This is a genomic window from Aeromonas sp. S8(2024) (genome assembly GCF_041403085.1).
In the GTDB taxonomy this organism is placed as follows: Bacteria; Pseudomonadota; Gammaproteobacteria; order Enterobacterales; family Aeromonadaceae; genus Aeromonas; species Aeromonas dhakensis.
Genome location: NZ_JBGLRF010000002.1, coordinates 1 through 57,671 on the forward strand (window position 1 = coordinate 1; position 57,671 = coordinate 57,671).

At 62.5% G+C, this 57,671-nt stretch carries 41 protein-coding genes, 12 tRNA genes and 1 riboswitch (1 of these 54 running past the window's edge); of the genes, 27 read left to right on the forward strand and 26 right to left on the reverse strand.

The window, feature by feature from the left end; genetic code table 11:
• Both ACB031_RS04590 and ACB031_RS04595 read left to right on the forward strand, forming a co-directional pair.
• A partial coding sequence (locus ACB031_RS04590; protein WP_371139124.1) for a VCBS domain-containing protein occupies nucleotides 1–5,136 on the forward strand: 5,136 nt, incomplete at its 5' end.
• Nucleotides 5,137–5,431: 295 nt separating this feature from the next.
• Entirely contained in the window at nucleotides 5,432–6,376 is a 945-nt protein-coding gene (locus tag ACB031_RS04595; RefSeq protein ID WP_005297781.1) for a chemotaxis protein CheV, read from the forward strand.
• An 85-nt stretch (nucleotides 6,377–6,461) separates the two neighbouring features.
• On the opposite strand, the gene ACB031_RS04600 is transcribed toward ACB031_RS04595, so the two are convergent.
• The gene (locus ACB031_RS04600) at nucleotides 6,462–7,061 is read right to left on the reverse strand and encodes an arylesterase (RefSeq protein WP_371139125.1); all 600 of its coding nucleotides are present in this window, start codon (nucleotides 7,059–7,061) and stop codon (nucleotides 6,462–6,464) included.
• Between ACB031_RS04600 and ACB031_RS04605 the strand changes: the two genes are divergently transcribed.
• Together ACB031_RS04605 and ACB031_RS04610 are read left to right on the forward strand one after the other, a co-directional pair.
• Entirely contained in the window at nucleotides 7,060–7,782 is a 723-nt protein-coding gene (locus ACB031_RS04605; protein WP_019839439.1) for an ABC transporter ATP-binding protein, read from the forward strand. The two genes, ACB031_RS04600 and ACB031_RS04605, sit on opposite strands and share 2 nt — an antisense overlap.
• On the forward strand, nucleotides 7,782–10,229 hold the full coding sequence (locus tag ACB031_RS04610; RefSeq protein WP_371139126.1) for an ABC transporter permease: 2,448 nt from the start codon (nucleotides 7,782–7,784) through the stop codon (nucleotides 10,227–10,229). The genes ACB031_RS04605 and ACB031_RS04610 overlap by 1 nt, the downstream gene beginning before the upstream one ends.
• Before the next feature lie 93 nt (nucleotides 10,230–10,322).
• Here the strand turns inward: ACB031_RS04610 and ACB031_RS04615 are convergent, their stop codons facing one another.
• Entirely contained in the window at nucleotides 10,323–11,228 is a 906-nt protein-coding gene (locus tag ACB031_RS04615) for a TIGR01777 family oxidoreductase (RefSeq protein ID WP_017781435.1), read from the reverse strand.
• Between the two features lie 246 nt (nucleotides 11,229–11,474).
• Between ACB031_RS04615 and ACB031_RS04620 the strand changes: the two genes are divergently transcribed.
• The gene (locus ACB031_RS04620; protein WP_336290652.1) at nucleotides 11,475–13,007 is read left to right on the forward strand and encodes a cyclic diguanylate phosphodiesterase; all 1,533 of its coding nucleotides are present in this window, start codon (nucleotides 11,475–11,477) and stop codon (nucleotides 13,005–13,007) included.
• 66 nt (nucleotides 13,008–13,073) lie between these two features.
• On the opposite strand, the gene ACB031_RS04625 is transcribed toward ACB031_RS04620, so the two are convergent.
• Nucleotides 13,074–14,255, reverse strand: a complete 1,182-nt coding sequence (locus tag ACB031_RS04625) for a PLP-dependent aminotransferase family protein (RefSeq protein ID WP_005297787.1) — start codon at nucleotides 14,253–14,255, stop codon at nucleotides 13,074–13,076.
• Between the two features lie 194 nt (nucleotides 14,256–14,449).
• A complete protein-coding gene (locus ACB031_RS04630; protein ID WP_371139127.1) occupies nucleotides 14,450–15,517 on the reverse strand; it encodes a M28 family metallopeptidase in 1,068 nt (355 codons plus the stop codon).
• Nucleotides 15,518–15,865: 348 nt separating this feature from the next.
• On the opposite strand from ACB031_RS04630, the gene trmB reads away from it, so the two are divergent.
• The 6 genes from trmB to ACB031_RS04660 all read left to right on the forward strand — a co-directional run bounded on the left by trmB (nucleotide 15,866) and on the right by ACB031_RS04660 (nucleotide 20,916).
• Nucleotides 15,866–16,579 (forward strand): tRNA (guanosine(46)-N7)-methyltransferase TrmB, encoded by a 714-nt coding sequence (gene trmB / locus ACB031_RS04635; protein WP_010632994.1) that lies wholly within the window; start codon nucleotides 15,866–15,868, stop codon nucleotides 16,577–16,579.
• 14 nt (nucleotides 16,580–16,593) lie between these two features.
• A complete protein-coding gene (locus tag ACB031_RS04640) occupies nucleotides 16,594–16,926 on the forward strand; it encodes a YggL family protein (RefSeq protein WP_005297793.1) in 333 nt (110 codons plus the stop codon).
• 123 nt (nucleotides 16,927–17,049) lie between these two features.
• Nucleotides 17,050–17,970: a glutaminase B gene (gene glsB, locus ACB031_RS04645; protein WP_026142053.1), complete on the forward strand. Its 921-nt coding sequence runs from the start codon at nucleotides 17,050–17,052 to the stop codon at nucleotides 17,968–17,970.
• A 28-nt stretch (nucleotides 17,971–17,998) separates the two neighbouring features.
• Nucleotides 17,999–19,291 carry a rhodanese-like domain-containing protein gene (locus tag ACB031_RS04650; protein WP_371139128.1) on the forward strand — a complete coding sequence of 431 codons (1,293 nt, stop codon included), beginning with the start codon at nucleotides 17,999–18,001 and terminating at the stop codon, nucleotides 19,289–19,291.
• Nucleotides 19,292–19,410: 119 nt separating this feature from the next.
• The gene (locus tag ACB031_RS04655) at nucleotides 19,411–20,592 is read left to right on the forward strand and encodes a S8 family peptidase (protein ID WP_065017535.1); all 1,182 of its coding nucleotides are present in this window, start codon (nucleotides 19,411–19,413) and stop codon (nucleotides 20,590–20,592) included.
• 114 nt (nucleotides 20,593–20,706) lie between these two features.
• Complete coding sequence (locus ACB031_RS04660; RefSeq protein WP_010632998.1) at nucleotides 20,707–20,916, forward strand: YgdI/YgdR family lipoprotein; 210 nt, start codon at nucleotides 20,707–20,709, stop codon at nucleotides 20,914–20,916.
• Between the two features lie 55 nt (nucleotides 20,917–20,971).
• Here the strand turns inward: ACB031_RS04660 and ACB031_RS04665 are convergent, their stop codons facing one another.
• From ACB031_RS04665 to ACB031_RS04685, 5 genes are all read right to left on the reverse strand, one after another.
• Entirely contained in the window at nucleotides 20,972–24,532 is a 3,561-nt protein-coding gene (locus tag ACB031_RS04665) for an ATP-binding cassette domain-containing protein (RefSeq protein WP_371139129.1), read from the reverse strand.
• Between the two features lie 98 nt (nucleotides 24,533–24,630).
• Complete coding sequence (locus ACB031_RS04670; protein ID WP_371139130.1) at nucleotides 24,631–25,908, reverse strand: alpha/beta hydrolase; 1,278 nt, start codon at nucleotides 25,906–25,908, stop codon at nucleotides 24,631–24,633.
• A gap of 404 nt (nucleotides 25,909–26,312) precedes the next feature.
• Nucleotides 26,313–26,388 (reverse strand) — tRNA-Asn (locus ACB031_RS04675).
• 4 nt (nucleotides 26,389–26,392) lie between these two features.
• Nucleotides 26,393–26,468: transfer RNA gene (locus tag ACB031_RS04680), tRNA-Phe, on the reverse strand.
• Nucleotides 26,469–26,651: 183 nt separating this feature from the next.
• Complete coding sequence (locus ACB031_RS04685; RefSeq protein WP_371139131.1) at nucleotides 26,652–28,928, reverse strand: immune inhibitor A domain-containing protein; 2,277 nt, start codon at nucleotides 28,926–28,928, stop codon at nucleotides 26,652–26,654.
• Between the two features lie 419 nt (nucleotides 28,929–29,347).
• On the opposite strand from ACB031_RS04685, the gene rraB reads away from it, so the two are divergent.
• Entirely contained in the window at nucleotides 29,348–29,695 is a 348-nt protein-coding gene (rraB, locus tag ACB031_RS04690; protein WP_080628938.1) for a ribonuclease E inhibitor RraB, read from the forward strand.
• Between the two features lie 68 nt (nucleotides 29,696–29,763).
• On the opposite strand, the gene ACB031_RS04695 is transcribed toward rraB, so the two are convergent.
• Nucleotides 29,764–31,737: a putative bifunctional diguanylate cyclase/phosphodiesterase gene (locus tag ACB031_RS04695; protein WP_371139132.1), complete on the reverse strand. Its 1,974-nt coding sequence runs from the start codon at nucleotides 31,735–31,737 to the stop codon at nucleotides 29,764–29,766.
• A 171-nt stretch (nucleotides 31,738–31,908) separates the two neighbouring features.
• Here ACB031_RS04695 and ACB031_RS04700 point away from each other — a divergent pair, with 171 nt between their 5' ends.
• On the forward strand, nucleotides 31,909–32,403 hold the full coding sequence (locus ACB031_RS04700) for a hypothetical protein (RefSeq protein ID WP_010633004.1): 495 nt from the start codon (nucleotides 31,909–31,911) through the stop codon (nucleotides 32,401–32,403).
• Between the two features lie 144 nt (nucleotides 32,404–32,547).
• Here ACB031_RS04700 and ACB031_RS04705 read toward each other — a convergent pair whose 3' ends face one another.
• From ACB031_RS04705 to rsgA, 5 genes are read right to left on the reverse strand one after another with little or no spacing between them, the layout of a single operon-like run.
• A complete protein-coding gene (locus ACB031_RS04705) occupies nucleotides 32,548–32,946 on the reverse strand; it encodes a hypothetical protein (protein ID WP_010633005.1) in 399 nt (132 codons plus the stop codon).
• Nucleotides 32,947–32,948: 2 nt separating this feature from the next.
• Nucleotides 32,949–33,200, reverse strand: coding sequence for a DUF2960 domain-containing protein (locus tag ACB031_RS04710; RefSeq protein WP_005297812.1), 252 nt, complete (start codon nucleotides 33,198–33,200; stop codon nucleotides 32,949–32,951).
• 4 nt (nucleotides 33,201–33,204) lie between these two features.
• Complete coding sequence (locus tag ACB031_RS04715) at nucleotides 33,205–33,453, reverse strand: VF530 family DNA-binding protein (RefSeq protein WP_019839449.1); 249 nt, start codon at nucleotides 33,451–33,453, stop codon at nucleotides 33,205–33,207.
• The gene (gene asd / locus ACB031_RS04720; protein WP_139399214.1) at nucleotides 33,450–34,322 is read right to left on the reverse strand and encodes an archaetidylserine decarboxylase; all 873 of its coding nucleotides are present in this window, start codon (nucleotides 34,320–34,322) and stop codon (nucleotides 33,450–33,452) included. Before asd ends, ACB031_RS04715 begins: the two co-directional genes overlap by 4 nt.
• 28 nt (nucleotides 34,323–34,350) lie before the next feature.
• Nucleotides 34,351–35,385: a small ribosomal subunit biogenesis GTPase RsgA gene (rsgA, locus tag ACB031_RS04725; protein ID WP_041202860.1), complete on the reverse strand. Its 1,035-nt coding sequence runs from the start codon at nucleotides 35,383–35,385 to the stop codon at nucleotides 34,351–34,353.
• Nucleotides 35,386–35,476: 91 nt separating this feature from the next.
• Here rsgA and orn point away from each other — a divergent pair, with 91 nt between their 5' ends.
• From orn to ACB031_RS04755, 6 genes are all read left to right on the forward strand, one after another.
• Complete coding sequence (orn, locus tag ACB031_RS04730) at nucleotides 35,477–36,022, forward strand: oligoribonuclease (protein WP_201891700.1); 546 nt, start codon at nucleotides 35,477–35,479, stop codon at nucleotides 36,020–36,022.
• Nucleotides 36,023–36,200: 178 nt separating this feature from the next.
• Nucleotides 36,201–36,276, forward strand: a tRNA-Gly gene (locus tag ACB031_RS04735).
• Nucleotides 36,277–36,312: 36 nt separating this feature from the next.
• Nucleotides 36,313–36,388, forward strand: a tRNA-Gly gene (locus ACB031_RS04740).
• Between the two features lie 32 nt (nucleotides 36,389–36,420).
• Nucleotides 36,421–36,496 (forward strand) — tRNA-Gly (locus tag ACB031_RS04745).
• A 24-nt stretch (nucleotides 36,497–36,520) separates the two neighbouring features.
• Nucleotides 36,521–36,596: transfer RNA gene (locus ACB031_RS04750), tRNA-Gly, on the forward strand.
• Between the two features lie 24 nt (nucleotides 36,597–36,620).
• Nucleotides 36,621–36,696, forward strand: a tRNA-Gly gene (locus tag ACB031_RS04755).
• Nucleotides 36,697–37,075: 379 nt separating this feature from the next.
• Here the strand turns inward: ACB031_RS04755 and ACB031_RS04760 are convergent.
• From ACB031_RS04760 to ACB031_RS04770, 3 genes are all read right to left on the reverse strand, one after another.
• Nucleotides 37,076–37,285, reverse strand: coding sequence for a cold-shock protein (locus ACB031_RS04760; protein WP_005297820.1), 210 nt, complete (start codon nucleotides 37,283–37,285; stop codon nucleotides 37,076–37,078).
• A gap of 272 nt (nucleotides 37,286–37,557) precedes the next feature.
• The gene (locus ACB031_RS04765; RefSeq protein ID WP_005297821.1) at nucleotides 37,558–38,226 is read right to left on the reverse strand and encodes a LysM-like peptidoglycan-binding domain-containing protein; all 669 of its coding nucleotides are present in this window, start codon (nucleotides 38,224–38,226) and stop codon (nucleotides 37,558–37,560) included.
• Nucleotides 38,227–38,324: 98 nt separating this feature from the next.
• The gene (locus ACB031_RS04770) at nucleotides 38,325–40,427 is read right to left on the reverse strand and encodes a methyl-accepting chemotaxis protein (RefSeq protein WP_371139133.1); all 2,103 of its coding nucleotides are present in this window, start codon (nucleotides 40,425–40,427) and stop codon (nucleotides 38,325–38,327) included.
• A gap of 261 nt (nucleotides 40,428–40,688) precedes the next feature.
• Here ACB031_RS04770 and gltX point away from each other — a divergent pair, with 261 nt between their 5' ends.
• From gltX to ACB031_RS04800, 6 genes are all read left to right on the forward strand, one after another.
• The gene (gene gltX / locus ACB031_RS04775; RefSeq protein WP_010633012.1) at nucleotides 40,689–42,104 is read left to right on the forward strand and encodes a glutamate--tRNA ligase; all 1,416 of its coding nucleotides are present in this window, start codon (nucleotides 40,689–40,691) and stop codon (nucleotides 42,102–42,104) included.
• 236 nt (nucleotides 42,105–42,340) lie between these two features.
• Nucleotides 42,341–42,416, forward strand: a tRNA-Ala gene (locus ACB031_RS04780).
• A gap of 28 nt (nucleotides 42,417–42,444) precedes the next feature.
• Nucleotides 42,445–42,520 (forward strand) — tRNA-Ala (locus ACB031_RS04785).
• Nucleotides 42,521–42,583: 63 nt separating this feature from the next.
• Nucleotides 42,584–42,659: transfer RNA gene (locus tag ACB031_RS04790), tRNA-Ala, on the forward strand.
• A 48-nt stretch (nucleotides 42,660–42,707) separates the two neighbouring features.
• Nucleotides 42,708–42,783: transfer RNA gene (locus ACB031_RS04795), tRNA-Ala, on the forward strand.
• Nucleotides 42,784–42,817: 34 nt separating this feature from the next.
• Nucleotides 42,818–42,893 (forward strand) — tRNA-Ala (locus ACB031_RS04800).
• A 134-nt stretch (nucleotides 42,894–43,027) separates the two neighbouring features.
• Here ACB031_RS04800 and ACB031_RS04805 read toward each other — a convergent pair.
• Nucleotides 43,028–45,172, reverse strand: a complete 2,145-nt coding sequence (locus ACB031_RS04805) for an ExeM/NucH family extracellular endonuclease (RefSeq protein ID WP_371139134.1) — start codon at nucleotides 45,170–45,172, stop codon at nucleotides 43,028–43,030.
• 296 nt (nucleotides 45,173–45,468) lie between these two features.
• Nucleotides 45,469–45,554: riboswitch (cyclic di-GMP riboswitch) on the forward strand.
• Nucleotides 45,555–45,702: 148 nt separating this feature from the next.
• On the opposite strand from ACB031_RS04805, the gene ACB031_RS04810 reads away from it, so the two are divergent.
• Nucleotides 45,703–48,705 (forward strand): glycosyl hydrolase family 18 protein, encoded by a 3,003-nt coding sequence (locus tag ACB031_RS04810; RefSeq protein ID WP_371139400.1) that lies wholly within the window; start codon nucleotides 45,703–45,705, stop codon nucleotides 48,703–48,705.
• Nucleotides 48,706–49,118: 413 nt separating this feature from the next.
• Here the strand turns inward: ACB031_RS04810 and ACB031_RS04815 are convergent, their stop codons facing one another.
• The 7 genes from ACB031_RS04815 to ACB031_RS04845 all read right to left on the reverse strand — a co-directional run bounded on the left by ACB031_RS04815 (nucleotide 49,119) and on the right by ACB031_RS04845 (nucleotide 56,831).
• Nucleotides 49,119–50,354: a lipopolysaccharide assembly protein LapB gene (locus ACB031_RS04815; RefSeq protein ID WP_010633016.1), complete on the reverse strand. Its 1,236-nt coding sequence runs from the start codon at nucleotides 50,352–50,354 to the stop codon at nucleotides 49,119–49,121.
• 11 nt (nucleotides 50,355–50,365) lie between these two features.
• Nucleotides 50,366–51,001: an energy transducer TonB gene (locus ACB031_RS04820; protein ID WP_005297832.1), complete on the reverse strand. Its 636-nt coding sequence runs from the start codon at nucleotides 50,999–51,001 to the stop codon at nucleotides 50,366–50,368.
• Between the two features lie 16 nt (nucleotides 51,002–51,017).
• The gene (locus tag ACB031_RS04825; protein WP_005297833.1) at nucleotides 51,018–51,425 is read right to left on the reverse strand and encodes a biopolymer transporter ExbD; all 408 of its coding nucleotides are present in this window, start codon (nucleotides 51,423–51,425) and stop codon (nucleotides 51,018–51,020) included.
• Between the two features lie 67 nt (nucleotides 51,426–51,492).
• Nucleotides 51,493–52,020 carry a MotA/TolQ/ExbB proton channel family protein gene (locus ACB031_RS04830; RefSeq protein ID WP_005297834.1) on the reverse strand — a complete coding sequence of 176 codons (528 nt, stop codon included), beginning with the start codon at nucleotides 52,018–52,020 and terminating at the stop codon, nucleotides 51,493–51,495.
• A 10-nt stretch (nucleotides 52,021–52,030) separates the two neighbouring features.
• Nucleotides 52,031–53,404, reverse strand: coding sequence for a MotA/TolQ/ExbB proton channel family protein (locus ACB031_RS04835; RefSeq protein ID WP_005297840.1), 1,374 nt, complete (start codon nucleotides 53,402–53,404; stop codon nucleotides 52,031–52,033).
• Nucleotides 53,401–54,165 (reverse strand): DUF3450 domain-containing protein, encoded by a 765-nt coding sequence (locus tag ACB031_RS04840; RefSeq protein ID WP_005297842.1) that lies wholly within the window; start codon nucleotides 54,163–54,165, stop codon nucleotides 53,401–53,403. The genes ACB031_RS04835 and ACB031_RS04840 overlap by 4 nt, the downstream gene beginning before the upstream one ends.
• Before the next feature lie 110 nt (nucleotides 54,166–54,275).
• Nucleotides 54,276–56,831 carry a TonB-dependent receptor gene (locus tag ACB031_RS04845; RefSeq protein ID WP_371139135.1) on the reverse strand — a complete coding sequence of 852 codons (2,556 nt, stop codon included), beginning with the start codon at nucleotides 56,829–56,831 and terminating at the stop codon, nucleotides 54,276–54,278.
• 737 nt (nucleotides 56,832–57,568) lie between these two features.
• Here ACB031_RS04845 and ACB031_RS04850 point away from each other — a divergent pair.
• A protein-coding gene (locus tag ACB031_RS04850) for an ABC transporter permease subunit (RefSeq protein ID WP_010633023.1) crosses the window boundary here: on the forward strand, nucleotides 57,569–57,671 show its start. The gene runs 923 nt beyond the window's last position; the window shows 103 of its 1,026 coding nt (coding positions 1–103); the start codon lies at nucleotides 57,569–57,571; its stop codon lies beyond the right edge, outside the window.

Consider the following 57,671-nt stretch of genomic DNA (forward strand, 5'->3'; position numbering starts at 1 on the left):
ATCACCATCACCGGCGTCAACGATGCCGCGGTGATCACCGGTACCGATACCGGTGGCGTGACCGAAGATGAGACCAACCCGATCCTGACCGAGACCGGCACCCTGACCGTGTCCGACGTGGACGGGGCGGATGAGGCCAAGTTCCTGGCCTGCAACGGCGTGGCCAGCACTGGCGCACTGGGCAGCCTCTCCATCACCGAAGGCGGCACCTGGACCTACAACGTTGACAACAGCAAGGTGCAGTATCTGGGCCAAGGTGAGACCCGTATTGAAACCTTCACCGTCAAGAGTGTCGATGGCACCAGCCACACCGTCTCGGTCACCATCACCGGCACCAACGACGCTCCGACCCTGAGTATCGACAAGGGGGCCGTGGTCTCCGAAGAGGGGCTGGCCGGCGGCATTGCCGACACGGTAGGCAGCAGTGATACCACCGACAGCGTGGCCGCCAGCGGCAAGATCACGGTTGGCGACGTCGACAGCCAGGATACCCTCACCATCAGCCTGAACGGGCCGGCTGGCCTGACGGCTGGCGGTGCCGCGGTGCAGTGGAGCTGGAATGCCGCTACCAAGGTGTTGACCGGTTATACCGGTACTCCGGGCGGCGCCGATTACAAGGCGGTCATGGATGTGAAACTGACCGCGCCTGCCGGCAACGGCAAGGGCGACTGGAGCTACGACGTGACGCTCAAGGCCCCGCTGGATCATCCGGTCAAGGGCAGTGAAGACGTACTCAACTTCCAGATCGGTGTGACCGTATCGGATGGCAAGACCACCACCACCGGCAGCCTGCCCATTTCGGTCGAGGACGACTCACCGGTGGCTGGCGACATGGCGGCCGTCTCCGTCATCAAGACCAACATCCCGGATACTCTGACCGGCCTGTTTGATCTGACCAAATACAGTGGCAGCAACCAGACGACCCTGAACGTGAGCGGCTTCAGCATCACGGCGCTGGGCTTTACCTCGTCGACCAACTCGGCCCTGACGACGGCCAATGTCAATGGTTCCAGCGCCGGCCTGGGGGTTTCCAGCGTTGGTTCACCGAACCACAACCTCGCCAACGAGGTGGACTTCCGCCACTTCGCAGACGGCACTTCGGCATCCGAGCAGCTGATCATCAAGCTGGATGCGGGCAAGGTGGCCTATGGCGCCAACATCAAGTTCAGCCAGATGTTCGGTGGCGAGCTGGAGAGCGGGGTGGTCGAGTTCTACCGTGGCGGCGTGCTGATCGGTACCCAGACCTTCAGCTCCAACGCGGCGGGTGGCGACTATGCCGGCAACTTCCAGGTGCAGCAGGGTGGCTTCGATACCATGGTCATCAAGGCCACCAATAATGGTAACGGCCTCTACGCCGACAACAGCGACTTCACCGTGAAGAGCATCGAGTTCCTCGGGGCGACCACGGCACCGGCCATCGCCTACGGTTCCGGCACGGTTATCCCGCAGTGGGGCGCCGACGGCAAGGGCTACATGCAGCTGGTCGGTTCTACCGAGACCGGGCTGACCACGGCGACCGGCAAACTGATCACCACCTCGATGGAATCGGCCAATACCCTGATCGGCACGGCCAGCGATGGCACCCTGGTGTTCCGCCTGGAATTTACCCCGGCCACCGGCAAGTGGGAGTTCTTCCAGTATCAGAACATGTCCAAGCCGCTGGGCGATGGCGACATCGACTTCCAGGTCAAGGTGGTGGATGGCGACGGCGACTACAGCCTAGGCTCTTTCGCAACCAAACCGCTGTTTACGCCCATCGTGCAGTCGGTCTCCAGCGAGAGCGCGACCGAGGGCGGCAGCCTGCTGCACACGGTAACGCTGTCGGATGCGACCCAGGAAGCGACCCAGTATGACTTCAACATCAAGGGCAGCGGCGCCAATCCGGCCTCCAGCCTTGATTGGGGCACCGCCCAGTTCAGCAACGGGGTGACCTACAACAGCACTACCGGCAAGATCACGGTGCCGGCCGGGGTGTCGGGCTTTACCGTGACCATCCCGACAGTGGACGATCGTCTGGTCGAGGCGAATGAAACCCTGACCGTGACCGTTGGCGGCCAGAACGGCACCGGTACCATCATCGACAACGATCGTGCGCCGGTGACCATGGGTGGCTACAGTGCCGGCAAGGAAGATACGCCGTTGGTGCTGAAGTGGGTCCAGTTTGGTGCCAGCGATGATCAGGCAGCCTCCGACCTGAGCGTGCAGATCAATACCCTGCCGCTGAACGGCAAACTGGAGTACCTGAACGCAGCCGGCCAGTGGATTGCGGTGAAGGTGGGGGATCTGGTCTCCTACGCCGATATCGACAGCGGTCACCTGCGCTTCGTGCCGGGCCTCAACGAGTCGAGCACCAATGCCAGCAACGGCAATGGCGTCGTGACCGGCAACCTGCAGGGCGACTACGCCAGCTTTGGTTACCAGATCAGCGACGGCGCCAACCTGAGCAACAGCGGCAAGCTGGTGATCGATATCGCGGCGGTGGCGGACAAGCCGGTGGTCGACATCAGCCTGACCGGCAACGGTGTACCGCTCTATAGCCAGTACCCGTCGTCCGGCATCTCCACCGGGGCGTTCCAGAGCGGCAACTTCAACAAGGGCAGCTTTGGCATCACCAGCAGCTTTACCGACAGCACCACCACTCAAGACAGCGTGGTGGGTACCAGCGGCAACGACTACATCGTCAGCGTCAAGGGCGGCGGCGATTACTTCGTCGGCGGTGCGGGCAATGATGTGCTGGTTGGTGGCAACTCCACCTCAGGTGACACCCTCGACGGCGGCACCGGCAACGACATTCTGGTAGCCGGGCTGGGTGGCGACACCCTGTATGGCGGCGCCGGGACTGACCTGGCCGTGCTGATGGGCTCGCGCGCCAACTATGTCATCGAGCGCAGAAGTGACGGCGGTTTCAACTTCCTGGTCAAGGAGAACGGCGTCACCATCAGCAAGTCGCTCTACGACATCGAGCTGGTGCAGTTTGATGACGGCATCTACCAGTTCAACCAGACCGACGGCACCCTGACGGCGGTACCGCCCAGCTTGGTGGATTATCCGCTCGAGATCAGCGCCTCCCTGACCGACCGGGATGGCAGCGAGCAGTTCGACAGCCTGGTGCTGACCGGCATGCCGACGGGGTCGACGCTGTATCAGGGCTCTACCGTGCTTGGCACAGTGGGGGCCGATGGCAAGCTGACGCTGACCGGTCTGTGGAACCAGAGCGCGCTGGACGTCAAACTGACCGGTCTGACTCTGCGGGTTCCGGGCAGCAGTGCCGGCCAGTTCGACCTCAAGGTCGAAGCCATCGCCAAGGAAGTGGCGACCGATCAGACCAGCAGCGCATCGGATCAGGATTCGATCCGCATGAGCTACTTCCTCTCTACCGAAGGGGAGCCGGGCGATCAGAACCGTACCTACGGCAGCGAACACAATATCGTGGTCGGGGATCTGGATGGCAGCGTGGTGCTGCCGGGCCAGAACTACAACATCGCCTTCATGGTCGACAGCTCGGGCAGTATCGGCACCAGTGCCATGAACACCATCAAGAGCCAGCTGGCGCAGGTGTTTGCAACCCTCAAGACCAGTGCCGGTACTGAGGGGGCGGGCAAGGTCAACATCTTCCTGGTGGACTTCGACAGTCAGGCCAACAAGTCCATCAGCGTGGACTTGAAGGATCCCAATGTCCTGACCAAGTTGCAGGCCGTGCTCGACAGCATGGACGGCAGTTACTGGAATGGTGGGGCGACCAACTACGAGGATGCGCTCAAGACCACCTCCAACTGGTTCAACAGCGACACCGCCAAGAACAACGCCAATGCGAAGAACCTGGCGTACTTCATTACCGATGGGGCACCAAACACCTATTACGACTATGAAGATACCAACCCGCTCGTGAATACGAAGACCAACGAGCGTCTCGATTCGTTTGTCAACGTCAACAACTATGTGCCGGGTGAAGCCTTCTACGCCAACATCGGCGGCACCAACCGGGTGCTGATCGACGCGAACGGCAATGTTCAGAAGTGGTCGCAGGGCAATAACAACAAGTGGAGCTCGACCACCATCGGGACCTTGAAGGCACAGGGGGATGGTACCTTCGAGATCTCCACCTCCTATGACAGCAACTACTGGGCATTGCAAAACGCGCTGGCTGTGCTGCCACTTCTGCTGGCCAATAACGTGACGCTGGAAGCGATCGGCATCGGCAGCAACGTCTCCATCGATACCCTGAAGCTGTTCGACAGTGATCAGATCGTGCAGTCCAACGTGTCAGCCAACGACCTGGCCAACGCCATCTTGGGCACCTCGGTGAACAACCTGCCGGGCAGCGACCGGATCGACGGCGGTGCCGGTGACGACATCCTGTTCGGTGATGCGATCCACTTTGCCGGCATCAACGGTGAAGGCTACGCGGCCATCAAGCAGTATGTGGCCGGCAAGCTGAGCGCAGGCTCGGTAACCGATGCCCAGGTCCATGACTACATCACGGATCATGCCAGCGAGTTTGATCAGTCCTCCAGCAATGACAAGGCGGACGTGCTGATCGGCGGCGATGGCAACGACATCCTGTTCGGTCAGGGTGGCGATGACTTCCTGTTTGGCGGTGCCGGCAACGACATCCTGTTCGGTGGTGCCGGCAACGACACCCTGTACGGCGAGAGCGGCAACGATACCCTGTACGGTGGCAGCGGCAACGATACCCTGTTTGGCGGCATCGGCGACGATACCTTGAGCGGTGGTCTGGGCAACGACATCCTGGTCGGCGGGCTTGGCAATGACATCCTCAAGGGGGATGGCGGCGCCGATACCTTCACCTGGCTGCAGGGTGATACTGCTGCGGGCAGCGTGGCCAAGGACTACGTGGTTGACTTCTCCAAGGCGGAGGGTGACAAGCTGGATCTGAGCGACCTGCTGGATCACGACGGTTCTCGCAACCAGAACGATCTGAAGAGCCTGCTCTCTGTCTTCCAGGACAGTGAAGGGGTGCATCTGCAGGTCAAGGAGAGCAGCGCCGCCCCCGTGACCCAGGAGATAGTGCTGATGAACCACACGTTCGACAGCCTCACCGGCAGCGCGTCGGCCACCTCGTCCCAGGTGATCGACTACATGCTCAACAACAACATGCTGGATATCGACAAGTAATCCGGTCGACCCCAGGCAAAAAGCGGCAGAGCAATCTGCCGCTTTTTTTATGGATGGCGCTATCGGGCTGGCTCGATGCTTACCCCCAAAGGGAGGTGAATGTGCGCCAGGGGCGGGAATTTAGGTGAATGACTACTGACAGGCTTGAAGAGAGCATGGGCGCGAGCGGGGTCTCGCTTTTTTTAATCAAGTTCAGCCATCATCTGGCCGACATAGGATAAGAATACGGGTCGTGTTGGGATTCTGACCCTTCTATACTATGGCGAGACTCGGGCAACGGACGTAAGGGCTTTATATGGCGAGCATATTGGATTCGGTGGATCAGCGTACCCAGTTGGTAGGGGAGAACCGCCTGGAGCTGTTGATGTTCCGTTTGGGATCCCAGCAGCTGTTTGCGATCAACGTGTTCAAAGTACGGGAAGTAGTCAAGCTGCCTCACCTCAACAAGATGCCCGGTGCACACCACAACATCAGCGGGGTGGCCAACATCCGCGGCACCTCCATTCCGGTGATCAACCTGCGCAGCGCCATCGGCATGCGCCCCATGCCCATCGATGCCGAATCCAACCTCATCATCACCGAGTACAACCGCACCATTCAGGGCTTTCTGGTCGGCCAGGTGGCCAACATCGTCAACATGACCTGGAAGGACATACTGCCGCCACCGCGTTCGGCCGGGCGGGCGAACTACCTGACCGCCATCACCCGCATTCCGGAGGATGGCGTTGACCAGATCGTCGAGATCATCGACGTGGAGAAGGTGCTGGCCGAGATCATCACCTACGACATCCGCATCTCGGAAGAGGTGCTGGATCGGGATATCCTGCCGGAAATGCATGGCCGCAAGGTGCTCATCGTCGACGACTCCAGCACGGCCCGCAACCTGGTGCGCGAGACCCTGGGCCAGCTGGGGCTGGAGGTGATCGAATGCCAGGATGGGCTGCAGGCGCTCAATCTGCTCAAGGGGTGGTGCGATGCGGGCAAGAAGGTGACCGACGAGATCCTGCTGATGATCACCGATGCCGAGATGCCGGAGATGGACGGCTACCGGCTGACCCACGAAATTCGCAGCGATGCTCGCATGTCCGATCTCTTCATCACCCTCAACACCTCTTTGAGCGGCAACTTCAACGAGGCCATGGTCAAGAAGGTGGGCTGCGATCGCTTCATCTCCAAGTTCCAGCCAGACTTGCTGGTTGGCGTGGCTCAGGAGCGGCTGCGCCAGATCCTGGAGCGCTGATTCAGGAGCAATAAAAAATCCCGCCAAGGCGGGATTTTTTATTGGGCCGTTCGAGCTGGATGGCGGACGAGGCGCTATGCCGTACTCATTGAGTCAGCAGCGGCTCGATGAAGCTGCCCACCCGGTCGCGGATCTGCGGCTGAGCGGCGGCGGTGGGGTGGATGCCATCGTTCATCATGAGTTCAGGGCGCAGCGCAATATCATCCATGAAGAAGGGCATCAGCGGCAGCTGATTAGCGCTGGCCAGTTCCGGGAAGATCTGCTCGAACTGGCGCAGGTAGCGGGCTCCGTAGTTGCGGGGCAGCTGGATCTGGGTCAACACGGTTTTTACCTGTTGCGCCTTGGTCAGCTCCACCATCTTGGCCAGGTTGTCCCGGGTGATGGCCGGTGCGAACCCGCGTAGCCCATCGTTGCCACCCAGCTCGATCAGCACCCAGTCCGGTTGATGTTCCTTGAGCAGAGCGGGTAATCTGGCCAGCGCCCCTTGCGTAGTTTCACCACTGATGCTGGCATTGATAAGCTGATGTTTACCCCCCTGCTGCTGCCATTTCTGATTGAGCAGGGCAGGCCAGCTCTGCTCCGCCGGCATCTGATAACCCGCACTCAGGCTGTCGCCCAGCACCAGCAGGGTCTGGGCCTGCACCGATGACACCAGGCAGCACAAGGCAAACAGGAAACGCGTCATGAATTCAACTCCCATTATCAATGTCAAGGGCCTGGGCAAGACAGTGCGCCTGGGCCAGGAAAGCCTCACCATCCTTGAAGGGATCGACCTGCAAGTCAATAGCGGCGAAACGGTGGCGCTGGTCGGTGCCTCCGGCTCCGGCAAGTCCACTCTGCTGGGGCTGCTGGCCGGGCTCGATCTGCCGAGCCAGGGGGATATCGAGATCCTCGGCCAGTCGCTGCTGAAGCTGGACGAGGAGGGGCGTGCCCGACTGCGGGCCGAGCAGGTGGGGTTCATCTTCCAGTCTTTCCTGCTGTTGCCCACCCTGAGTGCGCTGGAGAACGTCATGCTGCCCGCCGAGCTGCGCGGCGAGACCCGCTGCGAGCCGCGGGCCCGCGAGTTGCTGGCGGCGGTCGGCCTCAGTGAACGGCTGCACCATCTGCCACCGCGTCTCTCCGGCGGCGAGCAGCAGCGGGTCGCCATTGCCCGCGCCTTCATGACGAAGCCCAGCCTGCTGCTGGCCGATGAGCCCACCGGCAACCTCGACAGCAAGACCGGGGAGCGGGTGATCGAACTGCTGTTCGAGCTCAACCGCGAGCACGGCACCACGCTCGTGGTGGTGACCCATGATCACGACCTGGCCCGGCGTTGCCAGCGGCAGCTGGTGATGGCGGCGGGGCGACTGGAGGCGGCTGCGTCAGCATTCGAAGATGCCTCTGCAGCAAGAGTCAGGGAGCTGTGATGAGTCAGTGGCGACTGGGATTGCGCCTGTTGCGGCGCGAAGGATTCAACGGCGAACTGCGCTGGTTCGTGCTGGCGCTGGCGCTGAGCGTGGCCTGTGTGCTGAGCGTGGCCCTGGTGGCGGATCGGCTGGATGCCGGGCTCAAAGCCTCGGGGCGGGACTTTATCGGTGCCGACCGGGCGCTGCGTTCGGCCACGCCGGCGCCGGCCGGCTGGCTCGAACAGGCGGCAAAAACGGGTCTGGCGGTGCAGACCACGGTCAGCTTCAACAGCATGCTGTTTCATGGGGATGCCTTGCAACTGGCCTCCATCCGCGCCGTGCCTGAGGATTTCCCCTTTTACGGCAAGCTGGAGCTGAGCCCGCAGAGGGCACCGGCGCCTGGCGAGATCTGGCTCTCCGCCCGGGTGATGCAACTGCTGGCGGCCAAGCCGGGGGATGAGCTGGAAGTGGGCAATACGGTGCTCAAGGTGGCGGGAGTGCTGGGTCAGGAGCCGGATCAGGGCTTCAGTCCCTTCCTGTTGGCGCCGAGGGCGTTGATCCACAGCGCCGATGTGGAGGCGACCGGCGCCCTGCTGCCGGGCAGCCGCCAGCAGTGGCGCTACCTGTTCAAGGGCACCCGCGAGCAGGTGGCCGAGTATGAACGCTGGCTCAAACCCAGACTCAAGGCGGGGCAGAAGCTGATCAAGCCGGATGACCAGGGCTCCCAGGTGGGCCGCTCGCTGGCCAATGCCGAGCGCTTCTTCCGGCTCGCTTCCCTGGCTGGGGTGCTGCTGGGCGCGCTGGCCATGGGTATCGCGGTGCGTCACTTCGCCGAGCGCCAGACCAACATGGTGGCGCTGCTCAAGACGCTCGGCGCGTCGCGGCGCACGCTTTGGCAACTGATGGGCACCCTGCTGCTGTCGCTGACCTTGGTCGGCGCCCTGCTCGGTCTGGTGGCGGGCAGCGCCATGCAGTGGTTGACCCTGCATCTGCTGGGCAACCTGCTGCCGGCCGATCTGCCGCCGCCGTCGTGGCGCCCCTTCGCGCTGGGGCTGGCGGTAGCCTTCTTCATCACCCTGCTGCTGGCCTTCGTGCCCTTCCTGCGCCTGCTCAAGGTGCCGCCGCTGCGGGTGCTGCGCCGCGAGCTGGAGGCGGGGATCCCGCCCTGGCTGGCGTTGCCGGTGGCGCTGCTCGGCCTGTTTGGGCTGGTGTGGGGCTTCACCGCTGACGCGACCCTGGCGTTGGGGCTGATCGGCGGCATGGGTCTGTTGATGGGGCTGCTGGCAGTGATCGCCTCCCTGCTGCTGCGACTGGGGCGGCGGGTACAGGGCCCCCATGCGCTGCGGCTGGCCATCAGCCACCTCTCCCGCGAGCGGGGCAGTGGTCTGTTCCAGCTGGCGGGCTTTGCGCTGGCACTCATGCTGTTCGGTCTGCTGTGGGCGGCGCGGGTCGACCTGCTCGGCGAGTTTTCGGCCCGGCTGCCGGCGGATGCCCCCAACCGCTTCCTAGTCAACGTGGCAGACGGGGAGCGGGAGGGGATCCTGGCCGATCTGCGCCAGGCGGGGGCCGTGACTTCGGACTTCTACCCCATGGTCCGTGGCCGGCTGGTCAGCATCGCCAGCGAGGCGGTGCGCGACACGGATGAAGATGGCCGCGAGGGGGTCAATCGCGAGCTCAACTTCACTACCACCGCCACCCTGCCGCCGGACAACACCCTGACCGCAGGACGCTGGCTGGACGGCCCCGGCCAGGTATCGGTAGACAAGGATCTGGCCAAGCGACTCGACATAGCCCTCGGCGACACCCTGGGCTTTACCATCGAGGGGCGCAGCTTCAAGGCGAAGGTGACCAGCCTGCGGGCCATCAAGTGGGACAACATGCGCCCCAACTTCTACATGATCTTCTCGCCGGACGTGCTAGCTCCCTTCTCCCAGACCTGGCTCGGCAGCTATCGTCTGCCGGAGCAGGGCCGGGTGGCCGAGGTGGAGCTGATCCGCCGGCACCCTACGGTGAGCCTGATCGATGTGGACGATTTGATCGTGCGGCTGACGGCGGTGTCGGATCAGGTGAGCCGGGCGCTGGGGCTGATGCTGGGGCTGGTGACGGTGGCGGCGCTGCTGGTGCTGCTGACCCAGACCCAGGCCAGCATGGCCCATCGGCGCCGGGAACTGCTACTGATGCGCACCCTGGGGGCCGGCAGCGAGCTGCTCAGGAAGATGCTGCGCTGGGAGCTGGTTGCCAGCGGCCTGCTGGCGGGATTGTGCGCCGCCATGGTGGTCGAGCTCTGCTCCTTCGGCCTGCAGTGGTGGTGGTTCGAGGGGCAGTGGCAGTTCCACTGGGCCATCTGGGCCGGTCTGCCGTTGCTGGGGGCCGTGCTGGTGACACTGGCCGGGCAGGGCATGCAGCGTCAGCTGCTGGCGGGCACCCTGAGCGATCGGCTGCGGGGACTGGGGCAGGGCCTGCTCTGAGCACCAGATCCTGCGCGGATGCCGCGAGGCACAACAACAATCAGCCCGGCCAATGGCCGGGCTGATTGTTATCCGGTTGGCTGAAGAGCCCGGTCAGCGGGCTGTACTGAGCAAATTGGCAAGGGCCTGGGGCAGTTCCGGGTAGGTGAAGTGGAAGCCGGCCTGCTGCAGACGGGTCGGCAACACCCTCTGGCCGGTGAGCAGCAGATCGGCCGCCTCGCCCATCAGCAGCTGCAACAGGGGGGCCGGCACGAAGAAGAGGTGCGGCCGGTGCAGGGTGCCGGCCAGAGTCTGGCTGAACTCGCGGTTGCTGACCGGCTGCGGCGCCGTGCCGTTGAAGAGGCCGTCGCACTCCTCGTGATCCAGCAGGAACAGGATGGCGCGCACCAGATCCTGAATGTGGATCCAGCTCATGATCTGGTTTCCCGTGCCCATGGGGCCGCCGAGGCCGAGGCGATAGGGAGGCAGCATCCTGGGCAGGGCGCCGCCGTCGGTGCCGAGCACCAGCCCGATGCGCACGATGCAGACCCGGGTATGCTTGCTGCGGGCCTCGCGGGCCAGGGTTTCCCACTGCTGGCAGAGCTGATGGGTGAATTCGTCGTGAGGGGTCTGGCACTGTTCGTCCAGCGGCGCATCGCCCTGGCGGCCATACCAGCCGATGGCGGAGGCGTTGATCAGCACCCTGGGCGGGGTGTCGGAGAGCTTGATGAGATCGACCAGCTGCTCGGTCAGCAGCCAGCGGCTGTCGCAGAGTTGCTGCTTGCGCCGCTCGCTCCAGCGGCCGGCGGCGATGGGCTCTCCCGCCAGGTTGATGACCGCATCCACGTCGTTGAGGTTGTCGAGCCGGTCCAGGGTGTCGATCAGCTTGACGTCGTGGCCGAGCAGATCGTAGGCGCGGCTGCCCTGGCGGGTCAGCACCAGCACCTCGTGCGCCACCTTGAGGTGGGCCACCAGGCGGCGACCGATAAAGCCCGTCCCGCCCGTGATCAATATTTTCATATCCAGACTCCCTGACGCTGTTGGCTCTACTCTAGTGGGCCTGCGCAAGATGAACAAGCAACTGTTTTTGCAAAGATTATAATCGTCACTGCAGACGTGGGAGGCGCTCACCCAGGGTGTAAGCCGTCATGTCGCCTGCCCTGACGGGGCGCCTTGCCCTGTTGTCCAATGCATCAGAAGATGCTTGTCAGGAAAGGGGATAGGAGTAGACTCGTCCGCCTTTTCACCGTTGCCGCGAGGGGGAGTATGCCGTTTCGTCGTTTGAGGTTGCGCCAGTTTTATACCCGGCTGGGGGCGGCACTGCTGGCCGGCCTGCTGCCCCTGCTGCTCGGCGTGCTGATCGTCTCCTGGCAGACCTTTGCCGGCATGAAACAGGATGCCGAAGAGCGCCTGCTCCATGCTCGCAACATGCTGGAGCGCACTCTGGATCACGCTCACCAGGCGGCCGCCATGGTAGAGGGCAGCGTCGGGCGCCCCTGCGAGGAGGTGGTGCAGGGGCTGCGGGATCAGGTGGCCACCATACCGGACGTGCGCACCGTCAACCTGGCCAGGGGGGAAGTGGTCTACTGCACCTCGCTCTATGGCTCCTATCATGGCCCCTTCAAGCTGGCCGACTACGCCAACGGCCAGCTGGATCTGATGCGGGGCAACCCGGTGACCCCGGATCGGCCTCTGGTGGTCTATCGCCAGCCGGTGGGGGAGTACAGCGTGCTGGTCGGGGTCGACGGTTACTATCTGCACAACATCCTCGACATGCTCAGCCGCAACTCGCCGCTGACCCTGGTGATCGGGGCGCAGAGCATGCTGGCCAACGGCCAGATCCATGACGAAGTGCCGCCCGTGGTGCTGGGGTCGCTGGAGCAGGTCTCCGGCAAGTACCCGTTTCGGGTCGTCACCGAGCTCTCCTATGACGAGTACGGCAGCCACATCTGGACCTACTCCCGCGCCAGCCTCATCATCTATCCCCTGCTGGGGCTGGTGGTGGGCTGTCTGGTCTACTGGCTGACCGGCCGCTCGACCTCTCCCTCTCAGGAGCTGCGGCGAGCGCTGGATCAGCGCGAGTTCATCCCCTACCTGCAGCCGGTGGTGACCGGTGACGACGCCCACTGGAGTGGCTGCGAGGTGCTGATGCGCTGGCAGCATCCGCGCCAGGGCCTCATCTCGCCGGATCGCTTCATCCCGCTGGCCGAAGACAGCGGCCTCATCGTGCCCATGACCCGCCTGCTGATGGAGCAGGTGCGCGAACAGTTCGCAGGCCGAGTGCACAGCCTGCCCAGAGGGTTCCACTTCGGCTTCAACATCAGCGCCAGTCACTGCAAGGATCTGAGCCTGGTGGAGGATTGTCGCCAGTTCATCAATGCGTTTCGGGAGAACCCCGTCAAGCTGGTGCTGGAGCTGACCGAGCGGGAGCTGATCGTGGCGGACGAGACGACCGACCGGCTGTTTGCCGAGCTGCATCAGCTGGGGGTCTTCATCGCCATCGACGACTTCGGTACCGGCCACTCCAGCCTCACCTACCTGCAGCAGTTCCAGGTGGACTTTCTCAAGATTGATCAGAGCTTCGTCGGCATGATCGGCTCGGATGCCCTCTCCAGCCATATCGTCGAGAACGTCATCGATCTGGCGACCCGGCTCGGTCTGCAACTGGTGGCCGAAGGGGTGGAGAACGAGGTGCAGGCCGCCTATCTGCGGGCGCGTCAGGTGACCTTCCTGCAGGGTTATTTCTTTGGCCGGCCGATGCCGATGAAGGAGTTTGCCGCCCTGCTGACGAAGGCCTGAGCCAGCCCGCCACCCATAAAAAAACCAGCGACCTTGGTCGCTGGTTTTTTTTCATCCCGAGGCCTGTCAGAGCATGCGGGCGAGGGCGCGGCACAGACGCTTGACCCCCTCCTCTATGGTGGCTTCATCCACGCAGGAGAAGCTCAGGCGCAGGGTGTTCTGGATCTCGGGGCGCACATAGAAAGGGGCGCCGGGTACGAAGGCCACCTTCTCCTTGATCGCCTCGTCAAACAGCGCCATGGCGCTGACGCTGGCGGGCAGGGTCAGCCAGAGGAACATGCCCCCTTCCGGCCGGGTATAGCTGACGCCGGGCGGGCAGTGACGGGCCAGGGCGGCCTCCATGGCGGCGCGCTGGCGGCCATAGACCTCCTTGATCTTCTCGAGGTGGGCGTCCAGCGAGTTGTCGATCAGGAAGCGGTGCAGCACTTGCTGGCTGAAGGCGTTGCTGTGCAGGTCTGTCGCCTGCTTGGCGATGGTAACCTTCTTGCGCAGCCAGTCCGGCACCAGCATCCAGCCGAGGCGGAAGGCCGGAACGACGGTTTTGGAGAAGGAGCCGAGCAGCACGGTATTGTTCGGCGCCAGCTTGGCGATGGGGGGCAGGTGCTCGCCCTCGAAGCGCAGCTCGCCGTAGGGGTCGTCTTCCACCATCAGCAGCTCGTGGCGTACCAGCCGCTCGGCCAGCGCCTCGCGATTGGCGCGGCTGTAGGAGACGCCGCTCGGGTTCTGGAAGTTGGGCACGCCGTACAGCAGCTTGGCGTTGGAGCCGCTCGCCAGCAGCGCATCCAGCGCCGCCAGATCCAGCCCTTCTTCACCGAGGGTGATGGGCTTGAAGGCAGGTTGATAGACGGAGAAGGCCTGGATGGCGCCAAGATAGCCCGGCTCCTCGATGATGAGGTCTTGCCCCTCGTCGATCAGCACCTTGCCCAGCAGATCCAGCGCCTGCTGGGAGCCGCTGGTGATGAGGATGTTGTCCGGATTGACCTGCATGCCGTGGCGGGCCAGATAGCGGTCGGCGATGTACTGGCGCAGCGGGGCGAAGCCCTCGGTGGCCGCATACTGCAGGGCCGCGGCGCCCTGCTCGCGCAGCACGTCCTGGCAGGCCTGCTCGATGGCCTTGACCGGGAACAGGTGCGGATTGGGCAGGCCGCCGGCGAAGGAGATGATCTCCGGATTGGCGGCAACTTTGAGGATCTCGCGGATGAAGGAAGGTTCTACCTTCTCGAAGCGCTGGGCAAAAAAGGGCTGCATAGGATTCTCTCTGGCGTGGTGAGCGGTCGCTCCATTCGACCGCCAAGTTATCCGTTTGTATCAGATTTAAAAAATGAGGCAATGGCTGTAACAAAAATCGATAAAAAAGGGCAGGTTTGGCACCTGCCCGAATTTTATCGGCCGGGGAAGGCCGCGAGGCGTAAAAGCCCCGGTTCAGCGGCGAGATGGCAGGGTTACAGACCCGGCTCCCTGAGGAAGCGGAGCATCAGATCGGTGTTGGCACCGAGTTGCTGCTGCACCCGGCCCGGGAACAGCTCGGCCATCTTGTCGAGGCGGTCGTACTGGGTATGCCAGATCTTGCCCCACTGTGTTTCGCTGCCCCGATCACAGGCGCTCTTGGTGGCCTCGTCGTAGCAGTCCCACAGCGCCGGATTGGTGGTCTGGGAGTAGCCGTCATAGCCATCTTCCCCGTTGATGGTGAAGTTGGTGGCCTCCACGTAGGCGACGGGCACCCCCAGGCAGGCGAACGGCGCATGATCGGACCAGCCGCCGGTCTCCCCCTCAGGGTAGCCATCATAGCTGGGATGAATGGCAAACGGGGTGGCGGTCTGTTTGGAGATGGCTAGCAGGCGATCCCGTACCTTGGGATCGAAGCTGTAGCGGCTCGGGTCGGCACACTTGTACTTGGCCACGTTGGAGTGGGCCGAGTGAACGTAGACAAGGTCGCCCCCAGCGATGGTGTCGTAGTTCACCATGGCCAGCAGCTTGGCAACGGCGGCGCTGTCGAGGCTAGCGGCATAGGCCTTGGAGCCGTTGAGGCCGTTCTCCTCGGCGCCAAAGAAGGCGAAGCGTACCGTGTAGGGCAGGGTCTGCCCCTTGAGCGCTTCGGCGACCGCCAAGAGGGCTGCGACCCCGGCACCATTGTCGGTGGCCCCCTCGGAGCCCTGCTTGTCGCCTGTGCTGTCATAGTGGGCACCGATCAGGATCACCTTATCGCTCTTGCCCTTGAGCTCGGCGACGAGGTTCTGGGAGGCCTTGCTGGTTCCGCTCTGGGTGTAGGTGAAAGGCTGGCGCTGCACCTCGTAGCCCCAGCCGGCCAGATGGTCCTGGATCCAGGCGGCGGCGCGGGTCTCGGCCTCGCTGCCGGTGGGTCTGGCGCCGATCCCCTCGGCGGTGGAACTCAGCTGCACCAGGTATTCATAGGCCTGCTCGGCGGCGGAGGGGGCCTGTGAATCGTTGCTGGAGGTGTTGCACCCGGCCAGCAGGGCTGTGATGGCAAACGCCAATGCTGTGTGTTTCATACTGCAATCCTTTGTTGTGTATGGTTTTATTTGCGCAGGTCAGGATGCGCCCGAGCCCCGGCAGATTCTGTGAACGGGGTGGCATTTGTCAATCGCGGTGGCGGAATTGGTCTGTGTCGGGGGATTTGTTGCGTGAAACACTTGCGCCTTGGGCCTATCTTGGGATAATTCGCTACCCTGTTTCGCCAAGCGATGAAATGACGAGCAATTTCGCGTTCATCGGCGAGGTGGAGCGATGAAACAACGAGCAATTCATCTCGGTCGTCTGTGACCAGCACGACGAGATAGCTAGCAATCCATTTATGTCGTCTGTGACCCAGACCGATGCAATAAACGAGCAATTTGATTATGCCTGTGACCCAAGATGTATTTAACGAAGACGGCAAGTTCATGCGCAAGATCCGCAGCTTTGTCCGTCGCGAAGGCCGCCTGACCAAAGGGCAGGAGAAGGCTCTGGAGGAGCTGTGGCCGGTCATGGGCATCGATTTCGCACCGGAGCCGCTCGATCTGGTTGCCCTGTTTGGCCGCGAGGCCCCTGTGGTGCTGGAGATCGGCTTTGGCATGGGCGCCTCCCTGGTGGAGATGGCCAAGAATGCCCCCGAGAAGAACTTCATCGGTATCGAAGTGCACTCACCGGGTGTCGGTGCTTGCCTGGGCACAGCCCAGGAAGCGGGGGTCACCAATCTGCGTGTCATCTGCCACGACGCGGTCGAGGTGCTGGAGCACATGATCCCGAACGGCTCGCTCGCCTGCCTGCAGCTGTTCTTCCCGGATCCCTGGCACAAGAGCCGTCACCACAAGCGCCGCATCGTCCAGCCGGCCTTTGCCCAGGACATTCGCCAGAAGCTGGCCATCGGTGGCGTGTTCCACATGGCCACCGACTGGGAGAACTACGCCGAGCACATGCTGGAAGTGATGAGCGCCGCCGAGGGCTACGAGAACACCTCCGCCACCGGTAACTGGGTGGCGCGTCCGGACTGGCGTCCGCTGACCAAATTCGAACAACGTGGCCACCGTCTCGGTCACGGGGTGTGGGATCTGATTTTCAAACGTGTCAACTAACTGAAGGAGCTATCATGGCCAATCGTAGCCGCCGCCTGCGCAAGAAACTGCGCGTCGATGAATTCCAGGAAATGGGCTTCGACATCAGTTTCAATTTCCCGGTCGGCACTGCCGAAGAGACCATCGATGCCGTAGTCGATGCGATGATCGATGAAGTGATCGAACCCCGCAAACTGGCCTTCGCCGGTTCCGGCCACCTGGCCTGGGAAGGGATGATCTGCACCCAGCAGCTGGGCAAGTGCAGCGAAGAAGACCGCGCCGCCGTCAAAACCTGGCTGGAAGGCAAAGGAATGGAAGCCGTGGTGGTTTCCGAGCTGTTCGACCTCTGGTACGGCGAACCCGCCTGATATCAGGCCGGCTGTGGCAGGCGCCCCGGTTCGACAGCCTGCGACAGCAGATAGACAAGTCCCGCCGCTGGCGGGATTTTTGTCGGTGGTGATGGGATCTCCACGTTAGTTATGGAATCGCTTATGGTGTTGTCATCCGAATTACTGGCCAGCATCCTGGATGAGGTGCGCCCGCTGCTCGGACAGGGCAAGGTGGCCGACTATATTCCCGCACTGGCCCAGGTGCCGGCCGATCGGCTCGGGATCGCCGTCTGTACCGTCGAAGGGGAGCTGTTCACCGCAGGTGACGCCTTCGAGCCCTTCTCCATCCAGAGTATCTCCAAGGCCTTGAGCCTGACCCTGGCGCTCACCCTCTATCAGGAGGAGGAGATCTGGGCCCGGGTCGGCAAGGAACCCTCTGGCCAGCCCTTCAACTCCCTGGTGCAGCTTGAGTTCGAGCAGGGCATTCCCCGCAACCCCTTCATCAACGCCGGTGCCCTGGTGGTGAGCGATCTGCTGGAAACCCGCCTTACCGCCCCGCGTCAGCGCACCCTGGAGCTGGTCCGCCGCCTCTCGGGCAACCCGGCCATCATGGCGGATCAGGTAGTGGCCCGCTCCGAATATCAGCACTCTGCCCGCAATGCGGCCATCGCCTATCTGATGAAGGCCTATGGCAACTTCGAGAACGAAGTGGACAAGGTGCTGCAGAGCTACTTCAATGCCTGTGCCATCCGCATGAGTTGTGTCGATCTGGCGCGGGCCTTCATCTATCTGGCCAACCGTGGCGTGCCGCTTGGAGAAAGCTCCCCGCTGCTGCCGGCCCGCACCACCAAGCAGGTCAACGCCCTGCTCGCCACCTGCGGCCTCTATGACGAGGCGGGGGATTTTGCCTATCGGGTCGGCATGCCAGGCAAGTCGGGGGTCGGTGGCGGCATCATCGCCCTCATCCCGGGGGAGTTGTGCGTCTGTGTTTGGTCGCCCGAGCTCAACAAGGCGGGTAACTCGCTGGCGGGCACGGCCGCGCTGGAACTGCTGGCCGAGCGTCTGGGCCGCTCCATTTTTTAACCTTGTCACTCTGAATCGAGAGATCACCATGAAACGAATAATGAGCTTGTTACGGGCCACCCTGGCGACCTTGTTGCTCTGGCATGCCCTGCCGACCCTGGCAGCCGAGCTGCCACCGCTCTCGCTGGCTGACGCCAAGGCCAAGGCGGCGGTCATTCTGGATACCCGCGCCAGCTACTTCTACCAGGGCTGGCCCATGGAGGGCGAGCAGCAGGGAGGCCACGTGGCCGGTGCCGAGAACCTCTCCGCCGACTGGAAGTACAGTGATGAAGAGTGGCCGGCGGCGCTGGAGACCAAGGGGCTGCAGGCCGAGCGGCCGGTGGCGCTCTACGGTGCGCCGCGCGAGGTGGCCGAAGTGGCCCGCCTGCTACGCCAGCAGGGCATCAAGCAGCTGTTCGAGCTGCAGGGCTGGAAAAGTGCGCCGCGCGAGCATCTGGCCCGCTGGCAGCAGCTGGTCCATCCGCGCTGGTTGGCCGACCTGCAGGAGGGCAAGCCGGTGGTGGCTGCGCCCAAGGGCGACTGGAAGCTGTTCGAGGTGGCGTGGGGTTCACCCAAGGCCTATCTGCTGAGCCACATACCGGGGGCCGGCTACATCGACACCAACCGGCTGGAAGAGGAGCCGCTGTGGAACAAGGTCTCTGACGAGGCGCTCAAGAAGTTGCTGCTGGAGAACGGCATCCGTCACGACACCACCGTCATCCTCTACGGTCGCAACACCATGGCGGCGGCCCGTGCGGCCCACCTGATGATGTATGCGGGCGTCGAGGACGTGCGACTGCTGGACGGCGGCCTGGATGCCTGGTTCGTGCAGCACCTGCGCACCGAGACCGGGCTGGCCAACACCTTCAAGCCGGCCAAGGAGTTTGGCGTCGCCATCCCGGCTCATCCCGAGTACTACACCACCCTGAGTCAGGCCAAAAAGCTGCTCAAGCAGCCCGACGGCGCCCTGGTCAGCGTGCGCACCTGGGACGAGTTCGTCGGCAACACTTCCGGCTACAGCTACATCAAGCCGAAGGGCGATATTCCGGGCGCCAAGTGGGGGCGTGGTGGTGTGGATGCCAACAGCATGAGCGACTTCCACAACCCGGACGGCACCATGAAGCCGGCCCGCGAGATCCTCGCCATGTGGGATGAGTGGAACATAGAGCCGACCCAGCAGGCCGCCTTCTACTGCGGTACCGGCTGGCGCGCCTCCGAGGCCTTCTTCTACGCCTGGCTGATGGACTGGAAACGGATCAGCGTCTACGACGGCGGCTGGTACGAGTGGAGTGCCGATCCCAAGAACCCCACGGTGACCGGCGAGCGCAAGCCAGCCAAGTAACTGATAATCCAGAGCAGGCCGGACCCATGTCCGGCCTTTTTGTTGCCGCATTCGTAGCACGGGCGAGGGGACACTACACTTTTTGCGAAGGGATATCAGATCGACGTGAGGAGTGACTGATGAAACGGATATGGATAGGCCTGCTGGTCGCGGGCGTGCTGGGACAGGGGGCGATGGCCGCCGAGCGGGCGCGTTATCTGGTGCAGCTCAAGCCGGGGGCGGAGGCGGCCGTACTGGCCCAGAGCCGGGGAATGGGCGGCGAGCTGGCCCTGGCGCTGAAGGAGCAAAATGCCCTGGCGCTCTGGTTGCCGTCGGCGGCCGCCACGGCGCTGGCGCACAATCCCAACGTGCTCTGGGTTGAGCCGGATGCCAAGCGCTATGTCAGCGCCGAGACCCTGCCCTACGGCATTCCCATGGTGCAGGCGCCGCAACTGAGCGATGCCGCCGCCGGCGAAGTGCTGGTGTGCATCATAGATTCGGGCTACAGCGGCGGTCACCCGGACTTGCCTCATGGCCCCCAGGTGCAGGGTTATGACGATGCCGGTACCGGCAACTGGGACAGCGACGAGAATAGCCATGGCACCCATGTGGCGGGCACCATAGCCGCAGTGGGGGGCAATGATCTGGGCGTGCTCGGGGTGTTGCCGAACCAGAGCGTGCCGCTGCAGATCGTCAAGGTGTTCGGGGCCAACGGCTGGGCCTACTCCTCCAACCTGGTGGGGGCGCTCAATGCCTGTCAGCAGGGGATGAGCAGCCGCGGTTTCACCCGCATGGTCATCAACATGAGCCTGGGGGGCAGCGTGCCCAGCAAGACCGAAGAGAGAGCCTTCAACCAGGCCTACAGCCAGAACGTGTTGAGCGTGGCTGCGGCGGGCAATGCGGGCAACACCAGCAAGTCCTATCCGGCCTCCTACAGCAGCGTGGTGAGCGTGGCCGCCATCGATGCCAACAAGCAGCTGGCCTATTTCTCCCAGCGCAACGATCAGGTGGAGCTGGCCGCCCCCGGTGTCTCTGTGCTCTCCACAGTGCCGACCGGGTACGCCTACTACAGCGGCACCTCGATGGCGACGCCGCACGTGGTCGGGGTGGCCGCCCTGGTCTGGTCGCAGCGACTGGAGTGCAGCAACGATCAGCTGCGCCAGACCCTGCGCAGCAGCGCCCAGGATCTGGGTGCCCTGGGGCGCGACAACAGCTTCGGCTACGGTCTGGTGCAGGCGAAGGCGGCCGCTGACAAGCTGGCACTTGGCTGCGGGTCCGGTACCGGAGGCGGTGGCAGTAGCAAACCGGGTGGGCGCAAGTAGCTGATTCTTGATGTTGATCCCGTTGCGGCAAGGGTGGCAAACGGGCTCATCTGGTTGAGCTAGGCTTCAGTCACCACCCTCGTGGTGAGGGTGAAGCGGGAGGCGAAACAGGCGATGAAGCAACTGATGATGATCCTGGTGTGTGCCCTGGCGTTGGCGGGGTGCAGCTCGCAATACATCATGAGCACCAAGGATGGCAAGATGATCACCACCGACAGCAAACCCAAGCTGGATGAGAGTACCGGCATGTACCGTTACTACGACACCGAGGGGCGGGAGGTGATGATCAAGAAGGATGACGTCACCCAGATCATGGAGCGTTGAGGCTCTCCTCAAGCAACAAGGGCTGCCCGCGGGCAGCCCTTGTCATTTTTGGTGCTCAGGCCGTCTGGGGCACCTGGCGGTTCACCTGACCCACGAACAGCTGATGGAAACGGGAGTGGGAGTTGGCCAGCAGGCTGACCGGCGAGCCCTGCTCCACTACTGTGCCGGCCTCCATCACCACCACCTTGTCCACCGACAGCAGCGGCTCCAGATGGTGAGCGATCACCAGGTAGCTGGCCTCCGGCCGGTAGCGATAGAGCAGCTCCGCCATCTTGCGCATGCCGCCGTGGTCGAGGTCCGAGGTGGCCTCGTCCAGCACGATGAGCGGGCGGCGCGACAGCAGGATGCGGGCGATCACCAGCAGCTGGGTCTCGCCGGCGGAGAGCTGCAGTTTGTCGAGCTCCTCGTCCAGCCGGCCGGCGCAGCGCTCGGCCAGCCCCACCCGGGCCAGTGCCTGCTCCAGTGCCGCGTCGTCATGCTCGGTCAGGGGCGCCAGGTTGGCCCGCAGGGTACCGAAGAAGGTGAGCGGGATCTGGGAGACGGTGTCGTAGAGATCGCACACCGCTTCCGGCGCCAGCCGGGAGAGCGGCTGCTCGCCGTAGTAGATCTCCCCCTGGGTGGCGGGATACATGGCCTGCAGCACTCCCAGCAGCGAGCTCTTGCCGGCGCCGGTACGGCCGCACACGCCCACCTTCTCGCCGGGGGCCAGCTCGAAGTTGACCTTGTGCAGCGCCCACTGGCTGGCCTGGGGATAGCGCAGCCCCAGGTTGTCGAAGCGTACCTTGGGGTGAGCGGTGGCGAGGGCCTCCCCCTCCTGGCGCTCGCTCTCTATTTCGCTGTATTCGCGCACCCGCTCCACCGCGTTCATCACCTGCTCCACCTCGGCGAAGGTGCGGATGAGGGAGTTGAGCATGGCGGAAGCGGTAAAGGCATAGGTGATGGCCACGGCCCCCAGCAGCGAGCTGTTACCAAAGGCCACCATCAGCGCCACGGCGCCCACGAGAGCTGCGGAGAGCAGGGTCTGGTGCATGCCGAGCCAGCGGTTGATGGAGGTGGTGGTGTACCAGCTGCGCAGGTTGTTGTCATAGTGCAGCAGCACCTGATCCAGCGCGAAGCGCTCGGCCCCGGCCAGGCGCAGGGCGGGGGCGCCGCGGATGGTCTCGCTGATGCTGATGTAGAGCGGCGAACGCAGCACCGACGCCTGTCGCCGCAGCTTGAGCTGCACCGCCCGGTAGCGGCGCTGCAGCACGTAGAGGGCCCAGCCCACCAGGGGGGCGATGAGCAACAACAGCGGCATGTTGACGCCGATCACCACCACCTGCAGCGCCACCGACACTAGCATGCCGAACAGCCCCATCAGCATCGACAGCAGGATCTCCTGGGCTTCCCCCAGATCCCGGTCGAAGCGGTTGAGGATGCGCCCCTGCGGCACCTTGTCGAAGAAGGCCATGGGGGCGCGGCTGATGCGCCCCAGCATGCCGTCAAACAGGGTCCAGGCCAGCTTGAGGCCGAGTTTGTAGTTGATGACCCGCACCACCATGATGCAGGTGAGGGAGCCCGCCCCCAGCAGCACATAGATGCCGAGCAACTCGCTCACCTCGGTCACCCCGGCCTTGCCGCCGAGCCAGAGATCCGAGGCGATGCGCAGCCCCTCCTGACCCAGGGTGAGCAGCAGGGTGAGCAGGATGGCGCCGGGCGCGGCCAGGCGCTGCCACATGAAACCGAACAGCCCCCAGTCCACCTTGCCTTCCACCACCTTCTCTTCATTGAACTGCTCCGCCTCTTGGGGCGGCACCGGCGGGGTGGGCTGGGGATGCTGGATAAGATCCGCCAGCTGGTGGGCATCGAGCTCCACCAGTTCGCCCTGCTCGATGCGGATCACCCGATCGCAGTGGGCCAGCACGTCCGGGTCGTGGCTGACCAGGAGCCGGGTCGGCCCCGGCTTGAAGGCGAGCCCCGGCTCCAGCACCTGGGCCGAGACGATGGGGTCGAGCGCCGAGAGGGGGTTGTCCAGCAGCAGGATGTCGGCCCGGGCGTAGAGGGCGCGGGCCAGGGCGACCCGCTGCTGCTGACCGCCGGAGAGACGGGTGCCGAGCTCGCCCACCAGGGTCTGATCGCCGTGGCTGAGCAGCTCGAGGTCGGCGCCCAGCGCACAGGCCCCCAGCACCCAGCGATAGCGCTCGGCGTGCCAGGGCTGGCCAAACAGGATGTTGTTGCGGATGGTGTCGTTCATCAGCCAGGGCTTGTGGCCCAGATGGGCGACCCGGCCGTGGCGGCGGATGCTGCCCTCGAAGCTGTCGTCAAAGCCGGCGACCAGGTGCAGCAGGCAGCTCTTGCCCGCCCCGGTGGCGCCGGTGATCCCCACCAGTTCCCCCGGCTGGATAAACAGGCTGGCCCCCTGCAGCACGGTTTTTTGCTGGTGCAGGGCGGTGACGTTGTCGAGCTGCAGGGCCCCCGCCGGCAAGCTTGAGTCGGTGAGATCCCGATGCTGCTCGGGGCTGTTGAGGAACTCGCACAGCCGGTTGAAGCCGGTGTTGAAGTTGATCAGGGTGCGGATGAGGTAGGGCAGCCGCATCATGGGGATGCGCAGCACGGTGAACAGGGCGATGGTGGTGAACACCTGGGGCAGGGTGAGCTCTCTGCCCGACACCAGATAGGTGGTGAAGGTGGCCAGGGTCACCAGCAGCGGGGTGCTCAGCATCAGGCTCTCGTTGATGGCATCGAGCCGGAGCACCCGTCCCAGCACTCCCAGCTCCTGCTGGCGTTTGTGGCCGGCGGCCCGGGTGAAGAAGGCGCCTAGCCCGTTCTGGCGTACCAGCCGCAGCTTCTTGATGTACTCCGCCAGGATGCCGTTGCGCTCATCCTGCTGGCGCTTGAGCTGCTGCTCCTGCTGGTTCATGCGCCGCACCACCCGGGTGGAGATGAGCAGCAGCAGGGTGAGCACTGCAAAGCCCACCAGGCCGGCGCTGCCCACCTGCCACACCAGCAGGGCAATGGTGCCGAGCAGTTGCAGCAGCATGGTGAGCGGCATGGCGGGGTCAGCCAGGATCCAGGTGATATCCCACACGTCCCGGTTGATCAGGTTCTGCACCCGGCCACCGGCCCGGTCGTCGAAGCTCTTGCCGCCCAGCTTCATCACCTTGGCGAGCAGGGACTCGGCCAGCAGGCGGCGGATGGGCACGTGCATCTTGAGCGCCAGCTGCAGCGAGTGCTCCGCCAGCATGCCGGAGGCGAGCACGGAGGCGAACAGGGCCAGGGCCAGCAACAGCTTGTGGCCGGTGTCAGCGCCGGTGCCAAGCTGGGTCATGCTGTGGTTGAGCAGCCAGGGGCTGGCCAGGGTGGCCAGCATGCCGAGCAGCTGCAGCAGAGTGAGCAGGCCGATGCGGCCGCGATACTGGCGCCAGATAAAGGCGGTGATGGGCCAGGGGCGCACCGGCTGGGCGGCGGTGAGCGCGAGGAAGGCGTCGGCGCGGCCATCGCGCCTGTCTTCCGGCAGCAGGGGATAGAGATCGTCGAGGTTGACCTGGGGCTCGGTCAGCCCCTTGCGCTGCAACGGGCCGGTCCAGTGATAGAAGAGGCGGCTCAGCCAGCCGGCCGATATTTCCGGATGATCCAATGGGTGTCCTTATTATTTTGTGCTGCTTCCAGGGGGTGGGGCGGCTCATGGGCCGCCCTCGATATTGTCGTCTTGCTGCGGGCGCGAGCCCGGCGGGATCAGCGATCCCGATTCATGCGGATGAGCCGGTCCAGGATCTGCTCGCCATCGACCCGCAGGCCGTTGTGCTCGTACTCGTTGGTGATCCAGGCGCGGCTGTTGCCAAGCCCCTTGAGGGTGTCGCGGCTGTAGTCGAACTCCACGTACATGTCCTCGGCATAGACGGCGCAGGCCACCGGCACCCGGTTGCGGGCCAGCTGCGCCGGGTCGTAGAGGGGGCCCCAATCGGCCTTCTTGGCCAGCAGATGGGCGGCTTCCTTCAGCGGGATGAGCTCGCGGAACTGCTCGAACATCCAGGGGAAGATCATCTCGCCGGTGAAGGCGAAATCCTTGCCCGGCGCCCAGGCCAGGGCCGGGAACTCGCCCCTGACCCGCTCGGCCGCCCAGTTGCTGGCGCTCCCTTCGCAATAGATGGACTCGTGCAGGATGGCGAACACCGGGTTGGTGTTGAACGGCTGCATCGCCTGCAGCTGATAGAGGAAGGCGGGGTTGAGCCGCTCGCCGATGAAGGCGTCCTCCAGCAGGTAGTAGAGCTCCTCGAAGGCGCCGCTGGCACCCAGATCCAGCCCCTGCTGCTGCAACTGCTCCACCGTCAGGCGCTGGCCGTTGGGCAGGCGCACCTCGTGGCTGTGCAGGTGGTTGGCCAGCCGGTTGGCGATGGCCTGGGCATGGGGGAAGCGGGCGAAGAAGGCGCGGTTCTTGTCTGCCACCCGCTGGTAGGTGGCGCGGTAGACCTCGTCTGCGCTGCGACCGATGGGGGCCACCCCGCCGGTGAGGTAGACCTCGTGCAGGCTGCCTGGGAACAGGGAGAGGTAGGTGAGGCTGCAAAAGCCGCCGAAGCTCTGGCCGAGCAGGCTCCAGGGGCGACCCGGGCTCAGCACTTCGCGAACGTACTCGGCGTCGCGCACTATGCTGTCGGCGCGAAAATGGCCGAGATACTCCGCCTGTTGCCGGCCAGTGAGCTGGGCCAGCGCCTCGGCGCTGATGGGGCTGGAGTGACCGGTGCCGCGCTGATCGAGCAGCAGCACCCGAAACTCCTGCAGGGCCCGCTTTATCCAGCCGCTGGCGGCGGTCGGGCGCGGGGCACCAAAGCCGGGCCCACCCTGCAGGAACAGCAGCCAGGGCAGATCGTCATGCAGCCTGTCCTGGCGGCAGAGGGTGCGGCCGAACAGGGTGAGGGTCTCCTCCTCATCCGGTCGCTGGTGGTCGAGGGGCACGGTGAAGAAGCGGGGCTCGCAATGGATGCCGTCCAGCACGTAACGCAACGGGCTGCTCATCTGGGGTCTCCCTGAGGGTAGGAAAATCGTCGGCCTCATCATAGCCCTGGCGCAGGAGCGGGTCACGCCGGTTTTCCAAATTGTTAACATTGTTGCCAAGTGAAAACGGGGGGCCGCAGGGTGATGAATTTATTGTCGGCAAGGGAGTTGACGGTGGCGTGCCGGCTGCACAAAGATGGCTCGCCTGCCGACGGGGCAGGGGTCGTAACAGGATGAGGTGGGCGCGATGAAGCCTGGGTGGAGACGATTGCGCAAAAAAGAGAAACGGGTGAACCCGGAGGGTGTGCTGCAGACCGGCTTGTTGCTGTTCAGTGCCACCTGCGGCGCGACCCTGCTGCTGGCAACCTGCAACGGCAGCTGACCGGAATGAAAAAAGCCCGCTCGATGAGCGGGCTTTTCAAATTTGGCTCCTCCTACTGGACTTGAACCAGTGACATACGGATTAACAGTCCGCCGTTCTACCGACTGAACTAAGGAGGAATTGTGGTGCCCAGAGACGGAATCGAACCGCCGACACGGGGATTTTCAATCCCCTGCTCTACCGACTGAGCTATCTGGGCAACGGCGCGCATTAAACCCTTTCTGAACGGATGTGTCAACCGCAGGGCGCAGATAGTCGTATCGTTCGCTCGACAAGTGAGCAATCAGGGTGTTTGTTGGGCGGTTTGGCCTGTTCTCATCCTGGGCGGCGGGTCGGCAGATGAAAAAAGGGGCCCTGGGGCCCCTTGTCATGGCTGTCGTGCTCAGTGGCGGCTGACGATGATCCGCCCGGTACTCATGTCACGGGCCTGACCGGTGACGCTGATCTTGAGCCCGTACTCGGGCAGCAGGCGACCGGCATCCGGGATCTCCTTGCTCTGGTAGCTGCGGGAATCCTTGAACACCCGGTTCGGGGTGATCCAGAAGTCGCGCAGCAGGGAGCCGCTCGGGTGCTTGAGGTTGAGCGGCTGCTGGAAGCCCAGGCTGAAGGTGGCGTCGTGGATCTGGTAGCGGGTACCGGCCACGGCGCCGTCGCTCCACTTGAGGGTGCGCTGATCCGCATCCACCACCCCGAGGAAGCCCTCACCCGGGTGGACTCCCACCCAGTTGTTGACCTGGCTGTTGTCCACGTACCAGAGCAGCATGCCCGGCTCGTAGCGCATCAGCTGGTCGGCCACATTGATGTGGGCCAGCCCCTTGTCCACTCCCGCATGGTTGCGCCACTCGGCCAGGTAGTAGTGATCCTTGGCCTCGTTGCCGTCGCTCTTCACGAAGCCGGCGAGGGTGAAGGGGGAGTTGCCCTCGGCACCGTCGCTCAGCAGGGTGTCGCCATCGGCGAGGATCTGCAGCTCGTCCACGAACAGCCCGTTCTCGGCCACGCCGCCGTCGCTCAGGTATTGCAGGGTCAGGGTGACCTGCTGACCGGCCCAGGGGGTGAGGTCGAACTCGGCATCGGTCCAGCCATTGGAGTTGCCGGTGATACCGACCCCGAAGCCGACCCCGTTGGGATCGTCACTGGTGGTCAGGTTGCCCGCGATGGGCTGACCGTTGACCAGCACCCGGGCGTAGTCGTACCCCTCTTCAATTTGATACCAGGCCTTGAAGTTGAGGCTGGCGCTCTGTTTGCCGCTCAGATCCAGCTTGAGGCTCATGCGGTTGTCGAGGTTGTTGCCCTTGCCGCCGTGATACTCGTACTGGCCGGCGTAGGGCGGGTTGAGGGGGATCTGCTTGGCCGGCAGGTTGATGCGCACCACGTCGTCGTTGCGCCCCTTGTCGTTGGCCTGATCCAGCATGTAGACGTTGCCGCGCGGGCTGAGATCGGCGAGCTGCACATTGCTGCCGTGCAGCCAGTTGCCGCCGAGGGAGGCCTGCAGGAACTCCTTGGCCCAGGCAGAGAACCCGGTTGGTTCGGTGCCGCCGATGACCCCGGCCCAGGAGCCGGAGGACATGATGGACCAGGTCGCCACCGGTTCGCCCTTGCCGGTGTACTTGGTGTCGTACTCGTCCGGCAGCCCCAGATCGTGGCCATATTCGTGGGCACAGACCCCGGCCGCCGCATCGATGGGCTGGATGGTGTAGTCGTAGGCGGCAAACTTGCCACCGAAGTTCTGGCTCGGGCTGCTGGTGCCCGGGATGGGGTAGGGGGCACCCAGGTTCCAGCGGTGCGCCCAGATGGCGTCTTCGCCGAGATCGCCGCCACCGGCCTCCTCGCCGACGCTGGAGTGGAAGATCATCAGGTGATCGATGAGGCCGTCCGGCTCGTCCCGGTTGCCGTTGCCGTTGAGATCGTAGCGATCCTCCTGGTCAAACTCGGACAGATCGATGGAGGGGTCGCCCGCCACCTGGATCAGCGCCTCCTTCACCAGCTCCCGGATGGTGTTCGGAGTGGCATTGGCGCCGTAGTAGGCGGCGTTCTTGCTGGCGGTATACCAGCCCGCCACCTGGCCGCGCACGCTGTAGCTCTTGCCGGACTGCTGCTCGTAGAACTGGCGCATGGAGATGAACTGCTCGCCGTTCGGGCCGGCATAGCCCTTGGACGAGAACAGCAGGTCGTTGTAGTGCTCCGGGGTGTAATCCGGGTAGTACATCTTGGTGAGCTCGGGGCGGATGCTGTTCTTCGGGTAGTCGGGGAAGTCCACAAGGATGGCGAGGATCTTGTCCTTGCGCATCTTGCCCTGGTAGTGCTCCCGCTCGATGGACTTGAGCAGCAGAGTGGGCACCCGATCGCCGGGACGGGCGGTGCCGTTGAGGCGGATCTTCTTGAGGATGGTCTCGCGCACCTTGCCCTCTTTCACCGCCAGGGTACCGCTGTTGCCCTGATAGGCCAGCGACTTCTCGCGATAGTAGCTGGCGAGGGCCGCCTGCTCCTGCTCGGGGGAGGCCAGGGTCGGGATGCGGCCGCTCTTCTTGAGCATCTCCAGCACCTTCACCTCATCGGCCAGGGGGGCATCGAACGGACCGTGGACCGGGGCGGCCATGGCGTGGTTTCCAATCATAAGGGTTGAGCCGACAAGCAGGCTCATTATTGTTTTTTTAGGCATTATCTATGTGCTCCTTCACATGATAAAAAGGGAGCCTCACTGGCTCCTCTTTCCGTACGGGCGATGGATTGCCCGCGTCCCTTGATACACTCCGTGAATGACCTTGTCACCGTCGCGCTGCTGGTGGATCCTGCTGATTTCAAACGGCTTGCTGGCGCTGTCGCGTGGTTTTGACACATTCGAGCAAAGCTCCATATGGAGCAATCCTGTTTTGGCGGCAGATTACCCTTTATTAACCTTTTGTGATGGCACCCCATTTGGGGTGGCTGCCGACGACGGCTTATCTTGGTCTGCCGCATTGAGCCGGATGGGCTGTGCGAGTATGCTTTGCCGCAACCGGGCCTGCGGGGCGGCAGATGGCCGAGATGGCACCGTCCGCGCTGGCATTTGATAACAACACAGTCGCATCTGGGGTTAATATGAGTCTTGATATGCAAGAGTGGCGCGAAGAGACCACCGCCATCGTCAACGAGTTGCTGGCCGATGGCAGCAACCCGGATCTGGAGTACGAGATTGAGCACCACTTTGCCTGCCAGGATTTCGATCTGCTGGAGAAGGCGGCGGTCGACCTGTTCAAGGCCGGTTTCGAAGTGACCGATGCCGAAGAGATGGAGCTGGATGACGGCGCCACCATCTTCTGCTTCGACGCCACCGTCGAGTGCAAGCTGGACATCGAGACCATAGTGGCGGATATCGCCACCATGCTGCCCATCCTCGAGAAATACGGTGTGGATTACGACGGCTGGGGCACCTACTTCCAGGAGTAAGGCGCCAGCTCACGCACGCTTTGCAAAAACAACAAGGCCACCCTCGGGTGGCCTTGTTGTTGTGAGCATCACTCCTGTGGCAACTGGTAGCAGCGGGCAAACTCGGCGGGGGGCAGCGGGCGGCTGAACAGGTAGCCCTGCAACCGGTCGCAGCAGGCCTGCACCAGCCACGCCTGCTGCTCTTGCGTCTCCACCCCTTCGGCGGTGATCTTGATGCCGAGCTCGTGGCCTAGCCCGATGACGGAGCGCACGATGGCGGTGGTGGCCTGGTTGGTGACCAGCTCCTGCGTGAAGCTTTTGTCGAGCTTGAGGGTCGCCACCTGCAGTCGTGGCAGGTAGGCCAGACTGCAGTAGCCGGTGCCGAAGTCGTCGATGGCGAGCTGAAAGCCCGCCTCGATCAGGCAGGCCAGGTTGCTCTCTATCTCGTCGGCGTTCTCCATCAGTACCCCTTCGGTGATCTCCAGCTCCAGCTGCCAGGGGGCGAGGCCGTGACGCTCGATGCAGGCGAAGATCTGCGGGCAGAGCTCGGGATCGCGAAATTGCAGCGGCGACAGGTTGATGGAGAGCACCAGATCCGGCGCATCGGCCTGCCAGCGGGCCAGCTGGGCACAGCCCTGCTCCAGCATGTGGCAGCCGAGCAGGCCGATGAGTCCCAGCTCTTCCGCCAGCGGGATGAACTCGTCAGGCGAGATCATGCCTAGCTCGGGATGGGGCCAGCGGCAGAGCAGCTCGGCCCCGTGCAGCTGGCTGGTGCGGGTGCTGATGATGGGCTGGTAGACGGCGGTCAGCTGGCCGGACTTGATGGCGAGCGGCAACTGGGCCGCGATGAGCTGGCGACGCTTGAGCTTGGCATCGAGTTCGGGGTCGAACAGGGTGCAGTGCTGCTGTTGGCGTTTGCCCTGGGCCAGGGCAGCCTCGGCGTGGCTCAGCAGCCGTTCGGCATCGTTGGCCTTGCCGTGGGCGATGCCGAGGAACACCGGGATCTGGATCCTGTGCTCTTCCACCTGGTAGGGGACCATCAGCGCCCCCTGCAAACGGCTGCTCCAGTTGGCCAGCGGCTCGTTCAGTTCGGGCAGCAGCATGGCAAAGTCGTCGGCGGCGACCCGGCACACCAGCGACTGGGGCGGAGCCAGCTGCTGCAGGCGACGGGCCACCTGGCTGAGCAGGCGGTCGGCGACCCGGATGCCGAAGCGGTCGTTGATCTCGCGAAAGTGTTGCAGGTCGACCAGCACCAGGCTCGCCTTGCGGGCGCCGAGGTGACGGCTGGTCTGCAGAAAGTGGGAGAGCTTGAGCAGGCCGGTCAGGCTGTCGTAGTGCTGCTCCTGCTGCAACTGGGCCTGGGTGGTGCGCAGCCCGGTGATGTCGCGGCTCAGGGTGAGGATGCCGAGGGAGTTGCCCTCGTCGTCCGGCACCTCGACCCGGGTCACCTCCAGATGGCGGCCCTGGCCGTTGGCATCCACCAGGCAGTATTCACCCCGTCCCATCGGCAGTTCGGTGGAGAGGCGGTGAGCCACCCGCTGGCCGAGGGCCTCGCTGGCTGCCATCCCCATGAAGTCGAGAAAGGCCTGGTTGCAGTCGATCAGCAGCCCCTGATGGTCTTCCAGCCGGATCGGATCCGGGATGGCGTCCAGCAGGCGGCGTTGCAGCAGCTGCTGCTGGCGAAAGGTCTGCTCCAGCTCCTTGCGCTGATCTATCTCGTTGACCATGCCAAACAGGGCCACCGGCTTGCCCTGCTCGTCGTAGAGCGGGATCTTGTGGATCTCCATCCAGCTGGTGGCGTCGCCGTTGTTGCAGTGCAACTGCTGATAGAGCAGGGGTTTGCCCTCCGCCAGCAGGCGCAGATCCTCTTCCCGAAAGATGTCGCCCCAGGGCATGTCGGCATCCGTCTTGCCGACGAGATCCGCTGGCAGCGGCAGACCCGCCTGCTCCGTGAAGGCACGGTTGGCAAACAGGTAGCGCCCGTCCGTATCCCGGCAGAAGATATTCATGGGTAGCTGGTCGATGATCTGCTGCAGCAGGGGCAGGGTGAGCAAGGAGTTCACACAGACACTCACGGGGGAAATTTCGAGCAAATCTATGATAGCAGGCTGGTTTTGTAAAGCTTGGGTTAAGGCTGACTCATTTCTGCCGATCCCTGCTGACAGTCTGTGTCGCTGCCGCCATAATAGCCGCCGGTCGGCCGAGGGCCGGATTATATGGATGAGAGAAGCAGCATGAAAAAGATAGTGGGAGTAGCACTGGCCCTGTTGATGGCCGGTTGTGCCAGCGACAACAATGGCGGCGAGCAGTACCGCTATACCCCGCCGGTAGCCAAGGCGACCAACAACACCCAGGAGATGCAGATCCCGGTGGATCTGGTGTGGGCCCGCGCCGAGAAGTGGTTTGGCGATCATGGCCTTAACATCGAAAACAGCCAGCGTGGCTCCGGCCTGATGACCGCCAACGTCGAGAATTCGGCCGACGGTCTGGAGTGGCTGGACTGCGGTACCATGGGCTCCAAGGTCGCACTGGGCAACCCCAACCTGCAGATCAACCTGATCATCACCCAGAGCGGCAACAACAGCGTGGCCACCGTCAACGTCAAGGGCAACACCCAGCTCTACTTCGTCGAGTCCTCCGGCGAGCGGGTACCGGCTCCTTCCATCACCCCGGTGTGCGTCTCTCGCGGCAGCCTGGAACAGAGCCTGTTCTCCACCCTCGCCAACTAAGGTTGCGCCGAGTGCCAGCAAAAACCCCGTTGCCTGCAACGGGGTTTTTTGTTTCCGGCCTGGTGGAAGGGGGCATGCGGGCCGCTGTTGATAGCCGCAAAAACAACCCCCGGCAGGGCCGGGGGTTGGATAGAGTCGGGTGGCTTAGCGGGCGACGTCGCCGTGAAACAGCGTCTGCTCGCCGGCTTTGAGCACATATCCCTTCCACGGGAAGAGGGTGTAGCCGCTGCCTTGCCACGACCAGTTGCCTTCTGCGCCTTGGCGGGTGAGCAGGTGTTGCTCGCCGCTCGGCAGGGTCAGCTCGGCCTGGCTCTGATCGGCGTTGAACAGCACGAAGGCGCTGCCGGTCTGGCCGGCATCGGTCGGATTGAGCCGAATGCCCTGCTCGAACAGCCGTACGCACTGCCTGGTCAGGGCTGACCACTGATAACCGGCGCTGGCACGGCAGCCGTGGACATCCTGATCATTGCCGACCAGGTGTTGTTCCGGGGTACTGCAGGCCGCCAGCAGCAGGGAGGCGGCCATCAGGGTCAAGGTACGCATGGTTACTCCTTGGCATCCCGCTCGATGACGATGTTGGAGAAGCCCAGCTCCTTGAAGTAGTTCTCCCGGTAATCCTTCACGCTCTTCTTGTCGCGCCGGCATACCTGGGCCAGCTGCTCCTCCATGGCGTGGAAGCTGGTCAGGTTGATCCCCTCGGCAGCGGCAATGGCATCGTAGATGCTGTTGAACTTGTCGTTGGCGTAGCCGATCTCTTTGGTTTTCTTGCCGTAGGTGTAGGTAATCTTGAACGCCATGGCGTTATTCCTTTGCTTTGGCCTGCTTGCGCTGGACGTACAGATAGAGGCTCTCGACCTTTTCCCGTGCCCAGGGAGTTTTTCGCAAGAATTTCAGGCTGGATTTGATGCTGGGATCCTGGGTAAAGCAGCGGATATTGATCTCCTGCCCCAGTTTTTCCCAGCCGTAGTGTTCGACCAGGGCGGTGACGATGGCTTCCAGCGTCAGCCCGTGCAGCGGGTTGTTCTTCTGGGAAGCGGGTTGATCGCTCATGCCTGCTCCGCCAGCTTGGCAAAGGGTTGACCCATGCGGGTGGTGACCCCGTTGGCCAGATGGGGCTCGAAACCGGCCAGCATGCCCGGACCAAACAGGCAGACCACGGTACTGCCCAGCTTGAACAGCCCCATCTCGGCGCCTTTTTGCAGGGTGATGGCCTCGTCGCCTGTGTAGTCCCAGCGCACCACCTTCTTCTCTTTGGTCGGCGCTATGTTGCCGGCCCAGATGGTCTCGATGCTGGCGACGATAGTGGCACCGACCAGCACCAGCGCCATGGGGCCGTGCGGGGTGCGGAAGGTGGCCACCACCCGCTCGTTGCGGGCAAACAGGTTGGGCACGTTCTCGGCGGTGAGCGGGTTGACGGAGAAGAGATCCCCTGGCACGAACACCATGCTCTCCAGCACGCCATCCAGCGGCATGTGGATGCGGTGATAATCCTTGGGTGCCAGGTAGATGGTGGCGAAGTCGCCATCCTTGAACGGCGCCACCAGATCCTCATAACCGCCCAGCAGCTCGCGGGCGCTGTAGTCGTGGCCCTTGGCCTGGATGATGCGGCCCTGCCGGATCGGACCGAGCTGGCTGACGGTGCCATCCACCGGCAGGGCCAGGGTCATGGCGTCTTCCACCAGGGGGCGAATACCGGGCTTGAGTTCGCGGGTGAAGAACTCGTTGAAGCTCTTGTAGTGGGCAGGGCTCTCGTGCAGCGCCTCGCTCATGTCGACCTGGTACTGCTTGATAAAGGCCTCGATCACCCTGGTGGTGAGGTTGCCCGCTTCGGCGGCGGCAAGCTTGCCCACCAGGCGGGAGAGGGCGTGTTTGGGCAGACAGTATTGACCGGCAATTTTCAGGTTGTCAGTAATGCTCATGTTCATCATCAACGTAGGTTAAACAGGGTCACAGGCGTGCCTGTTGGCGACCGTGACGGGCTTCCTGCATGGTTTCCAGGATGCGGTGATAGTTGTGGAAGCGATCGGCGCTGATGGCGCCCGCTTCGACCGCGGCGCGCAGGGCGCAGCCGGGATCGTCCTTGTGGGTACAGTCGCGGAACTTGCAACCACCCAGATAATCGCGGAACTCGACGAAGCACCAGGTGATACGGTCGGCTTCCAGATGCCAGAGGGCGAACTCGCGGATCCCGGGGGAGTCGATGAGATCGCCGCCGCTCGGGAAGTGGTAGAGCCGCGCCGTGGTGGTGGTGTGCTGGCCGAGCCCCGAGTTTTCGGAGATCTCGCCGGTGAGCACATCCAGCCCCGGCATCAGGGCATTGGTGAGCGACGACTTGCCGACCCCGGACTGGCCGACGAAGATGCTGATCTTGTCGGTCAGGGCGGCTTTCAGCTCATCGAGCCCTTCGCCGCTCTCGCAGCTCACCAGCAGCACCTCGTAATTGAGCTTGCGGTAGGTTTCGAGCTGGCGCTCGATGCGGGCGCGGGCGGCATCATCGAGCATGTCAACCTTGTTCAGCACGATCAGGGGGCGGATCTCCACATCCTCCGCAGCCACCAGATAGCGGTCGACGATGTTGGTGGAGAACTCGGGCATCACCGCCGAGACGATGATGATCTGGTCGATGTTGGCGGCGATGGGTTTGACCCCGTCGTAGAAGTCCGGCCGGGTCAGCACCGAGTGACGCGGGTGCACCGCCTCGATGACGCCGGCGGTCGCGGCATTGAGGCCGGGACGCCACACCACCTTGTCGCCGCACACCAGGCTGCTGATGCTGCTGCGCCGCAGGTTGCTGCGGTGGATGGTGCCATCGCTCGCTTCGACGTCTGCGTGCTGACCAAAACGGCTGATCACCACCCCTTCGATGGCCGGCCCGAACAGGGTGTCATCCACCTCTGTGGTGTGCTCTTTTTGCAGCCGACGCTCGCGGTTGGCCTGGACGCGCCTTTGTTGACCCAGATTGAGTTTTGCTTTCTTTGCCACTCGATTCGCCAGTTTATGAACAGATCCAAAGCCAGTATGATACATGCAAATTGGCAAAATTCCGCCATTCCTCCCAATAGAGAGAGCAATCATGACAGTCAGCGCGCAGAACCTGGTATGGATCGACATGGAGATGACGGGCCTCGACCCTGAAGAAAACGTGGTACTGGAGATTGCCACCATCGTCACCGACAAGGACCTGAACGTGCTGGCCGAAGGGCCGGTCATCGCCATCCACCAGAGCGACGAAGAGCTGGGCAAGATGGACGACTGGAACGTCAACACTCATACCAAGAGCGGTCTGGTGGCCCGGGTCAAGGCGAGCCAGCACGACGAGGCGAAAGCCGTCGCCGAGACCCTCGACTTCATTCGCCAGTGGGTACCGGAGCGCACCAGCCCGCTGTGCGGCAACAGCATTGGCCAGGATCGCCGCTTCATGGTCAAGCACATGAGCGAGCTGGAAGCCTTCTTCCACTATCGCAACGTCGATGTCAGCACCATCAAGGAGCTGGTACGCCGCTGGCAGCCGGAGTTGCTGGATCAGTTCAAGAAGAGCGGTACCCACCAGGCGCTGGACGACATCCGTGAATCCATTGCCGAACTGCAGTTTTACCGCAGCCACGTCTTCAAGATCTGACGCCCAGGCAAGGGATTGCCCCGCTCTGGTTGCTAAAATCGACAGTTCGACCAGCTTTTGAGCGAACGCGCGCAACCAGACAAAAAAGCCCTTGCAATTGGAATGACTGCTCTTATAATTCGGCTCCCGTACAGTAGCGCAAGCAACCAAATGCTGTACGGCCTGTTTTAAGGTAGTTGCGGGAATAGCTCAGTTGGTAGAGCACGACCTTGCCAAGGTCGGGGTCGCGAGTTCGAGTCTCGTTTCCCGCTCCAAAATCTGATGATGACACTGGTGCAAACCAGCCCGATGCGGGAATAGCTCAGTTGGTAGAGCACGACCTTGCCAAGGTCGGGGTCGCGAGTTCGAGTCTCGTTTCCCGCTCCAATCATCAGCCAGCCTCAAGACAACCTAATGTTGCGGGAATAGCTCAGTTGGTAGAGCACGACCTTGCCAAGGTCGGGGTCGCGAGTTCGAGTCTCGTTTCCCGCTCCAAAAATTTGTAAGTGATATTCCGATGCGGGAATAGCTCAGTTGGTAGAGCACGACCTTGCCAAGGTCGGGGTCGCGAGTTCGAGTCTCGTTTCCCGCTCCAATCACTTGCAGATGACATCCTGTTGCGGGAATAGCTCAGTTGGTAGAGCACGACCTTGCCAAGGTCGGGGTCGCGAGTTCGAGTCTCGTTTCCCGCTCCAATCTCTCTTCAAATTCAATCTCTCTCCCCCAAGTTCACGAATCCAGTTGCTCAATACAATCACTGCCACATTCAGTTGGTAGAGCATGATCCGCGCTTGCCAAGGCTGGGGTCGCGAGTTCGAGTCTCGTTTCCCGCTCCAATCTCTCTTCGAAGTCCTCATCATCCCTTTGAATTGCCCATCACATCGCGCTGCGATGATTTGTCGTATCCGGCGTTCAGCCAGATCAAAGCCATGTTTGCTGTACTCGTGTCGTACACAAGGGCGGGAAGGGCTGTTGCTGCTGCGGGCAGGTTGATGATCGTGGCGGGGAAGGGGAAATGGCAGGCAAAAAAATAGGAGGGGCGATGGCTCCTCCTACCGGCTCACTGGCGCTGGCTTAGATAACTGTAACGTTCTCAGCCTGAGGACCTTTTTTGCCCTGGGTCACAGTGAACTGTACTTTTTGACCTTCAGCCAGGGTCTTGAAACCGGCGCTCTGGATGGAGGAGAAGTGAACGAAAACGTCCGGTCCCTGGGATTGCTCGATAAAGCCAAAACCCTTGGTCTCATTGAACCATTTTACTTGGCCGGTGCGAATGTCAGACATGTGGTAAGTCCTATCTATAACAAAATGAAACTAAGCCTGGTTGGGCAGCATTTGCCTAGAAAGCAGGGGTTGAAGCATGACTGACCACGTCAATTTGTCCCAGTAGCATGTAGCACAATCCCTGTCTAAAGCACAAACGATTGTACGTGAGCACGATCCCTTGTCAATTTGGCACTTTTCATTTTTTGAGCAAGCTAAAAATATTGTGAAGTCAGTAGCTTGTTTCACGGGAACCGGTCAAAAAAACGGGAGGCGCCAGGCCTCCCGTTTCATCACTCCTTGAGGGCGAACCCTTCGCCCTGTCGGTCATAGCGATAGATGGCCTGACCGTAGGAGCGGATCTCGACCCGCTGGATGCGGCGGGTGTCGTCCACCAGGATGAAGATGGCGCGACCGGACTGCAGGCGGGTCAGTGGGCGATCCGGCCCTTCGATGGCAATGAGGCGGCTCAGCTCGGCACCCGGCAGCTCGAACTTGCGGAAGATGGAGTAGAGGGTTTCACCGGCCTGCACATCGTGTTGCAGCCAGGTGCCGTTGACCTTCTCTTCAACCGGTTTGGCCGCGGCGGGGGCATTGCCGCTGGCGCCGTTGCCCACGGTGAGGGCCTGGGCCGGTACGGCGATGGGCACCGTCAGCGAACCGGACGGCGCCGCCTTGGGTTCGGTCGGGGCGGGTTCCCAGGCCAGTACCAGCAGCCAGAGCGGGATCAGGATCAGCAGCCCTATGGTGTGCTTGCGGGGCAGCGGGCTGGCCAGTTTGAACTTGCCAGTCCTGGGTTCCTGGCCGCGTTGGCCAAGTCCGCTCATGCCCTGGCCGATGCGTTGGCGCAGGGGCAGGGTAGCGGCATTGATACGATGGAGCAGGGATCCTTGTGATTCGTCTTGGCGACGCTGCTGGGCTCGTCTGTTGTGGCCACGGGGGCGACGGTCCGGGGTGGGCACGGCATTTACCTCTCACTACATTGCCTGCCATCAGGCAAATTCGTGCCTATGGTAAACGGACTCGCCCCCGAGGGGGAGAGTCCTGACCGTGAAAATTATCAGCTGAGACGAAATTGTCCCAACAATTGCTGTAAACGCTCGGCCGCCTGACGCAATGCCTGGCTGGCTTTGGCCGTCTCGGTGGCATCCTGGGCGATGTCGTTGGCCAGTGCGTTGGTTTTTGACAGATTGCCGGAGACGGTCTCGGAGACCGAGCTCTGCTCCTCGGCGGCGGAGGCGATCTGGTAGGTCATGTCGTTGATGGTGGAGATGGCCTGATAGATGCTGCCGAGCGCCTCTTCTGCCAGATCTGCTTCCCCTACCGCCTGATGGGTCAGCTGCTGGCTCTGGTTGATGGCGTTGACCGCGTTGGCCGAGCTGTGGCGGATCTTCTCGATCAGCTCCTGGGTATTCTGTACCGCCTGCTGGGTGTTGCCCGCCAGCTTGCGCACCTCGTCGGCCACCACCGCAAAGCCGCGGCCCTGCTCGCCGGCCCGGGCCGCCTCGATGGCGGCGTTGAGCGCCAGCAGGTTGGTCTGATCGGCAATGCCCTGAATGACGGTGAGGATGCTGGTGATCTGCTCGCTGTCGTGAGCCAGCCCTTCCACCACCTCGGCGCCCTTGCCGGCTTCGGCGGCCACCTTGTGCATCGACTGGATCACCTGCTGGAAGCGTACCTTGCCCTGGTCCGCCGCGCCCTGAGCCTGTTTTGCGGAGTCGGCGGTGTTGTTGGCGTGGGTCGCCACCTCCTGGCTGACGTAGGACATCTCCTGCACCGCGGTCAGCATCTGTTCCATCTCCGCCTGGTGGTGCTGCAGGTTGTTGTCGGTCTGGCCGGCGATGCGGTCGGTGTCGCCGGCGTGACGGTTCACCTCGCTGGCGGTCTTGAGCACATCCCCCAGCAGCACCTGCAGCTTGTCGATGAAGCGGTTGATGCCCTTGGCCAAATCCCCCAATTCATCCTGGGACTGGGTATTGAGCCGCTTGGTGAGATCCCCCTCGCCATCGGCGATGTCATCCACCAGGCTCACCATCTGGCGGATGGGGCCTGTGATGCTGCGGGCAATGACCAGCATGGTGGCCAGCGCCAGCACCAGCACGACGACGGCGCCCACCAGTTGCTGGGTCATGGCGGCCCGGTTCATGTCGCTCAGCTGGGCTTCCAGCTGGTCGGCTCCGGCCAACACCACCTTGTAGGGCAGGGTGACGATGATGGCCCAGTTGCGGCTCATGCCCGGCACCGCGATGGGCACCGAGATCCGGAACGCATCGTCGAGCTCCTGGCGCTGTACCTCGGGTTTGAGGTACTGCTGCCAGCCGTTGCCGAGCAGCTTGTCGGCGCGGCTGCCGAGCAGGCTGGCATCGCCGCTGGTGCCGGTGATGACGCCGGCGGCGCTGACGATCAGGGTCTCGCCCTTGCCGTCATAGATGTTGCTGTTGAGGGACTGGGCCTGACGGCTGATGGAGTCCACCGCCAGATCGAGCGCGGCGATCCCCTTGAACTGGCCGCCCACCATGATGGGGGTAGTGATGGTGCTCACCAGCACCTGCTGGCCGTTGATGTCCACCTTGAAGGGGTCGATGAGGCAGGAGCGCCCCTCCCGTTTCGGGCAGGCGTAGTAGTCGTTGGCCGGATTGCCGAATTCATCCGGATCGCTCTTCTCGACGGAGAGCAGCAAATCGGTGCCGACCTGGTCTTTGTCACGATAGAAGTAGGGGACGAAGCGCCCCTTGCTGTCGCTACCCAGCGCCGTCTGGCCGGCGAAGCTGGCATCCTGGCCATCGAAGCCGTTGGGCTCGAAGCCGGCGAAGGCGCCGTAGAGCTGGGGTTCGAGGGCGAGCTGGGCCTTGAGCAGGTCGGTGGCCTGCTGGCGATCCAGCGGCAGCTTGCCCTCCTGCTGCAGGGCGAGGGCGCTGGCCATCTGCTGGGTATAGGAGAGCCCCTTTTGCAGCAACTGGGTGATGGTGGCGGCCTCGGCACGGGCGTTGGCGCTGACCTTCTGCCAGGCCTCCTGCTGCAGGGCGGCGCGGCTGGAGCTGATGGTCAGCTTCTGGGTCTGTTGACCCGAGTACTGGTTGAGCAGGATCAGGATGACCAGGGCGGCGGTCATGGCGATCCCGGCCATCACCAGAATGCGATTCTGGATAGAACGGAACTGCATCGTCTCTTCCTTGTTGGTGAGCGTTATTTGAATATCGGCCGGAGGAGGCAGCTCTCCAACACTTTGCATAGCAAATAGGAAACGGGGATTTTGTTTTGCGATCCCCTTCAAACATCAGGTGGCAAGGGGGCGGACCGGTGCTTTGTTCCCCCTACTTTGGCTCGTGGCAGCGCCATGGTTTTCCCATCCGTCATTGTCGGTGCTAAAATGCGACGGTTTTTTTAACGAATTGGCCCAAGGCCCTCTACACAAGGCTTAAAGATGAAAGTCAAAACCCGTTTTGCTCCCAGCCCGACCGGCTTTTTGCATGTCGGCGGTGCCCGTACCGCACTCTATTCCTGGTTGTTTGCAAAGAACCAGGGCGGTGAGTTCGTGCTGCGTATCGAGGATACCGACCTGGAACGTTCCACTCAGGAGGCCATCGACGCCATCATTGAGGGCATGGAATGGCTGGAGCTGAACTGGGATGAGGGCCCCTACTACCAGACCAAGCGTTTCGATCGCTACAACGGTCTGATCGACGAGATGCTGGCAGACGGCCGCGCCTACAAGTGCTACTGCTCCAAGGAGCGGCTGGAAGCGCTGCGCGAAGGCCAGATGGCCAATGGCGAGAAGCCCCGCTATGACGGCAAGTGCCGTGATCACGCCCACGATCATCCGGCCGATGCGCCCCACGTCATCCGTTTCCGCAACCCCACCGAAGGCTCCGTGGTGTTCGATGACCACGTCCGTGGCCGCATCGAGTTCGCCAACACCGAGCTGGACGATCTGATCATCCGCCGTACCGACGGCGCGCCGACCTACAACTTCTGCGTGGTGGTCGATGACTGGGATATGGAGATCACCCACGTGGTGCGTGGCGAAGACCACATCAACAACACCCCGCGCCAGATCAACATCTACAAGGCGCTGAACGCGCCGGTGCCTGAGTTTGCCCACGTCTCCATGATCCTGGGTGACGACGGCGCCAAGCTCTCCAAGCGCCACGGTGCTGTCTCCGTGATGCAGTACCGCGACGACGGCTACCTGCCGGAAGCGCTGCTGAACTATCTGGTGCGTCTGGGCTGGTCCCACGGCGATCAGGAGATCTTCAGCCTGGAGGAGATGATCAAGCTGTTCAGCCTGGACGCCATCTCCAAGTCTGCCTCCGCCTTCAACACCGACAAGCTGCTGTGGCTGAACAACCACTACATGCGCAGCCTGGATCCGGCCTATGTGGCCAAGCATCTGGCCTGGCACATGGAAAACCAGAAGATTGACACCAGCAAGGGCCCATCACTGCCAGAAGTTGTCACTCTGCTGGCCGAGCGCTGCAATACCCTGGTGGAGATGGCCGCCCAGAGCCGCTATCTGTTTGAAGAGTACGAGGCCATCGACGAAGCGGCTGCCAAGAAGCACCTGCGCGGCGTTGCTGCCGAGCCGCTGACCCTGGCCAAGGCCAAGCTGGCTGCCCTGGAAACCTGGACCACCGAAGCGCTGCACGAGCTGATTGAAGCGACCGCCGCCGAGCTGGGTCAGGGCATGGGCAAGGTCGGTATGCCGCTGCGCGTGGCGGTGACCGGTCTGGGCCAGTCCCCGGCCATCGACGCCGTGATGGCGCTGGTGGGCAAGGAGCGGGTTCTTGCCCGTATCGATCGCGCTCTGGCGTATATCGAAGCGCGCATGGCCGCCGAATAAGCGCCAACCATCGCTTGAAAAAGGGCTCCCGTGCGGGGCCCTTTGTTTTTGGTCAAGGGCAGGTTTTGTGACATAAAACAGCGAGATAGCTGTGCCATTGCCGGTTAAATCGGCTAACTGCTTGAATTTTGACTAAACGCGCGAATCGCCGTTATTTTTGGGTTGACAGCAAAGCGGCCGGTGCCTATCATGCGCCTCCGTTGCCGGAGATAACTTTGGTAGCGCCGAGGTGAGTTGGGGTTATAGCTCAGCTGGGAGAGCGCTTGCATGGCATGCAAGAGGTCCGCGGTTCGATCCCGCGTAGCTCCACCAAATTCTCCTCGAACAATCTGGAATCCAAGGGGTTATAGCTCAGCTGGGAGAGCGCTTGCATGGCATGCAAGAGGTCCGCGGTTCGATCCCGCGTAGCTCCACCAGGTTCCTGATTGAAATGAAGTACCCAGGGCAGTGCGGTGTGTATCACCCAGGCCGACCTTTGTGGGGTTATAGCTCAGCTGGGAGAGCGCTTGCATGGCATGCAAGAGGTCCGCGGTTCGATCCCGCGTAGCTCCACCATTATTTAGGATGATTGGCCGCCAGAACCATTCATTCAGTACCGAATTTGGGGTTATAGCTCAGCTGGGAGAGCGCTTGCATGGCATGCAAGAGGTCCGCGGTTCGATCCCGCGTAGCTCCACCAAATTCAGAGTGACTCAACGTCACTCATACACATCGGGGTTATAGCTCAGCTGGGAGAGCGCTTGCATGGCATGCAAGAGGTCCGCGGTTCGATCCCGCGTAGCTCCACCATATTTCGTAATGAAAGTAGAAAAGGCCACCGCACTGCGGTGGCCTTTTTGTTTTGCGCTCCGTTCACCGGTCGTGCCGACGATCCATAAAAAAGCCCGCATCGCTGCGGGCTTGTGGCTTGATGGCAAGGGTCATCAGCCGTGGCGGCGACGCCAGGCCAGCGGCAGCAGGGCCAGCAGCAGGGCGCCCATGGCACCGCCACCGCCGTTGCTCTCCTCTTTCAGCTTGAGGTCGACGATGATGGGGTCGTGGTCGGAGGCACTGAACGGATTGTCCGACTTGATCATGTCGCCGGTGAAGTCCCGGCCGTACTCGAACAGGTTGCTCTCGAACGAGTTGATGTGCCAGTCGGCCACGGCGATCACCTTGCCTGCCAGCGCAGGGTTGGCGAGGGCATAGTCCAGGGTGCCGAGCTCGGCCTCGTAGCTGTAGGAGATGGCCTTCTCCTTGTTGAACTTGACGTTCATGTCCACCAGGCCGTAACTCTTGGCCACTTCGCTGCCGGTCTGCTCAAAGACCTGGTCGCCGAGGAAGGTCTGGGAGGCTGAGACTATCTTGCGCTGGCCGTCGGTCGGCACATAGTCAGTCAGCACCCGGATCGCATCTTCCCGGGCGTAGGAGTTGAAGTCGCCCACCAGCAGCACCTGGCCGGGCAGCTTGCTCACCGCGTCGCCCAGCACCTTGGCGGCGCTGACCCGGAACTCGGTGCACTTGCCCTGCAGATCGGCCGGCTCCTTGCCGTCCAGGTTCTCCAGGCAGCCTGAGCCCTTGGATTTGAGGTGGTTGACCACCAGGGTCAGCGGATCCTTGCTGCCCTCGACGGTGAAGGTCTGCACCAGGGAGTCACGCTGGGAGGCCTGTTTCTCGACCCCTTTGGCATCCAGGTATTTCTGCACCGGCAGGGTGATGACGTTGGCGTCCCCTTGCGGTGCCAGCTTGGCCGGCCGGTAGATCATGGCCACCATGATGGCGTCGCCGCCGAAGTAGTGCTCGTCCTGCAGCAGCGCCTTGGGCAGGGTGACGAAGGCGTACTGCTTGCTCGCCTCTTTCTGCTGGGCGTTGAGGGCCTGTACCAGGTCGCTGATGGCGGAGTGGCTGTCAAAGCCGTTGTTCTCCATCTCCATCAGGCCGAGCAGGTCGGCATCCATCTCGGTGATGGCGTTGACTATCTTGGCGCGCTGCTTCTGGAAGTCCTCCAGGTTCTTGGCGCCGCGGTTGCAGCCCTTGGCGCTGTCCGCATCCGCCTGATCCTTGCACAGCACGTTGAGGGCACCGCCCACGCTGGAGTGGCTGGTGAAGTAGTTGAGCACGTTGAAGCTGCCGACGCGCAGATCGGTGCCGTCGGCACGGGCCGGGGCGCTCTGGCGGTCGTTGTCGCTGGTGCGCAGCAGATCGCCGGCGGTGATCACCTGATCCTGTGGCACGATCAGCCGGTACTCGTTGTAGCTGTAGCCCACCATGGCGTCCAGATTGACCGGGGCATCGCCGATGCGCAGGTAACCCTGCTCCGGCTCCCAGGCCGGCAGCCAGGGCAGTTTGCCGTCGGCGGCCTTGAAGTCCGATTCGAGGAATACCCGGTTGCCGGCGTTGGCCTTGGCCAGCGCCTTGGCGGCCTTGCTGTCGGCGTCGTGCAGCTGGGTCGGCTTCATCAGCGGCGCCTGGTGGGAGAGCACCAGGTTGTTGCGTCGGGCGGCGTAGTCATAGCTGAAGTTGCGGCTGATTTTGAGCGCGCTGTCGGCATCGAGGCGTACCCGCATCCCTTCGTGGCGCTCCAGCGCCCGGGCCAGGGTCTCGTTTTCCAGCACCCGCAGCGGGATGGCGGCCGGGGCTGCGCCCTGGGCGATCACCTGCAGGCGCGGGGTGCCGCTGTCAGTCAGAGGCTTGAGTTGGGTATGGCCGTAATACTCCTCGACCTTGGCCTCCAGGCAGACTTCGGCGCCCGGCTTGATGTCCGGATACTTGCTGGCGAAGTTTTTGTCGTTGAGGTAGACGAAGATGCCGTCCGAGGTCTGGGGGTTGCCATCGCCCTGCACATCCAGCAGGTAGAACCCCTTGTTGAGGCTTTCGCCCAGACCCGAGACCACCGCCTTGACCATGACGCTCTGGGGGCTTTCGAACTTGTCGGCGGGAATGAGCGGGCTCTTGTCACCGCTGCCCTGAATGACCGGGATCGGGGTGAGGTCGTTGTCGGCCGGGCAGCTGAAGCCGGCGGCATAGACGGACGGGGAGGCGAGCGCAATCCCCACGGCCAGCGACAGCAGGGTACGTGTTCCTTTCATATCTGTTCCTTTTTTATTTTTTGCCAGTGTTTCCATAGCCTTGGCGCATTGGCCAAGGGCGCGCATTGTCACATTTCTGGCATGTCGTACCAGTGAGCCAACGCACATTACGGGGATACAAATGAGGGCAATGCCGGTTTTTTTGACTTGGCTAACAGCATGAAACTAATGACAAATTTGTTATTTCATCCGATTGGCGAAAATGTGATCCCGCTGGCATCCACATATTTTTCCTCGAGAATGAAGATTGAGACTCGGCTGGTTGATTCCTATACTCGGCTTGTTCCTCACGGAACCCAGGTAAAGGGCAAACCGGCCGAGACGCCGGGACGCAATGCCTCCGGTCTTCAGATCGAGCGATCCAGATAGCGGGGCTTCCCAGGGTGAGGGTGACGTTTGTGGCAGGTCCATTGCCAGTTGTCTGCGCCCATCACGCAGGTTGCGCTTGTGCTTTGCCTTGGAGACCAATGCCAAGACAAAACAAGGAAGATAACAATATGCAACAGACCCTAAGGCCCAGCAGGCTTGCCATGCTGGTGGCTTTGGCTGCCATGCCCGCCTGGGCACAGGCCGCCTATCCCGCCTATCAGGCCGGTACCGCCTACAAGGCCGGCGACATTGTCAGCAACGTCGGCAATCTCTATGAGTGCAAAGAATTTCCCTACTCCGGCTGGTGCGGGGCCTCGCCCTATCACTATGAGCCCGGTGTCGGGGTCGTCTGGGCCGATGCCTGGAAACTCTATGGCGGCGAGGTGCCGCCCCCGGCGCTCGGCGTGGCCGTCAGCTCGCCGAGCGCCGGCGCCAGTGTCAACGAAGGGGCCAGCGTGGCGCTGGCGGTGACCCTGAGCGGCCCGGTGACGGCGCTGGTCAAGGTCGAGTACCTCATCGACGGCACCCTGGTCGCCACGGCGAGTGCCTCGCCCTGGAACGGCAGCTGGCGTGCCGCCGGTGTCGGCGCCCACGCCCTCAAGGCGCGGGCGCTGGATAAAGACGGCAAGGTGCTGAGCGAAGCGGATTCCAGCTTCAAGGTCGCCGCCGTGGTGGCGCCAGAGGCGCCCAAGGTTAGCATCAGCAGCCCGGCCGCCGGCGCCAAGGTGACCCTGGGTCGCAGCGTGGCGGTGAGCGGCAACGTCACCGATGCCAACGACGACGTCGCCAAGGTCGAGTTGTTCGTCGATGGCAAGAAGGTCGGGGAGGACACCAGTGCCCCCTGGCAGGTGAACTGGACGCCCCAGAGCAAGGGGCTGGCCGGCCTCAAGCTGGTGGCGACCGACAAGGAGAACCTGAGCGGCGAATCGGCCCAGATCGACGTGCAGGTGGAAGAGGCCGCCCTGCCGCCCACCGGTGGCAACCTCTCCTGCGATATCCGTCAGATCTACCGCCCGGACGGTTACGAGTGCATGGGGGATGATCACGCCCGCCGGGTCATCGGCTACTTCACCTCCTGGCGTACCGGCAAGAACGGCTTGCCCTCCTACCTGGTGAGCGACATCCCCTGGGACAAGATCACCCACATCAACTACGCCTTCGCGGCGGTGGACGAGCAGAGCCACACCATCAAGGTGGACGATTCGGCCACCAAGATGACTTGGGACGGGGTGCCGGGTGCCGAGATGGATCCTGAGTTCGCCTACCAGGGCCACTTCAACCTGCTGTCCAAGTACAAGAAGCAGTATCCGGACGTGAAGACCCTGATCTCGGTGGGGGGCTGGGCCGATACCCGCGGCTTCTATACCGCCACCACCAAGGGTGACTGCTCGGTCAACACCGACGGCATCAACGCCTTTGCCAACTCGGCGGTGAGCTTCATCCGTCAGTACGGCTTTGACGGGGTCGACGTGGACTACGAGTACCCCACCTCCATGAAGGATGCGGGCAACCCCAACGACTTCCCGCTCTCCAACCAGTGCCGCGGCAAGCTGTTTGCCAACTACAAGGTGCTGATGCAGACCCTGCGCAGCAAGCTCGACAGCGCCGGCAGCGAGGATGGTCGCAAGTACATGCTGACCATCGCCTCGCCGGCCTCGGCCTACCTGCTGCGCGGCATGGAGAACTTCCAGGTCACCCAGTACCTCGACTACGTCAACCTGATGACCTACGACTTCCACGGCGCCTGGAACAACTTCGTCGGTCACAACGCCGCCCTGTTCGACAACAAGGCGGATGCCGAACTCGCTCACTGGGGCGTCTATACCCAGAGCCAGTTTGGCGGCATCGGCTACCTCAACGCGGCCTGGTCTGCCCACTATTTCCGTGGCGCCCTGGCGGCCGGCAAGATCAACGTGGGCGTGCCTTACTACACCCGCGGCTGGCAAGGGGTCAGCGGTGGTACTCACGGCCTGGGCGGCAAGGCAGCACTGCCGAGCCAGAGCGATTGTCAGCCGGGCACCGGTGGCAGCACCATTCCGTGCGGCAACGGGGCGGTCGGCATCGACAACATCTGGCACGATCTCGACAAGAACGGCAAGGAGATCGGCGGCGGTGCCGTGCCCATGTGGCACGCCAAGAACCTGGAGAACGCCGCCAGCCTAGGTATCACCACCATGCCGAGCTACGGCCAGGCCTGGGGTCTGGATCCCAACAACCCGGCTCACGTGATGCAGGGCAAGTACGTGCGTTACTACGATGACAAGGCGCAGGCGCCTTGGCTGTGGAACGAAGAGAAGAAGGTGTTCCTCTCCACCGAAGATGAAGAGTCCATGGGCCACAAGCTCGACTACATCATCAAGCGGGGCCTGGGCGGGGTCATGTTCTGGGAGATGGCGGGTGACTACGCCTTCGATCCGGCCAAGAACGAGTACGGCATGGGGGATACGCTGACCACGCTCGCCTACGACAAGTTTGCCAAGGCGACCAAGTACGACACCAGGCAGAACGATCTGGCGGCGCCAACCGCCCAGCTCGACATCGCGGTGAGCCTCTCCGGCTTCAAGGAGGGGGATTCCAACTACCCGATCAACCCGACCCTGAAACTCACCAACAACTCGACCCAAACCATTCCGGGCGGTACCCGCATCGAGTTCCTGGTGCCCACCTCCACCTCCGACACCATCACCGACCAGAGCGGGATGGGGCTGAAAGTGGTGGAGAGCGGCGGCAACCAGAACTCCGACGGCATCGCGGGCGAGAAGGATTTCCACAAGGCGGCCTTCACGCTGCCGACCTGGAAGGCGTGGGCGCCGGGCAGCGACGTGGAAGTGGCGATGACCTACTATCTGCCGGCCGCCGGTGTGCCGAGCGGTATCCGCATCATCAGCGGCACCCAGACTGCGGGTCTCAAGGCCGAGTTCCCGACCCTGCCGGAGGCCGTGCTGGGCAGCAGTGGTGGCGGTGAGAACCCGGGCGGTAGCACCTGCAGCAGCCAGAACGTCAATCCGGCCGCCTACAAGGCCTATCCGACCTGGCCGCAGGGGGATCACGCCAACGGTGGTGATCGTATGACCAACAACAAGGTGGTCTGGCAGGCCAACTGGTGGACCAGCAGCGAGCCCAAGGCGGGCGACGGCAGCTGGAAACTGGTATGCAGTTACTGAGTTGTCCAAGCTGCCGCACCAGCAGCGAGCTCAGAGCGGGCGATGGCTGCTGGAAACTGGTATGCAGCTACTGAGTTGTCCAGGCTGCTGTACCAGCAGCGAGCTCAGAGCGGGCGACGGCAGCTGGAAACTGGTGTGTAGCTACTGATGACCGTTTGAGAGGCAGGCCGGCACTCTGCCAAGCCTGTTCTCTCGCAAGGCAATGACCCAATCCGGAGCCCAGGCTCCGGATTTTTTTATGGCGGGGTAATAAAGGTTGGGCATAAAAAAGACCGCTCCGGGGAGCGGCCAATTGCCACCAAGGCAATCTGCGGGGTAATCCCCTTGTTGTTGATCGGCAGGGCGGGAGCCCGTCCTGCCGGGTGTTGTTGCGTGCCTTGCCGAGGGATGGCCCCGGTCGGCACGCGGCTTGGTTACTGGGTGACGGCGCCGCCCTGCTGCTCTTTCAAGAAGCTGATCCAGGGGGAGGCGCGACCGCTGACGTTACCGTTTTGGGCAGCCTGGGTGAAGGCGGAGAGTGCCTCCTTCGGCTTTTGCTGCTCAAAATAGGCAACCCCGGTCAGGAACTTCAGATCCGCCCGCTGCTCGCCGCTGGCGTTGGCGGCAGGCTTGGCGGCGAAGGCCACCAGATCCTGGTAGCGCTTGCTCTGGATCATCATGCGCGCCATCTTGAGCTGCAGATCGGCACTGGGGGCCAGCTTGTAGGACTTGGCCAGGGTGTCGATGGCCGGGTCCAGCTCCTTGGCCTGGTGCCAGTAGTTGGCGAGCGTCTTGTAGTTGGCTGCGTTGCTCTCGATGGTCCCTTCCTTCATCGCCTTCTCCATCACGCGGGCGGCGCGGTGGGGAATGCCGGCGAAGGCCAGGTAGTTGGCGAGGCGCTGCAGCTCGCTGGCTTCGGTCAGCATGCCGAGGTTGTAGGCGCCTTCCAGCGCCGCCAGGGCCTTGGCATCGTTGCCCGCCTGCATGTGCATGGCCGACAGCTGGGTCCAGTACTTCTTCTTCTCCGGGTAGCGGTCGACCAGTGCGGTCAGCACCTCGGTAGCCGGCTTGTACTGCTTCAGCTCGTAGTGGGCCGCCATCTTCAGCAGGTACCAGGACTCCGGCGCCTTGCCCGCGGAGAGCTTGATCGCGTTGTCCACCGCCGGAATGGCTTCCCGATACTGCTTGAGCTGCACATGGGCGTTGGCCAGCGTGATGTAGGCGTGCGGGGTCGGCTTCTCGTCCTTGCCGAGGTTCGCGAACCACTGGTTCATGGTGCTGATGGAGGCCTTGAAGTTCCCCTCCGCCATGTAGAGCTGGGCCAGGTTGTAGCGCACCTGCTGGGCCACCGGCTGGGGCAGCCCGCCGGTGGCGATGGCATCGGCAAAGTACTTGGTCGCCTGACCGTACTTCTCCTGTTGCGCCGCCACGAAGCCCAGGGTCTGCAGAATGACCCCCTTGTCGTAGACCCGCTCGCCGGCGCCGGACAGCGCCTCCTGCAGCTTGGCATTGGCCTCGCCATATTTCTTCTCGGTGATCAGTGCCTGCGCCTTGTTGACCGCGCGGTAGGCGCGGTCAGAGAGGGCGGGCTGCTCGGCGGCCCAACCGGCGGTGCTGAGCAGCACCGCCATGGCGACCGGGGCGAGGATCAGGGTGTGTAACTTTTTCATCGCCACCTTCCTTAGTTGGTCGCAAACTCGATCTCTTGCTGCATGCGACTGGCCTGCGGCTTGCCATCCACCATGGCCGGTTTGAACGTCCATTTGGCGATGGTCTGGCGCGCTGCCTTGCCGAGGTCGTAGCTGCGTGGCTCTTCCTTGACGATCCGCACGTTGCTGACGGTGCCGCGCTCGGTGACGGTGAATTCCACCAGCACCTTGCCGGAGGCGAGGCCGGCCAGCGCCGCCTTGCGGGGCATCATGGGCTCGAAGGTCGCCAGCGGAATGGCGCCGTTGTTGCCACCCATGCCGCCACCACCGCCGCCGGTACTGTAGGCACCGAGGGCGTTGCCGCCGCCGATGTTGACCGGGATGTCGAGTTTGGGCATGTCCATCGGCGAGCTCTCCATCTGCGGCCGATCCGTGCTCGCCACTTCCATCTCGGGAGGGGGCGGCGGGCGTTTCGGGGGCGGCGGTTTGGGCAGCTCACGTTGTCTCTCTTGCAGGGTCTCCTGAGGCTTGAGGCGAATGAAGTCGGTCATGGTGACGTCCTCCTTCTCCGTCAGCTCCCGGTGATCCGGCGTGATGAGCTTGTTCATTCCCAGGAACAGGAAGAACACCACCACGCAGGAGACCGCTAACGATATCAGGTATCTCATGGCATTCGCTCCGGCATCAGCTGCTCTTGTCGGCGGCGATGGAGATGTTCTGGACACCGGCCATGCGGATCTGATCCATGACCTGGACCACCAGACCGGAACGGGATTCGCTGTCGGCCTGGATCACCACGGCGCTCTCCGGGTTCTCTGCCCGCAGCCGCTCGATGTTGGCACGCACGGCACCCACTTCGACGATGCGCTTGTCGACCCAGACCTGGCCGTTCTCGCGGACCGCGACCATGATGTTCCCCTTCTTCACCGTTTCGGCCGTGCTGGCGCTCGGGCGGTTGATCTCCACGCCGGACTCCTTGACGAACGAGGTGGTGACGATGAAGAAGATCAGCATGATGAACACTATGTCCAGCATGGGGGTCAAATCGATGGCCGCCTCATCAGCACTGCTGTCGCTGTGACGTTTTCTCATGGCAAAAACTCCTTGCTTGTTCTGTGCCCCCGCCAGAACCGGGCCCGGCGGGGGAGTGCATCCTGCATCAGCCGTGTTTCAGGTTGTCTTCCAGCTTCTGCACGGCCAGCTTGGCCTTGTGATCGAGCCGGCTGACAAAAAACAGACCGGAAAGGGCGGCAATCATGCCCGCCATGGTCGGTACCGTCGCCTTGGAGATCCCCGAGGCCATTGCCCGCGGTGAGCCGGTGCCGGTGATGGCCAGGGTGTCGAACACCTGCACCATGCCGACCACGGTCCCGAGCAGTCCCATCAGCGGGCAGAGGGCGATCAGCACCTTGATGACCGGCATCCCCTTGTCCACCGCCATGGCCACCCGGGAGACCAGCTCGCGGCGGATCTGCCTGGCAGACCAGGAGAGGTGATCGCTGCGGGCCAGCCAGGCGGCCTTGGTCTGCTTCACCTGTTGGGGGTAGACCGCCATGAAGTAGAACCAGCGCTCCAGCAGCAGGGCCCACATCATCAGGGTCAGGAAGAACAGGGCGACCAGCACGTCGCCCCCCAATCCCAGAAACCGGCGGACCGACTCGACTTCTTCAATCAACCAGAACCACATGGGTGACTCCTTACGCTGCGGCTTTGGAGGCGTGCAGACGTTCCTGATAACGGGCGACGAAGCCGGCGCTCTGCTCTTCCAGCACCTGGATCAGACGGCGGCTCTGGGTCTGCACTATGGTGTAGAGGAACAGCATGGGCACCGCGACCACCAGACCCTGCATGGTGGTGACCAGGGCTTCGGAGATACCGCCTGCCATCAACTTGGGATCGCCGGTACCGAACAGGGTGATGGCCTGGAAGGTGGCGATCATCCCGACCACAGTACCCAGCAGACCCAGCAGAGGTGCCACCGAGGCGATCAGCTTGATGATGCTGATGCCCTTCTCGAACTTGGGCACGTTGCGCAGGATGATCTCGTCGAGCTTGGACTCCAGATCCTCGATGTTGTCGCCACGGTGCGCCTGGTAGGCGCCCAGCATCTCGCCGATGGGGTTGCCCTTGATGATCTGATCGGATTTCAGCTGCTTGCGCATGGAGCCGCCGATGAGGGAGAGGCGGGCACCGCAGAACAGCGCCAGCAGGGTGCCGATGACCCCCAGTGCCAGGATCACGTAACCCACGGAGCCGCCCTGATCGATGCGCTCTTTGAGGGTTGGCGACTGCACCAGCAAGGAGAGGATCACACCGCGGGACGGGTCGATAAAGATGGGTTCGACGCTGCCGCCGCCCTGTTCAAACTTGGCGACCGGTTCCAGCACATTGCTTTCTGGTTGACGGGAGAGCTGTTCGAACTTGCCGGTCTCCGGCACGAAGGTCAGGTACTTGCCTTCGGAGACGGTGTTGAACTCGCCGATCTGGGTGACGGTTTTCTCGGCCTGGTTGCCTTCGCCATAGACCACGGTGGCCGGGATCTGGCTCACCTTGCCACCGTCGACCATGCGGCTGAGGGTGGTGGTCCAGAAGGCGGTCAGGTCATCGCTGGAGGGGAGCTCCTTGCTCTCGGCCAGGCGGGTCAGCAGGGCGGTCTGCTCCGGATGCTCGACCCGACGGGCGGAGGCGTTGAAGATCCCCTTGAACTCGCCGGCGAACTGGCGCAGTACGCCGAACATCTCGCCCATGTTGCCGGAACGCTGGCGCAGGGTCTCGGTCAGCTCGGTCAGCTGCTTGTCATTGGCATCAAAAGTGGCCTTGAGCTGCTCGCCTCTTGCGGTCTCGGCAGCCAGGTCGGCCTTGGCCTTGGCCAGCAGGGCGGTCTGCTCGTTCTTGTCGGCCAGGAAGCGGGCTTCCCGCTCCTTGTTGAGCTGGGATTCAGTGGTGCTGGCAGCCTTGACCTGATTGAGCAGGGCGTTCAGATCCACCGGTTTCTCGGCGGCGGTCACCGGCAGGGTGACCAGGGTAGCGCCCGCGATCAGCGAGGCGATGGCAAGTTTGATTCCTTTCATGATGCTTTCTCCGCAGTTTGAACCGGCAGCTTGATGAGGGCGGGAGGCGCCTGCTTCTTGGCGATGCGAAGGCCCTGTTCCACTGCACTGCGATACTCCTGGGGCAACTCTTCCCACTGGCGGGTCTGTTTGTTCCACATGCCGGTTTCCTGGCCGTCCGGGGACTGGTAGAGCAGGGCAATGCGGCCGACACGCAGGAACTCGTAGGTCTTCTCGCTGCCATCCTTGTCCAGGCTGGCCTTGTAGGACTCGATGGTGCGGCTGAAGCCCTCCTCGATCTGATAGGCCTCCAGGATCTTGCGGTACTTCTCGGAGATGGTGACATCGGCCCGGTTCATCAGGTCGGTCAGGGCCGCCACGCGGTCCTCCCGCTCAACCTTCTGGAACGGCAGGTCCAGCGAGACGAACTGATCGAGGGAGTCGATCATCTTGAGCATCAAGGGCACCACTTCGGTGCTGGTCTGATCGATCTGGGCGATCTGGCGCTGCATGGAGGCCAGTTCGCTGCTCTGGGATTCGACCATCTTGCCCACCTGCTCGTTGTAGGTGCGCAGGCTGTCGACCTGGCGCAGAGCGGCCTTGTACTGGGCGAGGGCGGATTCGGCAGAGTCGGCGTAGTTGTCGATCTTCTGCTGGGAAACTTTGGATGCATTGTCGGTGGCGGCTTGAGCGTCCACTGCCTGGCTGGCAGAGGCGGCACTCAGATTGAAGCTGGTCAGCAAGGCAGCAGAAACCAGGCTGCCGAGGAGCGCTTTCTTCATTGTAATTGTCCTTGTTTTCATAGGATTACCCTATCTCCGTAACTTCCTTGGACGTTGGGCAAAGCCGGCCCGACCGGGCCGGCTTAGGTTGGTATATCAACGAGAGTTGATTAGAACTTCTGGGTGTAGTCGAGGTAGACGATGCGTCCGTCGATGCTGTAGAGATCTTCGTCGTAGGTGAAGCCGTCGCTGGAGAGCGAGGGGCCTACGTTGAACATGTTCTTCACACCGGCTTGCAGCTTGCCGTTCCAGGGGGTGTCAACACCGACGTTCAGGTTCCAGGTGGTCTGGGAGGCGATATGGCCCTCGGTCCGACCGTCAACATAGTCCTGGCTCTGGGAGTCGATGTAGTTGGCACTCAGGTAGGCATCCATGTTCCACCACTGCGGCACATTGACCCCGACACCGGAGTTGAAGCGCAGTTCAGGCTTGGCGTTCCAGCCCTTCTTGTCGACCATGGGACCGCCGGCGAACAGACCCTCTTCGTATTTCAGAATGTAGGTGCTGCCGAAGTCGTAGCGCACAGTCGCGACGTTGAAGTCGTACTTGTAGTCAGCCTTGAAGTCCAGACCGCTGGTCTTGAGCTGGCCCAGGTTGACCATGCCGGCATAAACCTGCTCCACATCGCCGTTGGCATCGCGGATGACGTTCGGGTTGCTGCCAGTGTTCAGCTCCTGATAGAACTGGGTCTGGGTGGTGGCCAGCTGGATCACGTCATCAATCTTGATGTAGTAGTAGTCCAGCGAGAGGTTGAGGTCGTCGATCGGGCTGTAGGCAGCGCCGATGCCGAAGGTGTCAGCCGTCTCTTCCTTCAGGTTCTTGTTGGATTGGCGAACCGTGGTGTACTGCTCTTCCGGGCAGTTGGCGACACCGTTGGCCTGGCAGGAGACATAGTCCTTGGCGTAGTCGGCGGAGTCGGCATCGGCCGCGTACAGGTCATCCAGACCCGGGGCACGGAAGGACTGCGACCAGGAGGTGCGGAACAACAGGTTGTCCAGCGGCTGATAGCGCAGGCTCGCCTTGGGCGAGAAGGCGCTGCCGAAGTCGCTGTACTTGTCGAAACGACCGGCCAGGTTCAGCTCGATCTGCTCGGTGATGGGGATCAGGCTCTCGATGTAGGCGGCGAAGACGTCGCGCACACCACTGCCCGAGTTGCCGGAAGAGCCGATGACGTTGCCGGCCGCAGACTGGCTGTCATAGGTGTCGGAGTAAACCCAGTCGTTGTACTCGGCCCCCAGGTACCAGCCGATGGGGCCGGCCGGCAGCTCGCCCATGCTCCAGCCCAGGCCACCGTACCACTGGAAGAAGTCCATCTTGGAGGTGCGGCTGGTGTCGTAGGAGAGGCTGTTGGTGGCGGCACTGGAGAACTCGCCGTTCTTGAAGTTGCCGCTGTCGACCTCCTGCTGGACCGACGGATTCAGCACATAGCCGGTCCCGCGGTTCTTGTTGTCGGTCTTGGAGTACATGTAGCCCGCATTCCACTCCACATCGCCCACCGCTTCGGTCGGCAATGTGCCCTCGAAGCCCAGGTTCATGCTGCCGGTCATGTCGGTGACGTCGTTGTCACGGGGGCCGACGTTGCTGAAGCGATAGTAGACGGTAGCCTTGTCGCCGATGAAGCCGTTGTCGGCCAGCAGCTGGGCGCCGCCCGGAGTGGTACCGTCGATGCTGAAGGGACCGGCGGCTGGGGCGAAGCGGCCGAAGCTGGTGACCCGCGAGCCGATCAGCTGGGGTACGAAATCGACGTTGTCATTGATGTGATAGCGGCCGTTGACATAGACGGTGTCCCGGGTACGGGAGGCGGTCTTGGCGGCGACCTGGGCAAAGTCGAAGCGGCAGGCTGTACCGACCGGCACGAAGCCGGGACCGGTATTGGCGCAGTCGATGCCGTCCAGGGTACGGGTGACCGTCTTGCCGGTGGCGGCATCGATCCCCTTGATGTTGCGGCCATACAGGCTGGGAGCAGACGAGCCCTGCAACGCCAGGTAGTCGCGATCCTTGTAGTAGATCTCATCCTTGACGTCGTGCTCGTACACCATCATCAGGGAACCCTTCTCCCCGGTGATGCCGCTGACGATGGAACCGCTCTTCTCGTCACCACCCTCTTCGGTGGGAGAGCCGATACGGCCCTGGAATTCCAGCCCTTCATAGTCCTGTTTCAGGATGACGTTGATGACGCCGCCGATGGCATCGGAACCGTACAGGGCAGAGCCGCCGTCCAGGTTCACTTCAACCCGCTCCACCGCCGCCATGGGGATGGAGTTGAGGTTGATGGAGCTGCCACCGATGGAAGGAGAGCCGGCGACCCGCTTGCCGTTGAGCAGCACCAGAGTGCGCTCTGAGCCAAGCCCGCGCAGGCTGACGGTGGCCTGGGATTGGGCTGAGCTGCCGGAGGAGGGGGAGATACTACCGAAGGAGTTGTAGGAAGCCTGCTTCAGGTAGTCGGCCACGGTCTGCTGACCGGATTGTTCGATCTTGGCCTTGCTGATGGCGACGACCGGGGTGGCGCCTTCCACGTCGACACGGGAGATGCGCGAGCCGGTAACCTTGATCTTCTGGAGTTTTTCGACGTTTTGGCCTTCTTCGGCCAAGACAGGGGTGGCCACTACTGCCGCGCTCGCCAAGGCAAACGCAACGGCAGCAGAGAGTCTGCTTTTCCTAAGCATCGCTTATATCCTTCCTGGTTGTTTTTTTGTTTGCTTCCATACCGCCCTCGTTGGGGCGATGCGTAAGGCTTATCAAGGTTTGGCGGTTGACGTCAATTGAGGCGGTACGGATGGGGGCGTGGCGGGTAATAAGATGACTATGTTTTATTTGTTCGCATTTGGCAGAGATTTATTCTGATTTGGTAACGTTTTCCTATGTAAAGGTTTTGTTAAAGCAAATTGATTCCAGTTTATCGATTAATTTTGAACTTATCGATAAGGGTGGTGTCTTTCTGGGTTTTATATTGTTGAGTTAGGTATTTTTAGCATTATTGTCTGTTTTGGTAGTGTGTTCGGCTGAGGTTCAGGCTGGGCGCCGGCCACCTATTTATGTGCAGCCATATAGAGAAGGTGTTCTTTTGTGGGGTTTGCTTTAAGTGGCTGTTTTTAATGGTTTATTTAATTTATTTGCTGGTTTTTATCTGTTTTGTTGAATTACTAAACGTTATTTAAGTTGTTCATCTTGTAGTTTTTTATCTTGAAGTTGCGAATTTCAGAAAAAACTCACGATAAATTCCACTGCACAAGCCGGGACCAGAATGCACCCCTAGTTCTACTTGATTTTTGTTGCAGAGCTTTTACAGTGACCGAGCGGATAGTCTGTCAATCATCGGCTATTCAGTGAGTAATGCCAGGAAGGACGGGCCCGTCACCGGATGTGACTGGCCATAAAAGAACAACAAGGACGAGGTTCCACCATGCTGTCGTATTTCCTACGTCGGATGCTTTTGATCATCCCGACGTTTCTCGGTATCACCCTGCTCGTCTTCACCATCACCCGTTTCGTGCCGGGCGGTCCGG

Coding starts and splice junctions, on each gene's coding strand:
- ACB031_RS04835 (WP_005297840.1), bottom strand. CDS start 53,404: ATGAAAGGAATCAAACTTGCCATCGCCTCGCTGATCGCGGGCGCTACC.
- ACB031_RS04820 (WP_005297832.1), bottom strand. CDS start 51,001: ATGAGATACCTGATATCGTTAGCGGTCTCCTGCGTGGTGGTGTTCTTC.
- ACB031_RS04845 (WP_371139135.1), bottom strand. CDS start 56,831: ATGCTTAGGAAAAGCAGACTCTCTGCTGCCGTTGCGTTTGCCTTGGCG.
- ACB031_RS04810 (WP_371139400.1), top strand. CDS start 45,703: ATGCTGGTGGCTTTGGCTGCCATGCCCGCCTGGGCACAGGCCGCCTAT.
- ACB031_RS04685 (WP_371139131.1), bottom strand. CDS start 28,928: ATGCCTAAAAAAACAATAATGAGCCTGCTTGTCGGCTCAACCCTTATG.
- ACB031_RS04625 (WP_005297787.1), bottom strand. CDS start 14,255: ATGCAGCCCTTTTTTGCCCAGCGCTTCGAGAAGGTAGAACCTTCCTTC.
- ACB031_RS04615 (WP_017781435.1), bottom strand. CDS start 11,228: ATGAAAATATTGATCACGGGCGGGACGGGCTTTATCGGTCGCCGCCTG.
- ACB031_RS04605 (WP_019839439.1), top strand. CDS start 7,060: ATGAATTCAACTCCCATTATCAATGTCAAGGGCCTGGGCAAGACAGTG.
- trmB (WP_010632994.1), top strand. CDS start 15,866: ATGCCTGTGACCCAAGATGTATTTAACGAAGACGGCAAGTTCATGCGC.
- ACB031_RS04620 (WP_336290652.1), top strand. CDS start 11,475: ATGCCGTTTCGTCGTTTGAGGTTGCGCCAGTTTTATACCCGGCTGGGG.
- ACB031_RS04610 (WP_371139126.1), top strand. CDS start 7,782: ATGAGTCAGTGGCGACTGGGATTGCGCCTGTTGCGGCGCGAAGGATTC.
- ACB031_RS04600 (WP_371139125.1), bottom strand. CDS start 7,061: ATGACGCGTTTCCTGTTTGCCTTGTGCTGCCTGGTGTCATCGGTGCAG.
- ACB031_RS04770 (WP_371139133.1), bottom strand. CDS start 40,427: ATGCAGTTCCGTTCTATCCAGAATCGCATTCTGGTGATGGCCGGGATC.
- rraB (WP_080628938.1), top strand. CDS start 29,348: ATGAGTCTTGATATGCAAGAGTGGCGCGAAGAGACCACCGCCATCGTC.
- ACB031_RS04825 (WP_005297833.1), bottom strand. CDS start 51,425: ATGAGAAAACGTCACAGCGACAGCAGTGCTGATGAGGCGGCCATCGAT.
- ACB031_RS04760 (WP_005297820.1), bottom strand. CDS start 37,285: ATGTCTGACATTCGCACCGGCCAAGTAAAATGGTTCAATGAGACCAAG.
- orn (WP_201891700.1), top strand. CDS start 35,477: ATGACAGTCAGCGCGCAGAACCTGGTATGGATCGACATGGAGATGACG.
- ACB031_RS04705 (WP_010633005.1), bottom strand. CDS start 32,946: ATGCGTACCTTGACCCTGATGGCCGCCTCCCTGCTGCTGGCGGCCTGC.
- glsB (WP_026142053.1), top strand. CDS start 17,050: ATGGTGTTGTCATCCGAATTACTGGCCAGCATCCTGGATGAGGTGCGC.
- asd (WP_139399214.1), bottom strand. CDS start 34,322: ATGAGCATTACTGACAACCTGAAAATTGCCGGTCAATACTGTCTGCCC.
- ACB031_RS04805 (WP_371139134.1), bottom strand. CDS start 45,172: ATGAAAGGAACACGTACCCTGCTGTCGCTGGCCGTGGGGATTGCGCTC.
- ACB031_RS04840 (WP_005297842.1), bottom strand. CDS start 54,165: ATGAAGAAAGCGCTCCTCGGCAGCCTGGTTTCTGCTGCCTTGCTGACC.
- ACB031_RS04660 (WP_010632998.1), top strand. CDS start 20,707: ATGAAGCAACTGATGATGATCCTGGTGTGTGCCCTGGCGTTGGCGGGG.
- ACB031_RS04650 (WP_371139128.1), top strand. CDS start 17,999: ATGAAACGAATAATGAGCTTGTTACGGGCCACCCTGGCGACCTTGTTG.
- ACB031_RS04830 (WP_005297834.1), bottom strand. CDS start 52,020: ATGTGGTTCTGGTTGATTGAAGAAGTCGAGTCGGTCCGCCGGTTTCTG.
- ACB031_RS04640 (WP_005297793.1), top strand. CDS start 16,594: ATGGCCAATCGTAGCCGCCGCCTGCGCAAGAAACTGCGCGTCGATGAA.
- gltX (WP_010633012.1), top strand. CDS start 40,689: ATGAAAGTCAAAACCCGTTTTGCTCCCAGCCCGACCGGCTTTTTGCAT.
- ACB031_RS04700 (WP_010633004.1), top strand. CDS start 31,909: ATGAAAAAGATAGTGGGAGTAGCACTGGCCCTGTTGATGGCCGGTTGT.
- ACB031_RS04715 (WP_019839449.1), bottom strand. CDS start 33,453: ATGAGCGATCAACCCGCTTCCCAGAAGAACAACCCGCTGCACGGGCTG.
- ACB031_RS04630 (WP_371139127.1), bottom strand. CDS start 15,517: ATGAAACACACAGCATTGGCGTTTGCCATCACAGCCCTGCTGGCCGGG.
- ACB031_RS04670 (WP_371139130.1), bottom strand. CDS start 25,908: ATGAGCAGCCCGTTGCGTTACGTGCTGGACGGCATCCATTGCGAGCCC.
- ACB031_RS04655 (WP_065017535.1), top strand. CDS start 19,411: ATGAAACGGATATGGATAGGCCTGCTGGTCGCGGGCGTGCTGGGACAG.
- ACB031_RS04710 (WP_005297812.1), bottom strand. CDS start 33,200: ATGGCGTTCAAGATTACCTACACCTACGGCAAGAAAACCAAAGAGATC.
- ACB031_RS04815 (WP_010633016.1), bottom strand. CDS start 50,354: ATGAAAAAGTTACACACCCTGATCCTCGCCCCGGTCGCCATGGCGGTG.
- ACB031_RS04595 (WP_005297781.1), top strand. CDS start 5,432: ATGGCGAGCATATTGGATTCGGTGGATCAGCGTACCCAGTTGGTAGGG.